The organism is Streptomyces sp. TN58 (assembly GCF_001941845.1).
Classification (GTDB): Bacteria; Actinomycetota; Actinomycetes; order Streptomycetales; family Streptomycetaceae; genus Streptomyces.
In genome coordinates, this window is sequence record NZ_CP018870.1 from 1,873,252 (window position 1) to 1,930,199 (window position 56,948).

A 56,948-nucleotide genomic window follows, 5' to 3' on the forward strand; every position below is an offset into this window, starting at 1 on the left:
TCATGTTGCCGCGGGTCTCGGCCCCGGCCGCGGCGTCGTACTGGTGCTCCAGCCCCTGCACGAGGCTGACCAGCTCCTCGTCGCCCTCGCGGATCTGCCGGTCGATCTCCGTCTGCGTACGGTGGGCCTCGGTCCGCAGCGTGTGGGCCACGGCCGGCAGCACCAGGCCGGTCGCCGCCGTGATCGCCTCCAGCACCGTCAGCGCGGCGTCCGGGTACGGGGAGCGCGCCACGTAGTGCGGTACGTGCGCGGCGACGCCGAGCACGTCGTGCCCGGCCTGGGACAGGCGGAACTCCACCAGGGCCTCGGCGCTGCCGGGCACCTGGGCCTCGTCGAAGGGGCTGCGGTGGCCCGGCATGAGGTCGGTCCGGTTGCCGTGCGGGGTGATGCCGACGGGCCGGGTGTGCGGGACGCCCATCGGGATGCCGTGGAAGTTGACCGAGAGGCGGACCCCGAGGCGCTCGACGATCTGCCGGACGGCGACGGCGAAGCGCTCCCACTCCACGTCCGGCTCCGGGCCGGACAGCAGCAGGAACGGCGCTCCGGTGGCGTCCTGGACCAGCCGGACCTCCAGCCGGGGCTCCTCGAACTCCGCCCAGTGGTCGCGCTGGAAGGTCAGCAGGGGACGACGCGCCCGGTAGTCCACGAGCCGGTCCGCGTCGAAGCGGGCGACGACCTGGTGGGGCAGGGTGTCCAGCAGGCGCTCGACGATCTGCTCACCGGCCTCCCCGGCGTCGATGTACCCCTCGAAGTGGTACAGCATGACCAGCCCGGCCGAGTCCTGGGCGACCGCCAGGTCGGCCACCGCCAGACCCTTGGCATCCCATTCGTACAAACCCTGTGGATCAAGCACCGCCACCACTCCTCCTCGCCTCGTTCTCAGCCAGGAACGTCCAAGGAGGCGCCGCCATTCCCCAGTTGGCCCTCTTCACAGGAACGCAATGGATCACATCGCGCCGGCCGGGTGGGAACGTACGAGATCAAGGAAGCAAGCGGGACGGGGTGTCGGGGGCGCCGGGAACGCGGAAGAGGCCCGCCCCCCGAAGGGGACGGGCCTCACCGTCGTGCTCAGTCAGCTCTGCTCACACCGGAGTGCGATGCGCGCTGCGATCAGCTCTGGCCGCCGGCCAGCTTCTCGCGGAGCGCGGCCAGGGCCTCGTCCGACGCCAGGGCGCCGGAGGTCTCGTCCGACTCCGAGGAGTAGGAACCACCCGAGATGCCCGCACCGGCGTTGCCACCGGCGACCGGGGCGGCAGCGCCCTCGGCGGCAGCGGCCTCGTCGGCCTCGCGGCTCTTGATGACCTGAGCCTGGTGCTGCTCGAAGCGGGCCTGCGCCTCGGCGTACTGGGTCTCCCAGGCCTCGCGCTGCTTCTCGTAGCCCTCAAGCCAGTCGTTGGTCTCGGGGTCGAAGCCCTCGGGGTAGATGTAGTTGCCCTGGTCGTCGTAGGACGCGGCCATGCCGTACAGGGTCGGGTCGAACTCGACCGACGCCGGGTCGGCACCGAAGGACTCGTTGGCCTGCTTCAGGGACAGCGAGATCCGGCGACGCTCAAGGTCGATGTCGATGACCTTGACGAAGATCTCGTCGTTGACCTGGACGACCTGCTCCGGGATCTCCACGTGGCGCTCGGCCAGCTCGGAGATGTGGACCAGACCCTCGATGCCCTCGTCCACGCGGACGAACGCACCGAACGGAACCAGCTTGGTGACCTTGCCGGGGACGACCTGGCCGATCTGGTGCGTACGGGCGAACTGCTGCCACGGGTCTTCCTGCGTCGCCTTCAGCGACAGGGAGACACGCTCGCGGTCCATGTCGACGTCGAGGACCTCGACGGTGACTTCCTGGCCGACCTCGACAACCTCGGACGGGTGGTCGATGTGCTTCCAGGACAGCTCGGAGACGTGGACGAGACCGTCGACGCCACCCAGGTCCACGAAGGCACCGAAGTTGACGATCGAGGAAACGACGCCGGAGCGGACCTGGCCCTTCTGCAGGGTGGTGAGGAACGTCTGGCGGACCTCGGACTGGGTCTGCTCCAGCCAGGCACGGCGGGACAGGACCACGTTGTTGCGGTTCTTGTCCAGCTCGATGATCTTCGCCTCAAGCTCCTTGCCCACGTAGGGCTGGAGGTCGCGGACACGGCGCATCTCGACCAGGGAGGCCGGGAGGAAGCCGCGGAGGCCGATGTCGAGGATGAGACCACCCTTGACGACCTCGATGACGGTACCGGTGACGATGCCGTCCTCTTCCTTGATCTTCTCGATCGTGCCCCAGGCACGCTCGTACTGAGCGCGCTTCTTGGACAGGATCAGACGGCCTTCCTTGTCCTCCTTCTGGAGAACCAGGGCCTCGATCTCGTCGCCGACCTTGACGACCTCGTTCGGGTCGACGTCGTGCTTGATCGAGAGCTCGCGGCTCGGGATCACGCCTTCCGTCTTGTAACCGATGTCGAGCAGGACCTCGTCCCGGTCGACCTTCACGATGACGCCGTCGACGATGTCGCCGTCGTTGAAGTACTTGATCGTCTCGTCGATCGCGGCGAGGAAGGCTTCCTCGTTACCGATGTCGTTGACCGCTACCTGCGGAGTGGTAGAGGTGGTCTCGGTGCTGCTCGTCATGTGGGAAAGGGCTCCGGTTACGGACAGAAAGTCGTAGGTACTGCTACGCCGGGAGCCCTTATCGGCATCTGCCGAAGAAGCCGGACAGCCAAGGAAGCCCCTGATCCGCCGCAGCGGGGAGGCCTCGAAAACCGAGGGGACATCAACAGATGCAAGCGCAGCCTGCTAGGTCTGAGGAGCACAGGCTCGCAGCGCAACTTGTAGCATACGGGGGCGGCCGGACAGGGTCAATGCGCGAAGGCCCACACCCCGGGCGGATCACCGCACAACCGGCACAATTCATGGGCAGGGAGGCCCTGGTGGCGCTTCCTGCCACTTCCCAAGACACTCGCAGACTACGACGACGGGCCCCATGAACCAAGAGGACTACGCCCCCGAAGACGCGTACGCGGCCGATCCTGACCCCCTGGACGACGCCGAGGCCACGCGCCGTGACGCCGGGGAAGCGGAGAGCAGCCGGGCGAGCCGCGGCTGGTGGGACCGCAACGCCGACGAGTACCAGAGCGAGCACGGCGCCTTCCTGGGCGACGACCGCTTCGTGTGGGGGCCCGAGGGGCTCGACGAGGCGGACGCGGCCCTGCTGGGCCCCGCCTCCTCCCTCAAGGGCAGGGACGTGCTGGAGATCGGCGCCGGAGCCGCCCAGTGCTCGCGCTGGCTGGCCGCCCAGGGCGCCCGCCCGGTTGCCCTCGACCTCTCGCACCGCCAGCTCCAGCACGCCCTGCGGATCGGCGGCGACGTGCCCCTGGTGGAGGCGGACGCCGGCCGGCTCCCCTTCCGCGACGGTTCCTTCGACCTGGCCTGCTCCGCGTACGGCGCCGTGCCCTTCGTCGCCGACCCGGTGAACGTCATGCGCGAGGTGCACCGCGTACTGCGCCCCGGCGGCCGCTGGGTCTTCTCCGTGACCCACCCCCTGCGCTGGGCGTTCCCCGACGAGCCGGGCCCCGAGGGCCTGTCCGTGTCCGCCTCCTACTTCGACCGGACCCCGTACGTCGAGCAGGACGAGGAGGGGCGCGCCGTGTACGTCGAACACCACCGCACCCTCGGCGACCGGGTCCGCGACGTGGTCGCGGGCGGCTTCCGCCTGCTCGACCTCGTCGAGCCGGAGTGGCCCGAGTGGAACAGCCAGGAGTGGGGCGGCTGGTCCCCGCTGCGCGGCAACCTGATCCCCGGCACCGCGATCTTCGTCTGCGAGAGGGCCTGACCCCTTGATCCGCCAGGCCGCCCTCGACGCCCTTCCCGTACGCGAGGCCCTGCCCGAACTCGTCCGCGCACTCGACGCGCACGGCGCCGCGGTGCTGTGCGCGCCGCCCGGGACCGGCAAGACGACGCTGGTGCCGCTGGTCCTCGCGGGCCTGGTGGGCGGCGGCCCGCTGCGCAGGGTGGTCGTGGCCGAGCCGCGGCGGATCGCCGCCCGGGCGGCCGCGCGCCGGATGGCGTGGCTGCTGGGCGAGCGGGCCGGCGGCCGGGTGGGCTTCACGGTCCGCGGCGAGCGGGTGGCCGGCCCCGGCACGGTGGTGGAGGTGGTGACCACGGGTGTGCTGCTCCAGCGGCTCCAGCGCGACCAGGAGCTGGCCGGCGTGGACGTGGTCGTCCTGGACGAGTGCCACGAGCGGCACCTGGACGCCGACACGGTCGCCGCGTTCCTCCTCGACGTACGGGAGACCCTGCGCCCGGAGCTGCGGCTGGTGGCGGCCTCGGCGACGACGGACTCGGCGGGCTGGGCGCGGGTGCTGGGCGGCGCGCCGGTGGTGGAGGCCGCGGGGGTCTCGTATCCGGTGGAGACCGTCTGGGCGCCCCCGGCCCGCCCGGTGCGGCCGCCGCACGGGATGCGGGTGGATCCGGCGCAGCTCGCGCACGTGGCGTCGGTGGTGCGGCGGGCTCTGGCGGAGCGTTCCGGTGACGTGTTGTGCTTCCTGCCCGGCGTCGGCGAGATCGCCCGGGTGGCGGGACAGCTGGGCGGCGTGGACGCGGAGGTTCTGCAGGTCCACGGCCGGGCCCCGGCGGCCGTGCAGGACGCGGCGCTGACGGCCTCGGACCACCGGCGGGTGATCCTGGCGACGTCGGTGGCGGAGTCGAGCCTGACCGTGCCCGGGGTGCGGGTGGTGGTCGACTCGGGGCTGGCCCGTGAGCCGCGGGTGGACCATGCCCGCGGGCTGGGCGCGCTGGCGACCGTACGGGCCTCCCGTGCGGCCGGGCGGCAGCGGGCGGGCCGGGCCGGGCGTGAGGCCCCGGGTGTGGTGTACCGCTGCTGGACGGAGGCGGAGGACGGGCGGCTGCCGGCGTTCCCGGCGCCGGAGATCCGTATCGCCGACCTGGCGCAGTTCGCCCTGCAGGCGGCGTGCTGGGGAGACCCGGACGCGGCCGGGCTGGCGCTGCTGGACGCACCGCCGGCCGGGGCGATGGCGGCGGCGCGGGAGGTGCTGGTGGCCGTCGGAGCGGTGGACGGGGCCGGCCGGCCGAGCCCGCGCGGTCTGCGGATGGCCCGGCTCGGTCTGCACCCCCGGCTTGCGCGGGCCCTGCTCGACGGCGGCGCGGCGCTCGGCGCCCGCCGGGCGGCGGAGGTGGTGGCGCTGCTGAGCGAGGAGCCGCCGCGCGAGTACGGGGACGACCTGGCCGCGGCCTGGCGGCGGGCCCGGGCCGGCGGCGACGGCTACGCGGCGCGCTGGCGCGCGGAGGCCGCCCGCCTGGAGCGGGCCCTGTCCCCTGCGGGGAGCACTGCGGAACCCCCAGCCGAGCCCGAGGCCGCAAGCACCCCTGCGGGGACCACCACGCAGTCCGCAGCCGGGGGCGGGGCCGGGACCGGGGCTGCGGGGAGCTCCGCCGGGGGCGGATACCCGGGCAGGACAGCCTCGCCGGCGTTTGGGGCGCGGGGTACGGGGCGGAGCCCCGACGATTCCGCCGCCGGCCTCGTCGCCGCGCTCGCCTTCCCCGAGCGGGTGGCCCGGGCCAGGGGGGCGGGGGCCTTCCTCATGGCCTCGGGGACCGGGGCCGACCTCGGTGACGGCTCGGGGCTGCGCAGCGCGCCCTGGCTGGCCGTCGCCGTGGCGGACCGGCCCCCGCACTCGGCCGCCGCACGGGTCCGGCTGGCCGCGGTCGTCGACGAGGGCACAGCCCTGACCGCCGCCGCGCACCTGCGCACGCGCACCGACGAGGTGCACTGGGAGGAGGGCGGCGACGTCGTCGCCCGGGCCGTCGACCGCCTCGGGGCGGTCGAGCTGGCCGTACGCCCCCTGCGGACCCCGGACCCGGCGCTCGTACGGGCCGCGCTGCTCGACGGGCTGCGCGCCGAGGGCCTGGGCCTGCTGCGCTGGACCCCGGACGCGCGGGCCCTGCGGTCCCGCCTCGGCTTCCTGCACCGCACGCTGGGCGGTCCGTGGCCGGACGTGGCCGACGACGCCGTTCTCGTGGAGCGGGCCGACGACTGGCTGGAGCCCGAGCTGTCCCGGGCCCGGCGGCGCGCGGACCTCGCCCGGATCGACGCCGGGCAGGCCCTGAACCGGCTGCTGCCGTGGGCCACCGGCGAGGGGGTCCGGCTGGACGAGCTGGCGCCCGAGCGCATCGAGGTGCCCAGCGGTTCCCGGATCCGGCTGGACTACTCCGCCGAGCACGGGCAGCCGGTGCTCGCGGTGAAGCTCCAGGAGCTGTTCGGGCTGGCCGAGACCCCGCGGGTGGCGGGGGTGCCGGTGCTGGTGCATCTGCTGTCGCCGGCCGGCCGGCCCGCGGCGGTCACCGCCGACCTGGCCTCCTTCTGGCAGGGCGGCTACCGTGCCGTCCGCGCGGAGCTGCGCGGCCGCTACCCCAAGCACCCCTGGCCGGAGGATCCGGCGACCGCCGAGCCCACCCGCCACACCAACGCCCGGCTCAGGCGGAGCTGAGGCCGTCCGCCTCTTCCCGTGTCCGGCGGCCGCGGGCCTCCAGCCACAGCGCCGCCCCGAGCAGGGCGAGGCCGGCGGCGGCCAGGCCCGCCGGGGCGTAGGTGTGGAGCGCGAGGACCTTCGTACGGTTCGCCTTGACCAGGTCGACGGTGTGGTCGGAGTAGTCCTCGCGCATGGTCACGTGCCCGGCGAAGGCGGTGAGCTTGCCGTCGGGTCCGCCGGAGGCGATGCCGCCGCGCATCTCCTGCTGGATGTCCTGTTCGGCGTTGACGGGCGCCCCGGTGACGGGGTCGACCCAGAACCGCACCTTGGCCGTGTACCAGAGGGTGGTGCCGGTGGCCGCCTCGATCGTGGCCGGGTCGATGCCCTCGATCGGCATCTTCTTCGGCATGGGCACCTTGGTCCACGGGACGGTCTGCTCGAAGTAGTAGACGTCCATGCCCTTGAAGCGGCGCGGTCCGACGTAGTGGATCGGCGAGGAGGTGCGGGTCTGGGCGTCGAAGTAGAGGTAGTCGCGCGGTTCGGTGAAGAAGGGCCATTTGAACTCGATGCCCTCGCGCTTGACGGCGTCGCCGTCGACCATCTCGCCGGTGGCGTGCACCGGGTCCTGGGTGTGCGCGTCGAAGATGTAGCGCTCGGGGATCTGGGAGACCATCTTGCCGTCGGGGCCGATGATGTAGGACAGGGTGTCCCAGACCACGACGTCCTTGCCGGCGCTTGCCTCGATCTCCTTCGACGCCTCGACGTTGCCCTTGAGGGTCTGGACGATGGTGACCTTGTCGACCTTCCTGGGCTGCATTCCGCCGGTGTAGTCGAGGAGGGTCGCGTCCTTGGCCTCCAGGACCATCTCCTGGTACTGGTTCGGCGGGATCTTCGCCAGGCGCGGGTACGCGTACCAGCGCAGCAGCGGTGCGAGGGCCGCGCAGAACACGGCCAGGGCCAGCAGGACAAGGCTCGCTCTGCGTCGCACGGCCGGGCGCTCCTCTACTTTCCGGGCGCGGGGGGCGCGGTGGTGAGCAGGGGCTTGGGTGAGGTCTCGCCTTCGGGCACGCCGAAGGCCGTGATGGCGAACACGAGGGCCACCGCGGCCGTGAGGCCGATGACGGCGGCGGTGAATGCGCGCATGCCGGGCTCCGGAATCTGATGAGGCGTCAGAGTTGGGGCACCGTAGCAACGGGAGGGCGAGATGAGAACCGTCTCGCGGGGGCCGTGAGGGCGCGGCCTCCCGACCCCCTACCGGGTACGCGTCGCCGTCGGGCCCGGCGCGGGGCTGGAGCCGGGCTTCGCGGAGGCCGTGGGGCTGGGCGCGGGAGTGGGCCGGGCACTGGCGGTCGGGCTCGGGGACGGCTTCGGGGACGGGCTGCCCGTCGGGGTGGGGGTAGGGGTCGGTGTGGGAGTCGGGGTGGGGGTAGGGGTCGGTGTGGGAGTCGGGGTGGGCGTGGGAGTCGGAGTCGGGGTCGGCGTAGGCGTCGGCGTAGGCGTGGGAGCCGGGGTCGGCGTAGGCGTCGGCGTAGGCGTGGGAGTCGGCGTCGGCGTCGGCGTCGGGGACGGCTGCGGGGTGGGAGTCGGGGCCGGCGTGGGCGTAGGTGTGGGCGTAGGCCTCGGGTTCGGCTTCGCCGCCGGGACCGGCGCCGTGCCGCCGCCCGTGTCCGGGACCTCGTGGGTGCCCTTGAGGTAGTACGCGAACCAGGAGCGCACCGTCCGCAGGTACTCCGTCGACCGGTTGTAGGACAGCACGGCACGGTCCAGGTCCGCGTCGACGCGCAGGTCCCGGGTGCCCGCGCACAGGTAACGGGCGGCCGCGAGGGCCGCGTCGTGCACGTTGTTCGGGTTGCGCCGGCCGTCGCCGTCCGCGTCCTGGCCCCACGCCGCCCACGTGGAGGGGATGAACTGCATCGGTCCGACCGCCCGGTCGTACCGCGCGTCCCCGTCGTAGGCCCCGCCGTCGGTGTCCGCGATGTTCGCGAAGCCGTTGCCGTCGAGTACCGGGCCCAGGATCGGCCGCAGTGTGGTCCCGGCGGCGTCCACCTGCCCGCCGCGCGCCTGACCGGACTCCACCTTGCCGATGGCCGCGAGGAGTTGCCAGCGCAGGCCGCAGCCGGGATCGCTCCGCCCGACCGTCCGCTCCGCGTTCCGGTACGCCGCGAGCACGCTCGCCGGTATGCCCTGCGCGGCCGCGCCGACGGCGACCGCCGCCGCGGGCTGCGGCGCGGCAGCCTCTTCCCGGGGCCGGGCCTGCGGCGGCCCGCCCGGCTGCGGCACGGCCGGCGGCTCGGGGCTGACCAGCGGCGGGAGTTCGGTGAAGTACGACGAGTCGCCGCCGCTCGGGTCCGCCGGAAGGGGCCGCGCACCGCTCGCGTCCGACGCCGACACCGGGGCCGGGGCGACGGGCGACGGGCCGCGGGAGCCGGTCAGCGCCGCGGCCGTCAGTGCGCAGACCAGGGCGGCGGTGGCGCCCCGGTACAGCCTGTAGCGCCCGCGCCCGCCTGATATGGACGACATGAGCCGGACCCCTCCCCCTCGACGTCCGCGTGACCCTACGTCAACTGCCTTGAGAGAGCACGGACAGCGCACGGGGCTTCACCACATCCCCACGTCCATGTAGAGGTCACGCATACTGTCGGGACCCTTCGGGCGCATTGGCCCGAAGTAAAGGAACGTGCACGGAACGTCCCAGGAGAGGTGCCATGCCCTTCACTCTCAGCCATGCGGCCGCCGTGCTGCCGGCCGTCCGCCGGACGGGGCGGGCTCGGGGCCCCCTCGTGGCCTCGGCGCTCGTCCTCGGCTCCTTCGCGCCCGACACCTTCTACTTCACGGACGCGATCGTGGAGGGTGTCATGGCGTACGGCGCCTTCACGCACTCACTGCCCGGCGTACTCACCCTGGACGCGCTGCTCACCGCCGTGCTCGTGGGCTGCTGGCTGCTGCTGCGCGAGCCGCTGGTCGCCCTCCTGCCGCGTGCCCGGCAGGGCCGGGTGCACGCCTTCGCACGGGGTGAGCAATGGCGCGAGGGCCGCCGACTGCCCGCGCTGGCCGCCTGGTTCTACGTCTCGGCGGTCATCGGATCGCTCACGCACGTGGTGTGGGACAGCTTCACGCACATGGACCGCTGGGGGACGAACGCGATGCCGTGGCTCGGCGAGCCCGTCGCCTTCGGCTTCCCGGCCTACACCTTCCTGCAGTACGGCAGTTCGGCGGTCGCGGCCTGTGCGCTGCTCTGGTTCACGGTGACGGCGCTGCGCCGGCTGCCCGCGTCCCCGGCGCCCGCGGAGGTGCCGGTGCTCGGCCGTGCCGAGTACTGGGCCTGGGTGACGCTGATCGCGGTGTGTGTGGCGGCCGGGGTGACCGGGCGCGTGATCCGCTTCTTCACCTTCTTCGACCGGATCCGTACGCCCCTCGACATCATCCCGACCGTCTGCTTCGGGGCGGGCGGCGGACTGGCCGTCGGCCTGCTGCTCTACGGGCTGCTGGTGCGGCTGCGCCACCGCGGCGACGGCCGCGGCCGCGACGGGCACCCGGCGGCGGACGGGCGCGTGGACGAGGGAAGGGACGAGGAGACGCGGACGCCCCTGCCCACCGCCTGAGCGGTCGGGGGCAGGGGCGCCGGGGCGTGCCTCGGGACGGTCAGTGCGCGGCGGATTCCCAGTCCGCGCCGACGCCGACCGACACGTCCAGCGGGGCGCGCAGCTCGACGGCTGCGCCCATCTCGCGGCGCACCAGCTCCTCCACCCGCTCGCGCTCGCCGGGGGCGATCTCCAGCACGATCTCGTCGTGGACCTGGAGCAGCATCCGCGACCGCAGGCCCGCCTCGGCGATCGCCCTGTCCACGCGCAGCATCGCGACCTTGACGATGTCGGCGGCGGTGCCCTGGATCGGGGCGTTGAGCGCCATCCGCTCGGCGGCCTCGCGGCGCTGGCGGTTGTCGCTGTTGAGGTCGGGCAGGTACCGGCGGCGGCCGAAGATCGTCGCCGTGTATCCGGTGGCGCGGGCCTCGTCCACGACGCGCTGGAGGTAGTCGCGGACCCCGCCGAACCGCTCGAAGAAGGTCTCCATCAGGCCCCGTGCCTCGGCGGGCTCGATGCCGAGCTGCTGGGACAGGCCGAAGGCGGACAGGCCGTAGGCCAGGCCGTACGACATGGCCTTGATCTTGCGGCGCATCTCGGCGTCGACCTGGTGGCGCTCCACCCCGAACACCTGGGAGGCGACGGTGGTGTGCAGGTCCTCGCCGGTGGCGAACGCCTCGATGAGGCCCTCGTCCTCGGACAGGTGCGCCATCACCCGCAGCTCGATCTGGCTGTAGTCGGCCGTCATCAGCGACTCGAAGCCCTCGCCGACGACGAAGCCGCGGCGGATGGCCCGCCCCTCGTCGGTGCGCACCGGTACGTTCTGCAGGTTCGGGTCGGTGGAGGACAGCCGGCCGGTCGCGGCGACGGTCTGGCTGAAGCTGGTGTGCACCCGGCCGTCGGCGGCGATGGTCTTGACCAGGCCCTCGACGGTGACGCGCAGCTTGGCCTGCTCCCGGTGACGCAGCATGATCACCGGGAGTTCGTGGTCGGTCTGCGTGGCCAGCCAGGCCAGCGCGTCGGCGTCCGTGGTGTAGCCGGTCTTGGTCTTCTTCGTCTTCGGCAGGTCCAGCTCGCCGAAGAAGACCTCCTGCAGCTGCTTGGGCGAGCCCAGGTTGAACTCGTGGCCGACCGCCGCGTGCGCCTCCTTGACCGCCTGCTGCACCGCTCCCGCGAACTGCTGCTCCATGGCCTCCAGGTGCTCGCGGTCCGCGGCGATGCCGGCGCGCTCCATCCGGGCGAGCAGCTCGGAGGTGGGCAGCTCCATGTCGTGCAGCAGCTCCGCGGCGCCCACCTCGGTGAGCTTGCCGGTGAAGGCGTCGCCCAGGTCCAGGACGGCGCGGGCCTGCGCCATCAGCGCCTCGGCCTCGGCCGTCTCGTCGGCGCCGAAGGCCAGCTGCCCGTCGGCGGCGGCGGGGGCCAGCTCACGGTGCAGGTACTCCGTCGACAGGGCGTCCAGCGCGAAGGACCGCCGGCCGGGCTTGACCAGGTACGCGGCGAGCGCCGTGTCCATGGTGATGCCGGCCAGGCTCCATCCGTGCTCGGGGAAGACCCGCATCAGACCCTTGGCGTTGTGCACGACCTTGGGCCGGGCCGCGTCCGCCGCCCACGCCGCGAAGGCCCGCTCGTCCGCCTCGTCGAGCTCGGACGGCGTGAACCAGGCCGCTGCCCCGCCGGCGGCGGCCAGCGCGACCTCGCTGACACTGCCCTGGCCCAGCGCCCAGCTGTCGACGGTGGAGATGCCCAGCGGCCCGCCGCCGTGGCTCTCCAGCCACGGGGCCAGCTCGCCCGTGCCCAGCACCCGGCCGTCGAGCTCCACGCCGGGCGCGGGCGCCGGCGCGGCGTCCTGCTCGGCGGCGCCCGGGTCCACGGCCAGCAGCCGTTCGCGCAGCGACGGGTTGCGGATCTCCAGCACGTCCAGCACACCGGTCACCGCGGCCCGGTCGTACGGCAGGCGGCCCAGGTCTGCGGGGGTCCTGGCCAGCTCCACGTCCCTGACCATCTCGGTCAGGACCCGGTTGAGCTTGACGGCCTCCAGGTGGTCCCGGAAGTTCTGCCCGGCCTTGCCCTTGACCTCCTCGGCACGCTCCACGAGCTCCGCGAACGACCCGAACTGGATGATCCACTTGGCGGCGGTCTTCTCCCCTACACCCGGGATGCCCGGCAGGTTGTCGGACGGGTCGCCGCGCAGCGCCGCGAAGTCCGGATACTGCTGCGGGGTGAGTCCGTACTTCTCCTCGACCTTCTCCGGCGTGAAGCGGGTCAGCTCCGAGACGCCCTTGGTCGGATACAGCACGGTGGTGTGCTCGGAGACGAGCTGGAAGGAGTCCCGGTCACCGGTGACGATCAGCACCTCGAAGCCGAGGGCCTCCGCCTGCGTCGCCAGCGTCGCGATCACGTCGTCGGCCTCGAAGCCGTCGACCGCGAACCGCGGCACCTTCATCGCGTCCAGGAGCTCGCCGATCAGCTCGACCTGCCCCTTGAACTCGTCGGGCGTCTTGGACCGGTTCGCCTTGTACTCCGGGAACTCCGTCGACCGCCACGTCTTGCGGGACACGTCGAACGCCACCGCGAAATGCGTGGGCGCCTCGTCGCGCAGCGTGTTCGCCAGCATCGACGCGAAGCCGTAGATGGCGTTGGTCGGCTGCCCCGTCGCGGTCGTGAAGTTCTCCGCGGGCAGCGCGAAGAACGCCCGGTACGCCAGGGAGTGCCCGTCCATGAGCATCAGGCGGGGGCGGTCCGCTGCGGTCGTCTGGTCCGTCTTCTTCGATGCTGAATCTGCCACGTCCCCGATCCTAGGCGCCCCCGCCGACAATCCCGGCCGCTCGCCTCCCCGGGCGCATCCGCCCCGGCGGACGCCCCCGGCGCACCGGCCCCGGCGCCGCGAACACCGGACCGCCCTCCCCCGACACCCGTGGATCGTGCAAGGATCGAAAGACGCGGCCACCCGTGCTGCGCACGTACGTACGCTCGAAGGGGAGCGCGATGGCGACCAAGCCGCCCACAGGCGATCCGGTACAGGACGCACCGCAGGTCACACCGCCCAAGCACGCCGCCGCCGGCCTGCCCGCGATCGGCCACACCCTGCGGATCGCGGGCGCGCAGATGGGCCTCGCCCGCACCGCCCGCACCCTCCTCAAGGTCAACCAGAAGGACGGCTTCGACTGCCCCGGCTGCGCCTGGCCCGAGGGCGACAAGCGGCACACCGCCGAATTCTGCGAGAACGGCGCCAAGGCCGTCGCGGAGGAGGCCACCCTGCGCCGGGTCACCCCCGACTTCTTCGCCGCGCACCCCGTCGCCGACCTGGCCGGCCGCTCGGGCTACTGGCTCGGCCAGCAGGGCCGCATCACCCAGCCGATGTACCTCCCCGAAGGCGGCGAACACTACGAGGCGATCAGCTGGGACCGCGCCTTCGCGATCATCGCCGAGGAGCTGACCGCCCTCGACTCCCCCGACGAAGCCCTCTTCTACACCTCGGGCCGCACCAGCAACGAGGCCGCGTTCCTCTTCCAGCTCTTCGCCCGCGAGTTCGGCACCAACAACCTGCCCGACTGCTCCAACATGTGCCACGAGTCCTCGGGCTCCGCACTGACCGAGACCATCGGGATCGGCAAGGGCAGCGTCTCCCTCGAAGACCTCCACCAGGCCGACCTGATCATCGTCGCCGGGCAGAACCCGGGCACCAACCACCCGCGCATGCTCTCCGCCCTGGAGAAGGCCAAGAACGCCGGCGCGAAGATCATCTCGGTGAACCCGCTGCCCGAAGCCGGCATGGAGCGGTTCAAGAACCCCCAGACCCCCTTCGGCATGCTCAAGGGCACCGCCCTCAACGACCTCTTCCTCCAGATCCGCATCGGCGGCGACCAGGCCCTCTTCCGCCTCCTCAACAAACTCGTCATCGAAACCGACGGCGCCACCGACGAGGCCTTCATCCGCGAGCACACCCACGGCTACGAAGACCTCGCCGCCGCCGCGAAGGAAGCCGACTGGGAGGAGACCCTCACCGCGACCGGCCTGACCCGGCCCGAGATCGAACGCGCCCTCGCCATGATCCTGGCCTCCCGCCGCACCATCGTCTGCTGGGCCATGGGCCTCACCCAGCACAAGCACGCCGTCGCCACCATCCGCGAGGTCGTCAACCTCCTCCTGCTGCGTGGCGACATCGGACGCCCCGGCGCCGGCGTCTGCCCCGTACGCGGCCACTCCAACGTCCAGGGCGACCGCACCATGGGCATCTTCGAACGCCCCGCGCCCGCCTTCCTCGACGCCCTCGACAAGGAATTCGGCATCACCTCGCCCCGCGGCCACGGCTACGACGTGGTCCGCTCCATCCAGGCGATGCGCGACGGCCGCGCCAAGGTCCTCTTCGCCATGGGCGGCAACTTCGTCGGCGCCACCCCCGACACCGACGTCACCGAGGCCGCGATCCGCCGCACCGCCCTGACCGTGCACGTCTCCACCAAGCTCAACCGCTCCCACGCCGTCACCGGCCGGCGCGCCCTGATCCTGCCCACCCTCGGCCGCACCGACAAGGACGTCCAGGCCTCCGGCCGGCAGTTCGTCACCGTCGAGGACTCCATGGGCATGGTCCACGCCTCCCGCGGCAACCTCGCCCCCGCCTCCCCGCACCTGCTCTCCGAACCGGCGATCGTGGCCCGCATGGCCCGCGCCGTCCTCGGCGCCGCCTCCACCACCCCCTGGGAGCAGTTCGAGCGCGACTACGCCGCCATCCGCGACCGGATCTCCCGCGTGGTCCCCGGCTTCGAGGACTTCAACGCCCGCGCCGCCCGCCCCGAGGGCTTCCGCCTCCCCCACGCCCCACGCGACGAACGCCGCTTCCCCACCGCGACCGGCAAGGCCAACTTCACCGCCGCCCCCGTCGAGTACCCGCGCGTCCCGCCGGGCCGGCTGCTCCTGCAGACCCTGCGCAGCCACGACCAGTACAACACCACCATCTACGGCCTCGACGACCGCTACCGCGGCATCACCGGCGGCCGCCGCGTCGTCCTGGTCAACCCCTCCGACGCCGCCGAGCTCGGCCTCGCCGACGGCTCCCACACCGACCTGGTCAGCGAGTGGAAGGACGGCGTGGAACGGCGCGCACCGGGCTTCCGCGTCGTGCACTACCCCACCGCCCGCGGCTGCGCCGCCGCCTACTACCCCGAGACGAACGTGCTCGTACCGCTCGACTCCACCGCCGACACCAGCAACACCCCGGCCAGCAAGTCCGTCGTCGTGCGCTTCGAACCGGCCTGATAGAACGACCACAGGACATGAAGGTTAACGAGCGTTGACGAACGGAGCCTGACCCATGGGTGAGCAGCACGCAGTGAAGTTCCCGCAGGAGGTACTCGACGAGTACGCGGCCCTGGGCGTCGACCTGCCCGCACTGTTCTCGGCCGGCGACCTCGGCGAGCGCATGGACATCCGCATCCTGGAGGCCTCCGCCGACCGCGTCGTCGGCACCATGCCGGTCAAGGGCAACACCCAGCCCTACGGACTGCTCCACGGCGGCGCCTCCGCCGTACTGGCCGAGACCCTCGGCTCGATCGGCGCCATGATGCACGGCGGCATCAACAAGATCGCCGTCGGCGTGGACCTGAACTGCACCCACCACCGGGGCGCCCGCAGCGGCATCGTCACCGGCGTCGCCACCCCGGTCCACCGCGGCCGCTCCACCACCACCTTCGAGATCACCGTCACCGACGAGCAGGACAAGCGGATCTGCACCGCCCGCCTGACCTGCCTGCTGCGCGAAGTCGACCAGCCCCCCGCCGACACCAACGCACAGGCCTGACCCGGCCGCGCGTCTCGCCGCCCCTGCGCAGGGCACCCGGGCCCGGACCCCGCCCCTCACCGGCGGCGGATCCGGGCCCGCGCCGTCCCGGAGCCACCGGCACGCCGCCGCGCACCGCGGCCGGTCGGGGCGGCCGGGCGGGGGGACGCCGGTCGGGCAACCGCCCGGAATCCGCCAGTCCGCACGCTTCGCGGCGACATCTGTTGTCTCGCCGGTGGCCACCGCCTACCGTCCCCCCATGGGGACCATGCCACGCACGGCCCGGTACGCCGCCCACACCCTCCTCGCGGCGCTCGCCCTGACGGCATGCTCGTCCTCCGCGCCACCCCCCGCGGCGGGCTCCGCGGGCGCCTCGTCCCCCACTCCCGCCTCACCCGTGCAGTGTGCACGAGCCTGGTGTCCTACTGGGCGAAGGAGACCCTTCTGGGCACGAAGCGGTCCGGCCTCGACTGGGAGCAGAAGGGGCTTTCCAACGACCAGTACGCGATCCACGAGGACGCGGTGGCCGCGGGACGGGCCGAGGAGCGAACTGCCGGGCGGGACAAGGCACTTGAGCTGATCGACCGCTTCGTCGCGCGACGCTGCGACGAGCAGGCCGGCGCGGCCGGCGGTTCGGAGACCCGGCGCCCCCCGGTGTGACCGGCGTCACCGCATTCCGAGCACGCTGTCCGCCTTCCGGTCAGGCACCCCCGCGGGCACGAACCGCAGGTGGGAGGCCTTCTCGCCACCAGAACATGATCGTTCACATTCCCGCCACACCGCCGCAGTCATCACTCTGCGTAATGCACAGGATGGTCGGAATCCGTCTTTTCCCTTGAGAATGACCACCCGGAGGATTCTTTCGGACACGCGCAGCCACATTCGGCTGAATTTGATCTAAGACAGGTGCATGAAGGCCTCAAGCCCCTTAGGAGAACAGGTATTTCTCATCATGCGGACATTCCCAGGGGTACCTAAATGTCCGAATTGTTCAAACTCTCACCACGCATTCTTGGCCTTGGCATAACAAGAGCGTCACATCCTCCTTTCCCGCCTCCCGGTGCTCGCCACCTCGGCCCTAGAGTCACGGCCAGTCACCGCGCCGCAGAGCGCGAATCAGCACGGCCGTGGACCTCTCCAGTGCGGCCCGGCGACCCAACGGCACCTCGACAGAGGGCTGCGCCAGGGAAAGGAAGAATCGTGCGACACCGTTCTTTGCTCATCCTCACCACCGTGATCACCACGGGAGCACTGACCCTCACCGCTTGCGGATCGCGCGACGGAGGCTCCAAGGACAACAGCGGCGGCAAGAAGACCGTCGTCGTCATCGGCGTCGACGCCCCGCTCACCGGCTCCCTCTCCGCTCTCGGTCAGGGCATCAAGAACTCCGTCGACCTCGCGGCCAAGACGGCCAACAAGAACAACGAGGTCCCGGGCATCGAGTTCAAGGTCGAGGCCCTCGACGACCAGGCCGTCCCGGCCTCCGGCCAGGCCAACGCCACCAAGCTCGTCGGCAACAAGGACGTCCTCGGCGTCGTCGGCCCCCTGAACTCGGGCGTCGCCCAGCAGATGCAGGGTGTCTTCGCCTCCGCCAAGCTGGCGCAGGTCTCCCCCGCCAACACCAACCCCTCGCTCAGCCAGGGCGACAACTGGGGCAAGGGCGAGTTCAAGCGCCCCTTCGACACCTACTTCCGCACCGCCGCCACCGACGTGGTCCAGGGCAAGTTCGCCGCCCAGTACCTCTTCAAGGACGCCGGCAAGAAGAAGGTCTTCATCGTCGACGACAAGCAGACCTACGGCGCCGGCCTCGCCGCCATCTTCGCCGAGGAGTTCAAGAAGCTCGGCGGCGAGGTCGCCGGCACCGACCACGTCACCGTGAAGGAGACCGACTTCTCCTCCACCGCCGACAAGGTCAAGTCCTCCGGCGCCGACTCCGTCTACTTCGGCGGCCAGTACCCCGAGGGCGGCCTGCTCGCCGACCAGATCAAGAAGACCGGCGCCAACGTCCCCCTCATGGGCGGCGACGGCATCCAGGACCCCGCCTTCATCAGCGCCTCCGGTGAGGCCAACGAGGGCGACCTCGCCACCTCCATCGGCTACCCGGTCGAGAAGCTCCCCACCGCCAAGAAGTTCATCGAGGACTACAAGGCCGAGGGCTACAAGGACCCGTACGCCGCCTACGGTGGCTACTCCTACGACGCCGGCTGGGCCGTCATCCAGGCCGTCAAGGCCGTCGTCGCCGCCAACGACGGCAAGGTTCCCGCCGACGCCCGCGCCAAGGTCGTCGAGGCCCTCGGCAAGGTCTCCTTCGAGGGCGTGACCGGCAAGGTCGCCTTCGACGAGTACGGCGACACCACCAACAAGCAGCTCACGGTCTACAAGGTCGAGGGCGGCAAGTGGGTCGACGTCAAGAGCGACACCTTCAACCAGTAAGCCCGTAGCACCCAGCACCACCCGTAACACCCGCACCACCTGAACCATCGCCGCGCGAGGGCGCAAACAGTGCCCTCGCGCGGAGTCTTATCCGACACGCTCATCGGAGGCCCTGCGGTGCACGAACTGCCGCAACAGCTGGCCAACGGCCTGGCCCTCGGTGCTCTCTATGGCCTCATCGCCATCGGGTACACCATGGTCTACGGCATCGTCCAGCTCATCAACTTCGCCCACGGCGAGATCTTCATGATCGGCGGCTTCGGCGCGCTCACCGCCTACGCCATCCTCCCGACCGGCACCAGCCTGCTGATCGCGATACCCGTCATGATCGTCGGCGGCGCCATCTGCTCCGTCGCCGTGGCATGCGCAGCCGAACGCTTCGCCTACCGCCCCCTGCGCAGCGCCCCCAGGCTCGCACCCCTCATCACCGCAATCGGCCTCTCGATCGCGCTCCAGCAGCTCGTCTGGCAGTTCTACCCGGACGCCAAGAAGGCCGTCAGCTTCCCCGAGTTCACGGGCCCGGCCTTCAAGATCAGCGACAGCCTCGCCATCCAGCGCGCGGACCTCTTCGTCCTCATCCTCGCCCCCCTCTGCATGCTCGCCCTCGGCGTCTTCGTCCAGAAGAGCCGCAGCGGCCGCGCCATGCAGGCCACCGCGCAGGACCCCGACACCGCCAAGCTGATGGGCATCAACACCGACCGCATCATCGTCATGGCCTTCGCCATCGGTGCCGCGTTCGCCGCCGTCGCAGCCGTCGCCTACGGCGTCGACAAGGGCCAGATCAACTTCGAGATGGGCTTCATCCTCGGCCTCAAGGCCTTCACCGCAGCCGTCCTCGGCGGCATCGGCAACATCTACGGAGCCATGGTCGGCGGCGTCGTCCTCGGCCTCGCCGAAGCCCTCTCGATCGCCTACATCGAAGAGATCCCCGGCATGCAGCAGCTCGGCGGCGGAGCCTGGTCCAACGTCTGGGCCTTCGTACTCCTCATCGTCGTCCTCCTCGTGCGACCCCAAGGCCTGCTCGGCCAGCGCGTCACGGATCGGGCGTGAGAACCATGACCACAGACACCACCCCGCAGACGCAGACGCAGACCGCGAAGACGGCACCCGCACCCGCCGCGCTCCTCTACGCGATCATCGGCGGCAGCCTCCTCACCATCGTCAGCGCCTTCCTCGCCTGGACGTGGACCGCCGACTTCCCCGGCGACCTCACCTTCTACGGCAGCCCCGCCGACCTGCAGTACATCACCCTGGCCGGCGCCGCCCTCACCCTCGTCCACGCGCTCTCCGCGCTCGGCGTCAAGGGCTTCAACTGGCTCACCCCCGCCGGCTCCCGCAAGCCCATCTGGTTCCTCGCCCTCGGCAACGCCGCAGCCACCTGGTTCACGGTGATCGCGATCACCGTCGTCCTCGGCGGTGTGATCAACCTCGAACCCGGCGCCTACGTCGCCCTCGTCGGCTCCCTCGTCCCGGCCCTTGCCGCGTACAAGCTCCCCGACGACACCCGCAAGGTCACCCCGGCCAAGAGCACGCTGCCCAACTGGGCCGAAATCCTCATCATCACCGGCGTCTTCGCCCTCGGCCTCTTCGTCATCACCTTCGGCATCGACACCGATGACAAGGAACCGCAGCTCTTCGTCGCCTACCTGATCACCGTCGGCCTCGCGGCCCTCGCCCTGAACAAGTCGGGCCTCCTCGCCCGCTTCTCGGTCCTCACCGCGAACAACCGCCAGGTCACCCTCCTCGGCACCGCGGCCGCCGCGATCGCCTTCCCCTTCATCCAGCAGAGCGGCGACACCTACACCCTCATCGCGGTCAACATCCTGATCTTCGCGACCGTCGCCCTCGGCCTCAACATCGTCGTCGGCCTCGCCGGCCTCCTCGACCTCGGATACGTCGCCTTCCTCGGCGTCGGCGCCTACGCCGCGGCCCTGGTCTCCGGCAGCACCGCCTCCGCCTTCGGCATCCACCTCCCCTTCTGGGCGGCGGTCATCGTCGGCGCCATCGTCTCCCTCGTCTTCGGCGTGGTCATCGGCGCACCGACCCTCCGACTGCGCGGCGACTACCTCGCCATCGTCACCCTCGGCTTCGGAGAAATCTTCCGCATCGCCATGGGCAACCTCGACGGCACCTCCGGCCCCGACATCACCAACGGCCCCAACGGCATCCCGAACGTCCCCCACCTCGAACTCTTCGGGTGGAACTTCGGCGAATCCCACACCGTCGCCGGCATCGAACTCGGCGCCTACGCCAACTACTACTTCCTGATGCTGCTGGTGATGGCCCTGGTCGTCCTGGTCTTCGCCCGCGCAGGCAACAGCCGCATCGGCCGCGCCTGGGTCGCCATCCGCGAGGACGAGACCGCCGCCGAAGCCATGGGCATCAACGGCTTCAAGGTCAAGCTCATCGCCTTCGCCCTCGGCGCCACCCTCGCCGGCCTCGCCGGCACCGTCCAGGCCCACGTCAACACCACGGTCGTCCCCGAGAACTACGTCTTCGCCGGGCCCGTCCCGCCGAACTCCGCGTTCCTCCTCGCCGCAGTCATCCTCGGCGGCATGGGCACCATCCGCGGCCCCATCCTCGGCGCCGCACTCCTCTTCCTGATCCCGGCGAAGCTGGCCTTCCTCCAGGACTACCAGCTCCTCGCCTTCGGCATCGCCCTCATCCTCCTCATGCGCTTCCGCCCCGAAGGCCTCATCGCCAACAAGCGCGCGCAGCTGGAGTTCCACGACGACACCGCTGACCAGGCCCCCAAGGACCTGGCCACCGCCAAGGCGGGGGCGTGAACGACATGACGACCACCACAGACACCACCACCACGAAGACCACGGTCCTCGAAGCCAAGGGCGTCACCATGCGCTTCGGCGGCCTCACCGCCGTCAAGGGCGTCGACCTCCAGGTCAACGCAGGCGAGATCGTCGGACTCATCGGCCCCAACGGCGCCGGCAAGACCACCTTCTTCAACTGCCTCACCGGCCTGTACGTCCCCACCGAAGGCGAAGTCACCTACAAGGGCAAGGTCCTCCCGCCCAAGCCCCACCGGGTCACCGAGGCCGGCGTCGCCCGCACCTTCCAGAACATCCGGCTCTTCCACAACATGACCGTGCTGGAGAACGTCCTCGTCGGACGCCACACCCGCACCAAGGAAGGCCTCTGGTCCGCCCTCCTGCGCGGCCCCGGCTTCAAGAAGGCCGAAGCCGCCAGCGAGGCACGCGCCATGGAACTCCTGGAGTTCATCGGCCTGGAACACAAGGCCGACCACCTCGCCAAGAACCTCCCCTACGGCGAGCAGCGCAAGCTGGAGATCGCCCGCGCCCTCGCCAGCGACCCCGGCCTCATCCTCCTGGACGAGCCCACCGCCGGCATGAACCCGCAGGAGACCCGCGCCGCCGAAGAGCTCATCTTCGCGATCCGGGACATGGGCATCGCCGTACTCGTCATCGAGCACGACATGCGCTTCATCTTCAACCTCTGCGACCGCGTCGCCTGCCTCGTCCAGGGCGAAAAGCTCATCGAAGGCACCGCCTCCGAAGTCCAGGGCGACGAACGCGTCATCGCGGCCTACCTCGGCACCCCCTTCGAGGGCGAGCCCGGCGCGGCCGAAATCGCCGAGGTCGAAGCGGCGGAAGCCCACGCCGAAGCCGAGGCACACGCCGACGCCGAGGCTGGAGCCGAGGCCGACGCCGAAACGGCCACCGAGACCGAGGCGGAAGCTGCCGCGGACGACGACGAGGCCCCCGCGGCCGACTCGGACACCGAGGCCACCACCGACTCGGACACGGACGCCGACGCGGACGCCGACGCCGACGCCGACGCCGACAGCACCACCCGCACCACCAGCACGGACGGAGAGGCCAAGTGACCGCACTGCTCAAGGTCGAGGACCTCAAGGTCGCCTACGGCAAGATCGAAGCCGTCAAGGGAATCTCCTTCGAAGTCAACGAAGGCGAAATCGTCTGCCTCGTCGGCACCAACGGCGCCGGCAAGACGACCACCCTGCGCACCCTCTCCGGGCTCCTCAAGCCCACCTCGGGCAGCGTCGTCTTCGACGGCCAGCCCATCGTCGGCGTCCCCGCCCACAAGATCGTCTCCCTGAAGCTGGCACACTCCCCCGAGGGACGCCACATCTTCCCCCGGCTGACGATCGAGGAGAACCTCCAGCTCGGCGCCTTCCTCCGCAGCGACAAGGACGGCATCGAGAAGGACATCCAGCGCGCCTACGACCTCTTCCCCATCCTGGGCGAACGTCGCAAGCAGGCCGCCGGCACCCTCTCCGGCGGTGAGCAGCAGATGCTCGCCATGGGCCGCGCGCTCATGTGCCAGCCCAAGCTCCTCATGCTGGACGAGCCCTCCATGGGCCTCTCCCCGCTGATGATGCAGAAGATCATGTCGACCATCGCCGAGCTCAAGGCCTCGGGCATGACGATCCTCCTCGTCGAGCAGAACGCCCAGGCGGCGCTCTCCCTCGCCGACCAGGCGCACGTCATGGAGATCGGCAAGATCGTCCTCTCCGGCACCGGCCAGGACCTCCTCCACAACGAGGACGTCCGCAAGGCCTACCTCGGCGAGGACTGACAGAACGTGTGAGGCCCGCCTCCCCTCGGGGGGAGGCGGGCCTCACGCATGTTCCGGGACGGCGCGGAGACTACCTGCCCCCGCTCTCCTTCTTCTTCGACTCGGCGTCCTCGATGACCACCTCGGCCACCTGCTGCATCGACATCCGGCGGTCCATGGAGGACTTCTGGATCCACCGGAACGCGGCCGGCTCCGTCAGCCCGTACTGCGTCTGCAGGATGCTCTTCGCCCGGTCGACCAGCTTGCGCGTCTCCAGCCGCTGCGAGAGGTCCGCGACCTCCTGCTCCAGCGCACGCAGCTCCGCGAACCGGGACACCGCCATCTCGATGGCCGGCACCACGTCGCTCTTGCTGAACGGCTTCACCAGGTACGCCATGGCCCCGGCATCCCGGGCCCGCTCGACGAGGTCGCGCTGCGAGAACGCCGTCAGCATCAGGACGGGCGCGATCGACTCCTGCGCGATCTTCTCGGCGGCGGAGATCCCGTCGAGGACGGGCATCTTCACGTCGAGGATCACCAGGTCGGGCCGGTGCTCACGGGCGAGCTCGACGGCCGTCTGCCCGTCGCCGGCCTCGCCGACGACGGTGTAGCCCTCTTCTTCGAGCATCTCTTTGAGGTCGAGACGGATGAGCGCCTCGTCCTCGGCGATGACGACGCGGGTCGTCAGCGGCGGAACGTGCGACTGGTCGGCGTCGGGCGTGGGCGTCGACTCGTGCTCGGCGGTCACGGGGGCTCCTTTTGCGGGGCTCTGCTGCTCAGGATGAGCCTACCTAGAGGCGGAGTGAGCGCAGCACAGGGTACTCTTACGACGCTGTCACCAGCCCGGTTGGAGGAACTGGTCATACTCGCGGTGCTCAAACCACCGTGCCTTCGGGCATGTGGGTTCGAATCCCACACCGGGCACAGATTGACGCAATAGCGGACGTTCACATTCGCGTGAATGTCCGCTTTTTGCTGCACACGGCCCCCGACCGGTGACGCACAGTGGCGGCATGAGACTGCACAGCCTGGAAGTCCGCCAAACGGCACTCTCCCTGTTACGCAGCGGGACGAAGAATGCCGAAGTGTCGCGGCGGCTCAACGTGCCGGTCGGCACGATCAGCCATTGGAAGCACATCGACCGCGCGAAGCGCGGTGAGTGTCCCGGCGCCCACGTTCCCGAGTGCCCGCGATGCGACGGCAGCCCGCTCGACTCGGAGGCCTATGCGTATGCGCTGGGTCTGTATCTGGGTGATGGCCACATAAGCCACTACTCCGGTCACCGTGTACCGACTCTCCAGATCACCTGCGACGACAAATGGCCGGGTCTCATGGACCATGCCGAAGAGGCGATCCGACGGCTGTTCCCGTACAACCGGGTATGCCGAGCGAAAAAGGTTGGGTGCCACGACGTGAAGGTGTACTCGAAGCATCTGGAGTGCCTGTTCCCGCAGCACGGGCCCGGGAAGAAGCATGAGCGGCGGATCATCCTTGAGGACTGGCAGCAGGAGATCGTCGACGCGCACCCGTGGGAGTTCGTTCGGGGGCTGATCCACTCCGACGGGTGTCGGGTCACCAACTGGACCGTGCGGAACGGCAAGCGGTACGAGTACCCGCGGTACTTCTTCACGAACAAGTCCGACGACATCCGGAAGCTCTGTACCGACACGCTCACGAAGGTCGGGGTCCGGTGGACGGTCCTGGCCCGCGGCAGTGACCCCTTCAACGTGTCCATCGCCCGTAAGGACTCCGTCGCGCTCATGGACGCCCACATCGGGCCGAAGTACTAGGCCGAGGTACTAGGGGCGGTTCGGTTCCGGGTCGGTGGCGAGGCGGGCGTGGAGGTGTTCGTCGTGGTGGCGGCCGTCGCCGAAGAGGTGGGACTCGCGCAGGATGCCTTCGGGGTGGTAGCCGCAGCGGTCGGCGACGCGGCACGAGGCTTGGTTGCCGACGGCGTGGGCGAGTTCGATCCGGCGGGCGTCGGCGGTGCTGAAGCCCCAGGTGGTGACGGCTCGGGTGGCGCGGGTGGCGAGGCCGCGGCCTCGGGCGGCCGGCAGGAACCAGTAGCCGATCATGGCGAGGCCGTCCGCGCGGTCGGTCCAGCGGAGGTTGACGGTGCCGAGGAGGGCGCTGTCGGTGGCGGACAGTACCGCGAAGGCTGCGCCCACGCCGCGGTCCCATCCGTCCTCCCGGGCTTCGAGCCAGGTCTGGGCGGCTTGGTGGTCGGCTGCCGGGAGGGGGTTCCAGAGGGCGATCGTCGGGTCGGCCGCGGCGGTGACGAGGTCGTCGAGCAGTTCCGGTCCGGCGGGCTTGCGGCCCCAGGGGTGGAGAGTGGCCTCGCCGAGGTCGAGCGTGGTGCGGACGAAGGTCCGCCGGTCGGGTATGGGGGTGCTCATGGCGCCCTTCCTACTCGGCGTTCGGGTTTGTCGCCAGCCATTTCTCCGGTACGGCGGGTCGCCGTCGCCGCCGAGGTCAAGGGGGTGTTGTGGTGGTGCCTCGTGCTCGTGCCGTGGCGCGCCGGGCCGTTGGGTGGGGCCCGGCGCGGTGGGGTGGGGTGGGTGGGGGTCAGCGGACGGGGTCGCCGATGTGGTGGATGCGGACGAGGTTGGTGGAGCCGGTGACGCCGGGGGGTGAGCCGGCGGTGATGACGACGGTGTCGCCGGGGACGCAGCGGCCGATGCGGAGGAGTTCTTCTTCGACTTGGGCGACCATGGCGTCGGTGGAGTCGACGTGGGGGCCGAGGAAGGTTTCGACGCCCCAGGTGAGGTTGAGTTGGGAGCGGGTGGCGGGGTCGGGAGTGAAGGCGAGGAGGGGGATGGGTGAGCGGTAGCGGGAGAGGCGGCGGACGGTGTCGCCGCTCTGGGTGAAGGCGACGAGGAATTTGGCGTCGAGGAAGTCGCCCATTTCGGCGGCGGCGCGGGCGACGGCTCCGCCTTGGGTGCGGGGTTTGTTGCGGTCGGTGAGGGGTGGGAGGCCCTTGGCGAGGATGTCTTCTTCGGCGGCTTCGACGATGCGGGACATGGTGCGGACGGTTTCGACGGGGTGTTTGCCGACGCTGGTTTCGCCGGAGAGCATGACGGCGTCGGTGCCGTCGATGACGGCGTTGGCGACGTCGGAGGCTTCGGCGCGGGTGGGGCGGGAGTTGTCGATCATCGAGTCGAGCATCTGGGTGGCGACGATGACGGGTTTGGCGTTGCGTTTGGCGAGTTTGATGGCGCGCTTTTGGACGATGGGGACTTGTTCGAGGGGCATTTCGACGCCGAGGTCGCCGCGGGCGACCATGATTCCGTCGAAGGCGGCGACGATGTCGTCGATGTTGTCGACGGCTTGGGGTTTTTCGATTTTGGCGATGACGGGGAGGCGGCGGCCTTCTTCGTCCATGATGCGGTGGACGTCTTGGATGTCGTGGCCGCTGCGGACGAAGGAGAGGGCGATGACGTCGGCGCCGGTGCGGAGGGCCCAGCGGAGGTCTTCGATGTCCTTGTCGGAGAGGGCGGGGACGGAGACGGCTACGCCGGGGAGGTTGAGGCCTTTGTGGTCGGAGACCATGCCGCCTTCGATGACGCGGGTGTGGACGCGGGGGCCGTCGATGTGGGTGACTTCGAGGGTGACGCGGCCGTCGTCGACGAGGATGCGTTCGCCGGTGGTGACGTCTGTGGCGAGTCCTGTGTAGGTGGTGCTGCAGGTGTGGCGGTCGCCTGGGTGGTCTTCGACGGTGATGGTGAAGTGGTCGCCGCGTTCAAGGAGTACGGGTCCTTCGCGGAAGCGGCCGAGGCGGATCTTCGGGCCTTGAAGGTCGGCGAGGATGCCGACGCTGTGGCCTGTTTCGTCGGAGGCCTTGCGTACGCGTTGGTAGCGCTCCTCGTGTTCGGCGTAGGTGCCGTGGCTGAGGTTGAGTCGGGCGATGTCCATTCCGGCTTCGACCAGGGCTTTGATCTGGTCGTATGAGTCGGTGGCGGGGCCCAGGGTACATACGATTTTCGCTCGGCGCATGGGGGCGAGCCTATTCCCCTACCAATGGGTAGGTAATCGGTTCCTGGTGTCGTCTCAACAGCCGGTGGGTGAATGGTTGTTGACATTTGTTGAATGTGCGTGGGGGTGCTCTGATGAGCACCCCCGGAGCCTGTTTTTCTGTGTTTCAGAGTTGGGGCGGGGTCATGGTGAAGCGGGCGTTCACCTGTGCGTAGACGGTCTGGCGCTGGGGTTCGAGGTCGAGGGGCGGGGGGCCGGCGTCTTCGGTGGTGCTGAAGGCCATGGTGCGCATGCCGGAGCCGCCGGGGGCCTGGGGGTAGGGGGTGGTGTTCTCGGCTCCGAGGTCGGCGAGTTCGGTGAGGGCGGTGAGGCGGGCGCCGAGGGCTTCGGCGTATTCGCGGGCGCGTTGGACGGCGTCGAGTACGGCTTGGCGGCGGGCTTGGCCGTGGGCGGGTGAGGTGGGGCGCAGGGCCCACCAGGGGCCGTCGACCTGGGTGAGTTCGAGGTCGGCGAGGCGGGTGGTGAGTTCGCCGAGGGTGGTGAAGTCGCTGAGTTCGGCGGTGATGTGGACGCGGCCGTGGTAGGCGCGGATGCGTTCGGAGCGTCCGTGGCGGGTGAGTTCGGGGGTGATGGACAGGGCGCCGGTTTCGAGTTTTTCGACGGTGTCGCCGTGGTTTTTGAGGAGGTCGAGGACGGTGTTGTTGCGTCGGGTGAGGTCTTCGAGTGCGGTGCGGCGGTCGGTGCCGCGGGCGTTGACGGTGATGCCGATGCGGGCGATCTCGGGGTCGACTTCGAGGCGGGCTTCGCCGTGGACGGCGACGCGGGGTACGTCGGGGGTTCCGTAGGGCTGGTGGGGTGCGTCCTGGGTCATGGTTTCACTGTCGCACCAGGGTCTGTTCGGGTGTGGTCATCGGATCGAAACCTGGTGGGGGTGTTGCGGCTTGTTACCTGTGGGTCAGAATCTACGCGCGTTGTTGAGGCCTCTAGAGGGAGACGGCATGGCGTTCGACCGCAGGACATTCATAGGGACGACGGCCGCGACGGGTGCGGCCGTTGCGCTGGTGGGGGCCACGGGCACTCCGGCGGCGGCCGCGCAGCAGGATGCGGGAAGGAAGCCGGGCCGGCCGGGGCCGCGGACGTACGCGTTCACGGTGATGGGGACGACGGACCTGCACGGGAACGTCTTCAACTGGGACTACTTCACGGACGCGGAGTTCGACGACAAGGCGCACAACGACGTCGGTCTGGCGAAGATCTCGACCCTGGTGGATCAGGTGCGGGCGGAGAAGGGGCGGTGCAACACGCTGCTCATCGACGCGGGTGACACGATCCAGGGCACGCAGTTGTCGTACTACTACGCGAAGGTCGATCCGATCACGGCGCGGCGTGGTCCGGTGCATCCGATGGCGCAGGCGATGAACGCGATCGGTTATGACGCGGCGGCGTTGGGGAACCACGAGTTCAATTACGGCATTCCGGTGTTGCGGAAGTTCGAGGAGCAGTGTGACTTCCCGCTGTTGGGGGCGAATGCGTTGGATGCGAAGACGCTGAGGCCGGCGTTCGCGCCGTACAGCATGCACCGGTTGCGGACGCCGCACGGGCGGGATGTGAAGGTGGCGGTGCTGGGGCTGACGAACCCGGGTATCGCGCTGTGGGACAAGGCGAACGTGCAGGGGAAGATGACGTTCCCGGGGCTGGAGGAGCAGGCGGCGAAGTATGTGCCGCGGCTGCGTTCGATGGGTGCGGACGTGGTGATCGTGTCGGCGCATTCGGGGTCGAGTGGTACGTCGTCGTACGGCGACCAGCTGCCGTATGTCGAGAACGCGGCGGCGCTGGTGGCGGAGCAGGTGCCGGGGATCGACGCGATCCTGGTGGGTCACGCGCACACGGAGATCCCGGAGTACCGGGTGAGGAACAAGGCGACCGGCAAGGACGTGGTGCTGTCGGAGCCGCTGAAGTGGGGGCAGCGGCTGACGCTGTTCGACTTCGAGCTGGTGTGGGAGAAGGGCCGCTGGTCGGTGGCGAAGGTCGCGGCGAAGGTGCTGAACTCCAACACGGTGGCGGAGGACGCGAAGATCACGCGGTTGCTGTCGGACGAGCACCGCAAGGTCGTGGCGTATGTGAACCAGGTGATCGGTACGTCGACGCAGGCGATGTCGTCGGCGGAGGGTCCGGTGAAGGACGTGGCGATCATCGATCTGATCAACCACGTGCAGGCGGAGACGGTGAAGGGGGCTCTGGCGGGTACGGAGTGGGCGGCGCTGCCGGTGCTGTCGCAGGCTTCGTGCTTCTCGCGGACGGCGGCGATCCCGGCGGGGCAGGTGACGATCCGGGATGCGGCGGGGCTGTATCCGTTCGAGAACACGATGGAGGCGCGGCTGCTGACGGGTGCGCAGCTGAAGGACTATCTGGAGTTCTCGGCGCGGTATTTCGTGCGGACGGCGCCGGGTGATGTGGTGGACGCGGCGAAGCTGACGAACGCGGAGGCGATTCCGGACTACAACTACGACGCGGTGTACGGGTTGTCGTACGACATCGACATCGCGCAGCCGTCGGGTTCGCGGATTTCGGGGTTGTCGTTCGAGGGGAAGCCGGTGGATCCGGCGGCGCAGTTCGTGTTGGCGGTGAACAACTACCGGGCGTCGGGTGGTGGGAACTTCCCGCATGTGCCGCAGGCGAAGCAGTTGTGGTCGAATTCGGACGAGATTCGCAACACGATCATTTCGTGGGTGAAGGCGAAGGGGACGATCGATCCGGCGCAGTTCGCTTCGGTGGACTGGCGGCTGACGCGGGCGGGTGTGCCGGTGTTCTAGCCGTGGTCTGTTCTTGACGGGGTCGGTGTCCGCGGTGGCGGGCGCCGGCCCCGTCGGCGTTCACGGGTGGCGGCCTGCTCGGGGTTCAGGTGTCGGTGTGGACGAGGTGTGCCGGGACGGCGGCGTCGAGGGCGGCGATGAGGCGGTCGCCGCGGGCGACCTGTTGCGGGTGGAGGTGGGTGTGGCAGCCGCAGCCGGTGAGGACGATGCGGCCGGGGCCGTCGTGGAGCATGAGTGCGATGTCGGCGAAGCGGATGTCGTGTTCGTCGCGTTCGGCGTCGCGTATGACCAGGCCCCAGTCGGTGAGGACGTATTCGCCGTGCTCGTGGCGGGGAGTGGTGACCCGGCGGAAGGGGTTCATGCGGAAGCGTGTGCCGGGGGTCGGGGGGTGCTGTCCGTGCGGGCGCCAGCAGTCGGAGTTGGGCAGGCGTTTGCCGTGGGGGGTTTTGAGGCGGGGGAAGACCTGGTGGGGGACGACGAGGACGGCGTCGGTGAGGGCGCGCTGCATGTAGTGGGCGACGTCCTGCGCTGTGGTGGTGGCGTGGCCGGCGAGGAGGCTTGGGGTGTCGTGGTAGGGGATGCCGAAGTGTTCGGCTTCGACGGCGCGGTGCAGTGAGTGCCAGAGGCGGCTTTCGCTGTCGGGTGCGGTGCGGGTGTGGGCGGTGAAGCTGTCGAGTTCGTGCCGGGTGGGGCCTTGCCGGGCGAGGTCGAGGGCTTCGTGCCAGAGGATTTCGGCGGCTTGTTCGCCGTGGCCGTCGGCGGGGCGCAGGGTGAGGACGCGGTCGAGGGTGAGGCGGTCGCGGAGGAACGTGTGGGTGGTGGCGCGGTCGGTGAAGGCGAGTGTGTCGTGTGCGAGGTGTTCGACGCGTCGGCTGAGGGTGTGGCAGGCGGTGACGGCGGCGGGTTCGTGGATGTGGGAGGTCAGGAGGAGGGAGACGGTGTCGATCTGGCGGTGCTGCCAGGTGCCGGGTACGCCGGGGCGGGTGTGGGGGGTGGTGCGGTGGGGGCGGGGGCCGACGGGCAGCGGGAGGGTGAGGCCGGGGGGTGGTGGTCCGTCGAGGGCGAGGACGGCGTTGCCCCGGGTGAAGTGGGTGGCGGCGTGGCTGCGGACGGTGTCGGGGGTGTGTCGGCTGTAGGTGTCGGGGTGGTGGTGGGTGGTGAGGCCGAGGGCGTGGGGGCCGTAGCGGGCGCTGAGGGGTTCGGCGCCTCGGTGGTCGCGGGTGCGGGGGTCCTCGATGGTGAGGAGGCGGGTGGCGTGCTCGATGTGGTGTGTCGGGAGGTCGAGGAGGGCGTTGCAGACGGCGTGGAGGAAGCCGGTGACTTCTGCGGGGGTTCCTTTGGCGATGAAGTGGGTGGCTTCTTCCTCGACGATGCTGGTGAACTCGTGGGGGCGTTTGCCGACCGGTGTCATCACGAGGGTTTCGACGAGGCGGGTGGCGCCGAGGGTGGGGGCGGTTTCGTCTCGTGTGCCGGTGCCGAAGGAGAGGACTGCGCTGAGGGGGCCGGGGCCGGGGGCGGCCTCCCACAGGACGGTGACTCCGTCGGCGCTGGTTCGCTGCATGCCGGTGACGATAGTCGCTGGTCAGGTGTGGGGGGTCGGCTGGTGCCTCAGGGGTGTTCGACGAGGGGGCGGAGTTCGCCGGCGGGGCGGGGGCGGGTGTGTTCGCGCTGTTCGAGGCCGAAGGTGGTGAAGGCGGTGCGTGGGGGTTGGGGGTAGGCCTCTTTGCCGGTGAGGGTGTTGAGGATGGCGGCGCTGCGCCAGGCGGCGAGGCCGAGGTCGGGGGCGCCGACGCCGTGGGTGTGGCGTTCGCCGTTCTGGACGAAGATGCTGCCGGTGACGGAGGGGTCGAGGATCATGCGGTAGCGGTCGTCGATGCGGGGGCGGCCGGAGGAGTCTTTGCGCAGGTAGGGGTCGAGGCCTGCGAGGAGGCGGGTGAGGGGTCGTTCCTTGTAGCCGGTGGCGAGGACGACGGCGTCGGTGGTGAGGCGGGAGCGGGCGCCTTGTTCACCGTGTTCGAGGTGGAGTTCGATTTTTGTGGTGGCGATGCGTCCTGCGGTGCGGACGGTGACTCCGGGGGTGAGGACGGCGTCGGGCCAGCCGCCGTGGAGGGTGCGGCGGTAGAGCTCGTCGTGGATGGCGGCGATGGTGGCGGTGTCGATGCCTTTGTGGAGTTGCCATTGGGCGGGGACGAGGTGGTCGCGTACGGGTTCGGGGAGGGAGTGGAAGTAGCGGGTGTAGTCGGGGGTGAAGTGTTCGAGGCCGAGCTTGGAGTACTCCATGGGGGCGAAGGAGGGGGTGCGGGCGAGCCAGGTGAGGCGTTCGCGGCCGGCGGGGCGGGCGCGGAGCAGGTCGAGGAAGACTTCGGCGCCGGACTGGCCGGATCCGATGACGGTGACGTGTTCGGCGCCGAGGATGCGGGGGCGGTGGTCGAGGTAGTCGGCTGAGTGGATGACGGGGACGGTGGGGGCTTCGGCGAGGGGGCGCAGGGGTTCGGGGATGTGGGGGGCTGTGCCGATGCCGAGGGCGAGGTTGCGGGTGTAGGTGCGGCCGAGGGCTTGGGCTTCGCCGGTGGGGTCGAGTTGGGTGAAGTCGACTTCGAAGAGGTCGCGTTCGGGGTTCCAGCGGATGGCGTCGACCTGGTGGCCGAAGTGGAGTCCGGGGATGCGGCCGGCGACCCAGCGGCAGTAGGCGTCGTATTCGGCGCGGTGGATGTGGAACTGCTCGGCGAAGTAGAAGGGGTAGAGGCGTTCCTTGTGCTTGAGGTAGCTGAGGAAACTCCAGGGGCTGGCGGGGTCGGCGAGGGTGACGAGGTCGGCGAGGAAGGGGACTTGGAGGGTGGCGCCTTCGATGAGGAGGCCGGGGTGCCAGCGGAAGTCGCGGCGCTGTTCGTAGAAGACGGTGGCGAGTTCGCCTGCTCCTTGGTGGGGGAGGCCGTGGGCGAGGGCGGCGAGGGACAGGTTGGACGGTCCGATGCCGATTCCGACGAGGTCGTGGGGTGCATCGAGCTGGGCGGTCATCGGTGGGTGCTGCCTTCCAGGTGGGCGATGAGGGTGTCCAGGTCTCCCGCCGTGGTGTGCGGGTTGAGCAGGGTGGCTTTGAACCACAGGCGGCCGTCGGCGTGGGTGCGGCCGAGGACGGCGAGGCCTTGGTGGAGGAGGGCGCGGCGCTGGGTGGCGACTTCGTCGTCGGTGGCGTGGGTGGGCCGGAAGAGGACGGTGGTGAGGGTGGGGGTGGAGTGGAGTTCGAAGCGGGGGTGGGCGTCGAGGCGCTGGGCGAGGTGGTGTGCGAGGGCGCAGGTGCGGTCGATGAGGTGGGTGAGGCCGTTGCGGCCGAGTGAGCGCAGGGTTGCGGCGATTTTGAGGGCGTCGGGGCGGCGGGTGGTGCGGAGGGAGCGGCCGAGGAGGTCGGGGAGTCCGGCTTCGGTGTCGTCGGTGGGGTTGAGGTAGTCGGCGTGGTGGGCGAGGGGGGTGAGGAGTGTGGTGTCGGGGACGGTGAGGAGTCCTGCGGCGACGGGCTGCCAGCCGAGTTTGTGCAGGTCGACGGTGAGGGAGTGGGCGCGGTCGAGGCCTGTGAGTTTGTGTCGGTGGTGGGGGCTGAGGGCGAGGAGGCCGCCGTATGCGGCGTCGATGTGGAGGTCGGCGCGGTGGTGGTCGCAGAGGTCGGCGATGGCGGGGAGGGGGTCGATGAGTCCGGCGTCGGTGGTGCCGGCGGTGGCGGTGACGAGCGTGGGGCCGGGGGTGGTGGCGAGGGCTTCGGCGAGGCGGGCGGGGTCGAGGACGCCGGTGGGTGTGGGGAGTACGACGGTGGGGGGCAGGCCGAGGAGCCAGGCGGCGCGGGGGATGGAGTGGTGGGCGTTGGCTCCGTGGAGGACGGTGAGGTGGGGGCCGTGGCGTTCGCGGGCGAGGAGGAGGGCGAGTTGGTTGGCTTCGGTGCCGCCGGTGGTGATGAGGGCGTCGGGGTGGGGGGTGGCGTAGAACTCGGCGGCGAGGGTGCGGGTGAGTTCGGCTTCGAGGGTGGATGCGGCGGGGGCCTGGTCCCAGGAGTCGAGGGAGGGGTTGAGTGCGGCGGCGGCGAGGTCTGCGGCGGCGGCGACGGCGAGGGGTGGGCAGTGCAGGTGGGCGGCGCAGTGGGGGTGGGCGGGGTCGGCGGCGCCGGCGGCGAGGGCGCGGACGAGGGTGTGCAGGGCTTCGTGGTCGCCGGTTCCGTGGTCGGGCAGTACGGTGCCGAGGGCGGCTCTGATGCGGGCGGTGACGGTGGCGGGGCCGCCGGCGGGGAGGGGGCCGGGGCGTTCGGCGGTGCCGGTGTGGAGGGCGTCGAGGACGGTGTCGAGGAGCGGGCGCAGGGCGCGGGCGCCGTGGGCTCCGCCGGCCAGCGGGTTGCCGTGCGGCGCGCGGGCAGGGTCATCCGGCCGGCCGGGATACGGGGTGCCGTGCGGCGCGGGGTCGTACGTCTCCGGCCGGCCGGGATACGGGCTGCCGGGCGGCGCCGGGGTACGGACTTCCGGCTGGCCGGGATACGGGCTGCCGGGCGGCACGGGGGTACGGGCTTCCGGCTGGCCGGCATACGGGCTGCCGGGCGGCACGGGGGTACGGACTTCCGGCCGGCCGGGATACGGGCTGCCGGGCGGCGCCGGAGTACGGGCTTCCGGCCGGCCGGGATGCGGGCTGCCGTGCGGCGCGGGGGTACGGGCTTCCGGCCGGCCGGGATACGGGCTGCCGGGCGGCGCCGGGGTACGGACTTCCGGCCGGCCGGGATGCGGGCTGCCGTGCGGCGCCGGGGTACGGACTTCCGGCCGGCCGGGATACGGGCTGCCGGGCGGCGCCGGGGTACGACCTTCCGGCTCGCCGGGATGCGGGCTGCCGGGCGGCACGGGGGTACGGGCTTCCGGCTGGCCGGGACCCGACTTGCCGGGCGGCGCGGGGGTGCGGGCATCCGGCCGGGCGGGGCAGGGATTGCCGGGCGGCGCGGGGGTGCGGGCGTCCGGCCGGGCGGAATGCCGAGTGCCGGGCGGCGGTGAGGCGGGGTCCTCCGGCCGGTCGGGATGCGGGGTGCCGGGTGGCGGAGGGGTGGGGGTGTCCTGGCGGCCGGGAGGACGGTTGCCGGGCAGCGCAGAGGTAGGGGCTTCCGGCTGGCCGGGATGCGGGGTGCCGGGCGGCGCTGTCATCGGGTCCTCCGGGGGCTGGCCGGGGTGTGCCTGGCGGCGCTGTCGTCCCGGGGCTGGCCTGGGTGCGACAGGGGGCACCCTGCCAGTACAACGATCAGGCCCGAATGGGGTAACCGCCGGGGTTTGTCCGAATCGCCGACGGTACGAGGCCTGTACGGCGCGGGGTGGCTGCGTGAGGGGGCCGGGGTCGGGGTGGGGTGCCGTCCGGGACTGCATGATTTATGGCGCCTGAGGCAGGTCGGCCCGTACGGGCTCCTACCGCGCCACAAATCACGTTTTACGTCCCGGCCGGCACCCCACCCCGCCCCCGTCCCCGGCCGCGCGACCCCGCCGGGGCTCAGGATTCCCCCGGTGACCGGCCTGGCTCGCCCCGCCGGGGTTGGGGGTGGGCCGGGGTGTTGTCCGGGACGTGAAACGTGATTTGTGGCGCGTCATCCGGCTCAGCAGGGCGGTCCCCTGAGGCGCCATAAATCATGCAGTCCCGGATGACATCCCGGCCCGGCCCCGGCCCCGGCCCCCGCGACGCCCGAGCTGCCGTAGGGCCTCGCCATTCCGCCGAGTCCCCCGCGGAGCGCCCGCCCCGCAGGGCCGGACCGCCGAGAACCGGACTACGCCCCGGACCACCCGCCCGCACCGCACGCCCGCACCGCACCCCGGGGTGCGCACGGGCTCGCCCCGCAGGGGCCCGCCCGCCGGGTACCCGTAGACGCCCCGCCCGCACGGCACCGGCCGCCGGGTACCCGACAGCACCCGCCCCGCAGGCACCGCACCGCCGGGTGCCGCACGGACTCGCCCCGGAGGGGCCGGACCGCCGGGTACCGGACAGCACCCCGGAGCACCACGTCCCCCGTAGGCGCCCGCCCGCAGGGCACCCCGCAGGGGCACGACCGCCGAGTACCGGACAACGCCCCGGACCACCGGTCCCCGTAGGCGCCCGCCCGCAGGGCACCCCGCAGGGCACCCGGCCGCCGAGTACCCGGCAGTGCAAGCCCGCGGGGCACCCGGTCAGCCGCGGATGTGGAGGGCGCGGGAGAGGTCGTCCAGTTGGTCGGCGAGCTTGCGGCGCAGGAGCGGGATGATGTCGGGGTCGGCGAGGCAGGCCTGGCCTGCCTTGAGGTTGGCTTCGTCGACGGCGTAGGCGGGGAAGGCGTAGCGGCCGGCGGCTTCGCCGATGGCGGGGCCGCGGCGGGCGCCGAGGGCGACGGCTTCGGGGTAGTAGCGGGTGACGTACTCGGCGGTGAGGTCGCTCTGTTCGGGCTGCCAGAAGCCTTGGGCGATGGCGGTGAAGAGGTAGTTGGAGAGGGTGTCGTCGTGGAAGAGGCGGTTCCAGGCGGCGGCTTTGGCTTCGGGGGTGGGGAGGGCTGCGCGGCAGCGGGCGGCGCCTTCTTCGCCGGTGGCGCTGGGGTCGGCGGTGAGGGCGGCGTCGATGTCGGTTTCGTCGACGGCGCCGAGGACGGCGAGGCGGCCGAGGATGCGCCAGCGCAGTTCGGGGTCGAGGGCGGGGCCGCCGGGGACGGTGTCGTCGGCGAGCCAGGCTGCGATGGTGTCGGGCTGGGTGGCGCTGCCGATGAGGGTGCGTACGGCGGTCAGCCGCATGCCGGGTTCCGTGCCGTCCTCGGTGCGGCGCAGCAGGTCGCGGGCGATGGTGGTGAGGGTGGTGAGTGCGGCGGTGCGGTCTTCGGGGGCGAGGTGGCGGACGGCGATCTCGGTGCGGGCGAAGGCGAGGACGCCTTGGACGATGGCGAGGTCGTGTTCGGCGGGGAGGTGGGCTTCGGCGGTGGTCAGGTAGTCCCGGGGGTCGAGTTCGCCGTCGCGGACCATGTCGCGCAGGCAGTTCCAGACGACGGCCCGGGTGAGGGCTTCGGGGATGCCGGACAGGCCGCGCAGGACCGTTTCGAGGGAGGTTTCGTCGAGGCGGATCTTGGCGTAGGTGAGGTCGGCGTCGTTGAGGAGGAGCAGGGCGGGGCGGGTGCCGCTGGTGGAGACGACCTCGTCGGAGGGGACGTCGAGGTCGAGGAGTTCGCGTAGTTCCAGGGTGTGGCCGTCGGCGGGGTCGCGGTCGTAGACGCCGACGGCGATGTGGTGGGGGCGGCTGCCGTCGCGGTCGATGGTGAGGGTCCAGCCGGCGGTGCCGTGGGGGGCGTCTTCGATGCGGGGGGTGAGGGTGTCGATGCCGGTGGTGCGCAGCCATGCGTCGGCCCAGGCGCGGACGTCGCGTCGGGTGTGGGCGGCGAGGGAGTCGATGAAGTCGGCGAGGGAGGCGTTGGCGAACTTGTGGCGGGCGAAGTGGGTGTTGATGCCGGCCAGGAAGTCTTCTTCGCCGAGCCAGGCGACGAGTTGGCGGAGGGCGGAGGCGCCCTTGGCGTAGGAGATGCCGTCGAAGTTGAGGAGTGCGGAGGCGGTGTCGGGGACGTCTTCGGGGGCGACGGGGTGGGTGGAGGGTCGCTGGTCGGCTTCGTAGCCCCAGGGTTTGCGGGTGACGCCGAAGGCGGTCCAGGTGTCGGTGAAGCGGGTGGCTTCGGTGAGGGTCTGGTAGCCCATGTATTCGGCGAAGGATTCGTTGAGCCAGATGTCGTCGAACCAGGCGAGGGTGACGAGGTCGCCGAACCACATGTGGGCCATTTCGTGGGCGATGACCATGGCGCGGGACTGGCGTTCGGTGTCGGTGACGGCGGAGCGGTAGATGAATTCGTCGCGGAAGGTGACGAGGCCGGGGTTTTCCATGGCGCCGGCGTTGAATTCGGGGACGAAGGCCTGGTCGTAGGAGTCGAAGGGGTAGGGCTCGGTGAATTTGGTCTGGTAGCGGTCGAAGCAGGCTGTGGTGATGGAGAGGATTTCGTCGGCGTCGGCGTCCAGGTGGGGGGCGAGGGACTGGCGGCAGTGGATGCCGAAGGGGAGTCCGGCGTGCTGGGTGGTCACGCTGTGCCAGGGGCCTGCGGCGACGGCGGCGAGGTAGGTGGAGATGAGGGGGGTGGGGGCGGACTGCCAGATGCCGGCGCCGTCGGAGTCGCGGTCGGCGAGGCGGGTGGTGATTCCGTTGGCGAGGACGGTCCAGTGTGCGGGGGCGGTGACGGTGAACTGGAAGACGGCCTTGAGGTCGGGCTGGTCGAAGGCGGGCAGGACGCGCTGGACGTCGTCGAGGAACATCTGGCTGTAGACGTACGTCTCGCCGTCGGCGGGGTCGGTGAAGCGGTGGAGGCCTTCGCCGGTGTGGGAGTAGCGCATGCGGGCGTCGATGCGCAGCTCGTGGTCGCCGGGGGTGAGGGTGAGGGGGAGGCGGTTGTCGTCGAGGGCCGCCGGGTCGAGGGGGTGGCCGTCGAGGGTGGCGGAGCGCAGTTCTTCGGGCTTGAGTTCGACGAAGGTGTCGCCGGTGGTGCGGGCGGTGAACCGGATGGTGGTGGCGGAGTCGAAGGTGTCGTCGCCGGTGGTGAGGTCGAGGCGGACGGCGTAGTCGTGGACGTCGAGGAGCTGGGCTCGGAGCTGCGCTTCGTTGCGCGTCAGTGCGGACATGGGGCCCATGCTGCCGCAGTGGGCGGCCGGACCCCTTGTGTCGTCAGTCTTCGCCGGCGGCGATGGTCTCGTGGTGGCGGATGACCTCGGCGATGATGAAGTTGAGGAGCTTCTCGGCGAAGGCGGGGTCGAGCTTGGCGTTCTCGGCGAGCTGGCGGAGTCGGGCGATCTGGCTGGCTTCGCGGCCCGGGTCGGCGGGGGGCAGCTGGTGGCGGGCCTTGAGGTGGCCGACCTGCTGGGTGCACTTGAAGCGTTCGGCGAGCATGTGGACCACGGCCGCGTCGATGTTGTCGATGCTGTCGCGCAGGCGGGCGAGTTCGGCGGTGACGTTCTCGTCGATGCCGTCGGCGGCGGCCGTGTCGCTGCCCGGGCCGTTGTCGTGGTCGCTGTGGTTCATGGTTGTCGAGAATACGTGGCGCGGGGCCGCAGGTCGCGGGGCAGTCGGCCTGTGAGACGGGGTGGGTGGGCGGCCGGTCCGGAGGCGGTTCGCGGCGGGGCGGGGGGGGGCCTTTCAACCGTGGGGGGGGGGCCTGCGTCTTCCCGTGGGGGGTGGGTGCTCGGCTGGGCCGCGCTGTCGGCCTGCGCCTGGTAGGGGGTGTCGTCGAAGTGGCGTCGGCCGCCCGTGAGGGCGGGGGTGGCGGGGTCCGGTGCGTGCGCTCGCAAGGCGCAGGAGGGAGTCGACGCGGGCGTCGGCGACCGACGACGACGCGGCGAGCGTGCGTGCCGGACCCCGCCACCCAGACGGGACTTCGACGACACGCCCTGGGGGCGGCGTGGGGTTCGGCCCGCTTGCGTACGGGAGGTGCGTCGGGGTGGTGGCGGGTGTGGCTCGTCCTCCCGGCCGGTTCGTGCGGGGCCGGGAGGACGAGGGGGTGGGTGCGGGGGTGGGGCTACAGGGTGGCCGCGGCGCTCTTGATCTGGGCGGCGAAGGTGGAGACCTCGGTGTAGACGCCCGGGTAGTCGGGGCGGGCGCAGCCGATGCCCCAGCTGACGATGCCGACCTGGATCCAGGCTCCGGCGTTGTCGCGGCGGAACATGGGGCCGCCGGAGTCGCCCTGGCAGGTGTCGACGCCGCCCTGGCCGAGGCGGCCGGCGCAGATCTCCTCGCCGGGGACGAGGTCGCTGTAGGCGGCACCGCAGTCGGCGTCGGAGACGAAGGGGACGGTGGCCTTCATGAGGTAGCGCTGCTGGCTGCCGCCTTCGCGGGTGGCGCCCCAGCCGGCGACGGTGAAGGTGCCGTTGTCGTAGGCCTTGGTCTCGGCGATCTTGAGGGTGGGCAGGTTGACGGGTTTGGCGAGCTTGATCAGGGCCCAGTCCTTGCCGGTGCCGTTGTAGCCGGGGGCGCGCAGGACCTTGGTGGACTTGACCTTGATGGCGCTGGAGCTGTTGAGGTCGACGACTCCGGCGGTGGCGGTGATGGAGGTGTTGTTGCCGGAGCCGTTCACGCAGTGGGCGGCGGTGAGGACGATCTGCTGGGTGTAGAGGGCGCCGCCGCAGCCCATGGAGAGGCGCACCATGAAGGGGAACTCTCCCTGGGCGGCTCGGGTGCCGCCTACGACGGGTGCGGTGCCGGCGGAGGCGGTGCCGGGCTGGAGGCTGACGGCTGCGAGGGCGACGGCGCCGACGGCGAGGGTGCGCTTCATGAATCGCACGAGGCTGGTCACAGTCAACACACTGCCTTTCGTGGGGGGTTGGGCCGTGCGTGTCATCGGGGAATGACGGGTCCATGACACATCAGAAGGATGGCGGCCAACAAGAAGGCAGTTTCGGCCAACTCCGGGCACAGCAACAGGGATTGCGGTAAGGAGCACCCGATGAAGGAGAACCGCGGGCGGAGCGGCGCCGTCGAGCACGGATTTCCGCACCTGGCGACCGTGCGCGCCGCGATCACCGCGCTCTTCCGGCGCCTGTCGGCGGACGGGGTCCGCGCCTACGCCACGAGCCTGTCCCCCGCCGACGCGGCCTTCGACGCCTCCGACGACCTGCACCTGGGGGCGCAGCGGGTGGCCTCGGCCGTGGTGCGCGCGCTGCGGCTGCCCGACGCGCGGATGGTGGTCGCCTTCCGCCCGATGGAGGAGGCGGCGACGGTGGAACTGGCCGCTGGGCCCGAGTACTTCGTCGAGGTCAACGACCGTTTCCGCACCCACCGGCGGGATCTGGCGGCCGCCCTGTCGCACGAGGCCGCCCATGTGCTGCTGCACCGACTGGAACTCGTCTTCCCCGATCCGGCGGAGAACGAGATCCTCACGGACACCGCCGCCGCCTACCTGGGGGCGGGCTGGCTGCTCCTCGACGCCTACCGGGAGGACGCGCTCACCCGCCAGAGGTTCGGCTACCTGACGCCGGAGGAGTTCGGCTACGTCCTGGCCAAGCGGGCGGTGCTGTTCGGCGAGGATCCGTCCACGTGGTTCACCAGCCCCCAGGCGTACGAGGCCTACGTGCGCGGGAGCGCGCTGGCGGCCCGGGACCTGCGCCGGGCCCCGCTCGCCGCGGCCGGCCCGGGGGCGCGGCGGCGGTACGCGAGGGCGCGCCGCGGCGGGGGCGTCCCGGCGGACGGGTCGGCGTACCGCTTCGAGCGCGAGGGGTCCGGCCCGGGGCTGCGGGTCAGCTTCCCGTGCCCGGTGTGCGAGCAGCGGGTGCGGGTGCCGGTGGGCGGGCGGCTGCGGGCGCGGTGCGGCCTGTGCCGCTCGGTGCTGGACTGCGACACGTAGAGGTTGCCCCGGGGCGTCGGGGACGGACCCGGGCCCGGTCCGCCCGCATATGGCTTGATCGTTCACCGATCGGCCGCGAAAAGTTTCCTACCGGCCAGTAGACATGGCTGGTGTTCTCGCCAACTCTGGTCACGTCCATGTCAAGTTGCGACCGAGGAGCACCCCCCATGCGCAGTTCCCGCCGCATCCGCACGCCCCGTACCGCCGCCGTCGGCGTGGCCGCGGCCGCCGCCCTCCTGACGCTCGTTCCGGCCACCGCCGCCCAGGCGGCCCCGGCCGCCGCGCCCGCGCCCGTCTCCGCACCGGCGACCGCCGCCACCGCCGCCACGACCGCGACCGCGTCCGCGCCGGGCGGCAACGCGGCGATACTCGGCATCGACTACGCCGCCTGGCAGCGGGAGGTGGCCGCCATCGTCGACGCGGCCCGCCCCGCCATCGAGCAGCGCATCGCGAACTCGCCGGCCGGCGAGAAGCCGGCCCTCGTCCTCGACATCGACAACACGTCGCTGGAGACCGACTTCCACTGGTTCTGGACCTATCCGACCCCCGCGATCAGCAAGGTGCGCGCCCTGACCCAGTACGCGCACGCGCGCGGTGTCGCCGTCTTCTTCGTCACGGCCCGCCCGGGCATCATCCACTCCCTCACCGACTACAACCTCAAGGCCGTCGGCTACCCGGTGTCCGGGCTCTACGTCCGCGACCTGCCCGACCTCTTCGAGGAGGTCAGCGCCTACAAGACGGCCAAGCGGGCGGAGATCGAGGCGCGCGGCTACACGATCATCGCGAACATCGGGAACAGCCCGACCGACCTGGTCGGCGGTCACGCCGAGCGCACCGTGAAGCTCCCGGACTACAACGGCAAGCTCTCCTGACGCGGCGGCGGGAACCGTCCCCGGTTCCCGCCCCACGCGCCGCCCGTCGCGCCGCCTCCGGAGCGTCCTTCGTGCGGTGCCGCGCAACTTCCCCCACAACAAATGGCCTAACTGCGGTTCAGCGGGTGGGCCCAGCGGGTAGTGATACCTCAACGCACCGACGAAGACTCGGGCCCGACCCCTCGCCAGGGGGCCGGGCCCGCTTCCGTCTGCTCAGCGCGAGCCGTACGCCGGCAGCGGCGGCTCGGCCGCGGCCAGCAGCTTCAGCGCCGCCTCGCCCGCCTCCGCCGGGGTCCACCGCGCGCCCCGGTCCGCCGTGGGGCCCGGCCGCCAGCCCTCCATGACGGTGATCCGGCCGCCTTCGGTCTCGAAGACCCGGCCGGTGACCCCGGCGGAGGCGTCCGCGCCGAGCCACACCACGAGCGGGGAGACGTTCTCGGGTGCCATCGCGTCGAAGCCGCCGTCCTCGGGGGCGGCCATGGTCTGCGCGAAGGCCTGTTCCGTCATGCGGGTCCGGGCGGCCGGGGCGATGGCGTTGACCTGGACTCCGTACCGGCCCGTCTCCGCCGCCGCGACCAGGGTCAGGCCGAGGATGCCCGCCTTGGCCGCGCTGTAGTTGCCCTGGCCGACGGAGCCCAGCAGTCCCGCCCCGGAGGAGGTGTTGACGACCCGGGCGGCCACCGGGCGGCCGGCCTTGGCCTCCGCCCGCCACCAGGCGGCCGCCGACCGCAACGGCAGGAAGTGCCCCTTCAGGTGGACCCGTACGACCGCGTCCCAGTCGTCCTCGTCCAGGTTCACCAGCATCCGGTCCCGCAGGAATCCGGCGTTGTTGACCAGTGTGTCGAGGCGGCCGAAGGCGTCGACGGCGGCCTCCACCAGGGAGTCCGCGCCCCGCGCGGTCGCTACGTCCCCGCCGTGGGCCACGGCCTCGCCGCCCAGCGCCTCGATCTCCCGGACCACCTGCGCCGCCGGGCTCTGCGGCCCGGGCAGTCCGTCCAGTTCCACGCCGAGGTCGTTGACGACGACCTTCGCCCCCTCCGCGGCGAAGGCCAGCGCGTGGGCCCGACCCAGCCCCCGCCCCGCGCCCGTCACGATCACGACCCGGCCCTCGCACAGTCCCGCCATCTCAGCTCCCCTTGTTGACAGTTGCCGCGTCCAGAAAGGCAGGGCGCTCCCCGCCGCCGTGCACCAGCAGGGCTGCCCCGCTCACGTACCGCGCCCGGTCGGAGGCGAGGAAGACCGCCGCGTCGCCGACCTCGTCCGGTTCGGCGAGCCGGCCCAGCGGGACGGTCGCGCCGACCGCCTCGATCCCGGCTTCGTCGCCGTAGTGCAGGTGCGCGAGTTCGGTCCGCACCATGCCGAGGACCAGCGAGTTCACCCGTACCTCGGGTGCCCATTCGACGGCCATGGACCGGGCCAGGCTCTCCAGGCCGGCCTTGGCCGCCCCGTAGGCGGCCGTCCCCGGCGAGGGGCGGGTCCCGCTCACGCTGCCGATCATCACGACCGAGCCCCCGGTCCGCCTGAGCCAGGGGTGGGCCGCCAGCGAGGCCGTCAGCGGGGCGAGCAGGTTGAGCTCGACGACCCGTGCGTGGCGTTCGGCGCCGCCCTCGCCGAGCAGCCGGTACGGGGTCCCGCCCGCGTTGTTGACCAGGCAGTCGAGCCGCCCGTACCGGTCGCCGACCGCGTCGAAGAAGTCCCGTACGGCGCCGGTGTCACGCAGGTCGAGCGCGGTGAAGGACGCCTCGCGGCCGTCCGCCGACACCGGTCCGTCCGGTGGCCGGCGGGCGCACACGACGACCTCCGCGCCGGCCTGCAGGAACGAGCGGGCGATCCCGGCGCCGACGCCCCTGGTTCCGCCGGTGACGACGACAACCCTCCCGTCGAGCTCCATGGGCTGCTACCTTCCTCACCTAACAAATGTTTGGTGGAAAGGTAGCTGATCCTGTCATGGGTGTCTCCACCTCCCGCCCGGACAAGGGCGTCGCACTGGTCACGGTCGATTTCCCGCCCGTCAACGCGCTGCCCGTACAGGGCTGGTACGACCTCGCCGACGCCCTGCGGTCGGCGGGCCGGGACCCCGAGGTCCGGTGCGTGGTCCTCGCCGCCGACGGCCGCGGCTTCAACGCGGGCGTCGACATCAAGGAGATGCAGCGCGACACCGGCCACACGGCCCTCATCGGCGCCAACCGGGGCTGCTACGAGGCGTTCGCCGCCGTCTACGAGTGCGAGGTGCCCGTCGTCGCGGCCGTGAACGGCTTCTGCCTGGGCGGCGGCATCGGCCTGGCCGGCAACGCCGACGCGATCGTCGCCTCCGACGACGCCGTCTTCGGCCTGCCCGAGCTGGACCGGGGCGCCCTGGGCGCCGCCACCCATCTGGCCCGGCTGGTCCCCCAGCACCTGATGCGCGCCCTCTACTACACCTCGCGCACCGCGACCGCCGCCGAACTGCACGCCCACGGCTCGGTCTGGAGGGTGGTCCCGCGCGAGGTGCTGCGCGGCGCCGCCCTGGAGCTGGCCGCCGAGATCGCGAAGAAGGACGGCTGCCTGATCCGGCTGGCGAAGGCGGCCATCAACGGGATCGACCCGGTGGACGTGCGCCGCAGCTACCGCTTCGAGCAGGGCTTCACCTTCGAGGCCAACCTCAGCGGGGTGGCCGACCGGGTCCGCGACACCTTCGGGAAGGGAGAGCGCGCATGAGCGACAAGACCATGACCGCCGAAGAGGCGGTCGGGCAGCTGCGCAGCGGGATGACCCTCGGGATCGGCGGCTGGGGGTCCCGGCGCAAGCCGATGGCCCTGGTCAGAGCGCTGCTCCGGTCGGAGATCACCGATCTCACCGTGATCTCGTACGGCGGCCCGGATGTCGGCATGCTGGCGGCCGCGGGCCGGATCCGCCGGCTCGTCGCCCCCTTCGCCACCCTCGACTCCATCGCGCTGGAGCCGCATTTCCGGGCCGCCCGGGAGCGGGCCGCCTTCACGCTCACCGAGTACGACGAGGCCATGTTCATGTGGGGCCTGCACGCCGCCGCAAACCGGCTGCCCTTCCTCCCGGTCCGCGCCGGCCTCGGATCCGACGTCATGCGGGTCAACCCGGAACTGCGGACGGTCACCTCCCCCTACGGCGACGGCGAGGAACTCGTCGCCGTCCCCGCCCTGCGCATGGACGCCGCCCTGGTCCACCTCAACCGCGCCGACCGCCTCGGCAACGCCCAGTACCTGGGCCCGGACCCGTACTTCGACGACCTGTTCTGCGAGGCCGCCGACGCCGCCTACGTCTCCTGCGAGCAGCTGGTCGAGACCGCCGAGCTCGCCAAGGCCGGCCCGCCGCAGTCGCTCCTGGTCAGCCGGCACTCCGTCACCGGGGTGGTGGAGGCCCCGAACGGCGCGCACTTCACCTCCTGCGCCCCCGACCACGGCCGCGACGAGGCTTTCCAGAAGCTGTACGCGAGGACCCCCTGGCCCGAGTTCTCGGCACGCTTCCTGACCGGGGCGGGCGAGCAGGACTACCAGTCGGCCGTCCGGACCTGGCACGAGGAGCAGCAGTGACCACGACGCCCGCAGGCACCGACCGGTCCACCGGAACCGGCGGAGCCACCCGTGCCGAGTACTGCGTGATCGCGTGCGCCGAGGCCTGGCGCGGCGACGGCGAGGTGCTCGCCAGCCCGATGGGCCTGATCCCCTCCATCGGGGCCCGGCTCGCGAAGCGGACCTTCTCCCCCGACCTGCTGCTGACGGACGGCGAGGCCATGCTCGTCGGGCTCGACGGCACGCCCGAGGGCTGGCTACCGTACCGGCGCCACCTGGCCATGGTCACCGGCGGCAGGCGGCACGTGATGATGGGCGCGAGCCAGATCGACCGGTTCGGCAACCAGAACATCTCCTGCATCGGCGACTGGGAGCGGCCGGCCCGCCAGCTGCTGGGTGTGCGCGGGGCTCCCGTCAACACCCTCAACAACCCGGTGAGTTACTGGATCCCGAAGCACTCGGCGCGGGTCTTCGTCGAGCGCGTCGACATGGTCTGCGGCGTCGGCCACGACCGGGCCGCCGAGGCGGGGGTGGCCCGTTTCCACCGGCTGCCCCGGGTGGTCAGCGATCTGGGTGTCTTCGACTTCGCCGGCCCCGGCCACTCCATGCGGCTGGCTTCCCTGCACCCCGGGGTCACCGTCGAGCAGGTCCGGGCGGCGACCGGTTTCGAGCTGGCGCTGCCCGAGGAGGTCCCGTACACGCGGGAGCCGACCGAGGAGGAACTGCGGCTGATCCGCGAGGTGATCGACCCGCAGGGGTTGCGCGACCGGGAAGTGCGGGGCTGATCCGGTGGAGACGGCGTTCACGGAACTGGTCGGGGTCGAGCACCCCGTCGTGCAGACGGGCATGGGCTGGGTCGCCGGGCCCCGCCTGGTGTCGGCCGTGGCGCGGGCGGGCGCGCTGGGCATCCTGGCCTCCGCGACGATGACGACGGAGCAGCTGCGGGCGGCGGTCCGCGAGGTGCGCTCCCGCGTGCCGGAGGGGACGCCTTTCGGGGTCAACCTGCGTGCGGACGCCGGGGACGCCCCCGAGCGCGTCCGGCTGATCATCGACGAGGGGGTGCGGGTGGCGTCCTTCGCGCTCGCGCCCTCGCGGGAGCTGATCGGCCGGCTGAAGGACGCGGGCGTGGTCGTCATCCCGTCGATCGGGGCACGCAGGCATGCCGAGAAGGTGGCCGCCTGGGGCGCGGACGCGGTGATCGTGCAGGGCGGCGAGGGCGGCGGGCACACCGGCGACGTGGCCACCACCGTGCTGCTGCCGCAGGTCGTGGACGCGGTGGACATCCCGGTCGTCGCGGCGGGCGGGTTCCGCGACGGCCGCGGCCTGGTGGCGGCCCTGGCGTACGGGGCGTCGGGCATCGCCATGGGCACGCGGTTCCTGCTGACCTCGGACTCGACCGTGCCGGACGCGGTGAAGGCCGAGTACCTGAAGGCGACGGTCCGGGACGTGACCGTCACCACGGCCGTCGACGGCCTCCCGCACCGCATGCTGCGTACGGAGCTGGTCGCCTCCCTGGAGCGTGCCGGTCGGGCCCGGGCGCTGGTCCGGGCGGTCCGGCACGCGGCGGGCTTCCGGAAGCTGTCGGGTCTGGGCTGGTCGCAGATGGTCCGCGACGGCCTGGCGATGAAGCACGGCAAGGACCTGTCCTGGAGCCAGGTGCTGCTCGCCGCGAACACTCCGATGCTCCTCAGGGCGTCCATGGTCGAGGGCCGTACGGATCTCGGCGTCATGGCGTCGGGCCAGGTCGCGGGGGTGATCGACGACCTCCCGTCCTGTGCGGAGCTCGTCTGCCGCGTCATGGCCGAGGCCCACTGCGTGCTGGACCGCCTCCAGGGATCCCGCGAGCCGCACGCACCGCACGCACCCCACAAGCCGCACGGACCGCACTCGCTCGACGCCCTGCCACCACCAGGGTGATCCCCCTTCTCCGTCACAGGAGTCGCCCCCATGAGCCGTGTCAGTATCCGCAGAGGGGCCGCGGCGGCCGTCGCCGCCCTCGCCCTCGCCGCCCTGCCGTCCGCCGCGCACGCGGCGCCCGTACCCGGAGCCCGGGCCGACGCCCGGCATCACCACCACCAGCAGCAGCAGCAAGCCGAAACGATTCGCCAGATCGTCCTCCAAGGCGCCGTCAACGTCCGCGACCTCGGCGGTTACCGCACCTGGACGGGCGGCGAAGTCCGCCAGGGGCTCGTCTACCGCTCCGACGCACTGGGCAAGCTGACCGACACCGACGTCACCACCGTCTCCGGTCTCGGCCTCACGAAGGTCGTCGACTTCCGCATCCCGACAGAGGTCCAGTACGACGGCGCCGACCGGCTGCCTCCCGGCCTCTCCCCCACCGCACGCCCGGTCAGCGACCTCGGCCTCTACGGGACCCTCGTCACGGCGATCGGCAGCGGGGACCCCGTCACCCAGGAGCAGATGCTCGGCGGCGGCCGCGCCGAGGCGTACATGCGCGACATCTACCGCACCTTCGTGACCAGCCCCGAGAACCGGGCGCAGTTCGCGGCGACCCTGCGGGACCTCGCGGACGGCCGGCAGGGCCCGGTCCTGTACCACTGCACGTCCGGCAAGGACCGGACGGGCTGGATGAGTTACGTGCTGCTGCGCGCCCTCGCCGTCCCCGAGGACGCCGCCGAGCGCGACTACCTGGCGTCGAACACCTTCCGTGCCGCCTACGACGCCAGGGTGCGGGCGGGCCTGAAGCAGTCGGGTCGGATGCAGAACCCGGACCTGCTGATCCCGCTCCAGGAGGTCCGCCAGGACTACCTGGACTCGGCGACGGCGCAGTTGGAGGCCGACTACGGCGGCTTCTACGGCTACCTGACCCGGGGGCTCGGCCTGGACCTGTGGACGCTGGCGAAGCTCCAGGACAAGCTGGTCCGCTAGCGGAACACCCGGTCGAACGGCGAAGCCGGGCGGCGCGTGCTGCGCCGCCCGGCTTCGGTGCGTGTGGGTGGTGGTGCCGGTCAGACCGCCCGGCGGCGGCCCTGGCCGCCGGTGCCGACCCGGCTGCGGGCGGAGGCAGCGGCGGCGCCGCCGCCGGAGCCGCCTGCGCCGCGTCGGCCGCGCTCGCCGGAGCCGCCGGCCGAGCTGCCCTGTCCGCCCTGACCGCCGCGGCGGGCCTGGCCCGAGCCCGCCGGGGCCTGCCCGGAGCCCGCGCCGGAACGGCGGGGCCTGCCGCCGGCCGCCGGGGCGCCGCCGGTGGCGGAGCCGCCGCGCCCGCCGCCCGAGCCCGAGCGGCGGCGCGAGCCGGAGCCCGAACCGGAGCCGGCCCCGCTGCGCGCCTTCGGCGCGGGCTGCTGGGGGACCTCCAGCACCACCGGGATGCCCGAGGGCTCCTTGGCGCCGGTCAGCCGGGCCAGTTCCTCGTCGGAGGACTTGATCTGCGCGGTGCGCGGGGAGATCCCGGCGTCCGACATCAGCCGGGTCATGTCCCGCTTCTGGTCGGGCAGGACCAGGGTGACCACGCTGCCGGACTCGCCGGCGCGGGCGGTACGGCCGCCGCGGTGCAGGTAGTCCTTGTGGTCGGTGGGCGGGTCCACGTTGACGACGAGGTCGAGGTCGTCGATGTGGATGCCGCGCGCCGCGACGTTCGTCGCGATCAGCGCGGTGACCTCGCCCGTCTTGAACCAGTCCAGGGTGCGGTTGCGCTGTGGCTGCGAGCGGCCGCCGTGCAGGCCGGAGGCGCGCACGCCGTCGGCGAGGAGCTTCTTGACCATGCGGTCCACACCGCGCTTGGTGTCGACGAACATGATCACCCGGCCGTCGCGAGCGGCTATACGCGTCGCCACGGCCTTCTTGTCGGTCTCGTCCATGACGTACAGGACGTGGTGCTCCATGGTGGTGACCGCGCCGGCCGACGGGTCGACGGAGTGGCCGACCGGGTCGGTCAGGAACATCTTGACGAGCTTGTCGATGTTCTTGTCGAGGGTCGCCGAGAACAGCATGGTCTGGCCGCCGGGCTCGACCTGCTTGAGCAGCGCGGTGACCTGCGGCATGAAGCCCATGTCGGTCATCTGGTCGGCCTCGTCGAGGACGGTGATCGACACCTGCGAGAGGTCCGCGTCCCCGCGGTCGATGAGGTCCTTCAGACGGCCGGGGGTGGCGACGAGCACCTCGGCGCCGCGGCGCAGGGCGCCGGACTGCCGGTTGATCGACATGCCGCCGACGACGGTGGCGATGCGCAGGTTGACGGCCGTGGCGTACGGGGCCAGGGAGTCGGTCACCTGCTGCGCGAGCTCGCGGGTCGGTACGAGGACCATCGCGAGTGGCGCCTTCGGCTGCGCGCGGCGGCCGGCGGTGCGGGCCAGCAGTGCCAGGCCGAAGGCGAGGGTCTTGCCGGAGCCGGTGCGACCGCGGCCGAGGAGGTCGCGGCCGGCGAGCGAGTTCGGCAGGGTCGCGGCCTGGATGGGGAACGGCTCGGTGACGCCCTGGGCTGCGAGGGTCTTCAGCAGCGCCTCGGGCATGTCCATGTCCTCGAACGCGGCGACCGCCGGCAGTGCCGGGACGGTCGGCTCGGGCATGGTGAATTCCTGGGGCCGGGGGGCGGGGGCGGACTTCTGCCGTCCCGCACCAGCCTTCGGACGCCCCTGGGCCGCTCCTCGTCCCCGGGTGGGGCGGCGGCTGGGTCGTGCGGAGCTGGAGCTGGTCATGCGAGAAAGCCCTCCTGAAACCGGCAGGTAAAACAAAGGTCGAGACAGCAGACAAGCCGGGGCCCGCACCTCTCGGTGCGGACCCCGGCATGCTGAAGGAATTAGGCGGGGATGATGTTCTCCGCCTGGGGGCCCTTCTGGCCCTGCGTCACGTCGAAGGACACGCGCTGGCCCTCGGTGAGCTCACGGAAGCCCTGGGTGGCGATGTTCGAGTAGTGGGCGAACACGTCCGGACCGCCACCGTCCTGCTCGATGAAGCCGAAGCCCTTTTCCGAGTTGAACCACTTCACGGTGCCAAGTGCCATTTTAAATCTCCTGAATAGGCGGCAAGGGCCCCATCCGGAGATTCCGGCAAAACAATAAAAGCGCCTGAGGAACATTCCCGTCAGGCGCACATAAAGTTCATGGGTACCACAACTGCAACGGTCACTAACCTAGCACACCTCGGCGCCGAGGTGTGGACGGCCGGGTGTGACGTCCGTCCGGCGTGGTATCGGAAGTCCCTGGTGGTGGGCTCCCGCGCCTGCTTTGATCATGGGATGGCAGCGATCAGAGAGCCCTGGGGGCTCAGTGTGCTCGGCGCGGGCAGCGTGTCCGCCGAACCCAGTCTCGCCTTCGTCGACCTCGCGGTCGACCTCGTCGCCCCGACGCCGAAGGTGGCCTTCGCCGAGGCGGGGGCGGCGGTGGCGCGGCTGCGGGAGACCCTGCGGGAGCACGGCATACCGGACGCGGACGTCTCCGGCTCCCGGCTCCGGCTGACTTCGCAGTACAGCGGGTACGGGGCGGATCGGACTTTCCTCGGCTACAGCTGCGAGGCGAGGTACACGGTGCAGACGGAGGCGCTCGACCGGCTGGAACTGCTGATCCAGGACGCGGTCACGGCCGGAGCGAACCGGGTCGACGACGTCCGCTTCGAGGTGCGGGACAAGCCCGCGATGCGCGACGAGGCACGGGCCCGCGCGGTCGAGGCAGCCCGCCGCAAGGCCGAGGTGTACGCGCAGGCCTGCGGGATCGAGCTGGGGGCGGTGATCCACATCGAGGACGTGAACCCGGAGTCGGTCGGCGGCCACGGCCGCGGCGCCGTCCACGCGGACCACGAGCACGACGGCACCCTCTCGCCGGGCTCGGTGCGTGTCGACGCCGCGGTCCTCCTCGGCTTCGCCCTGCCGTCCGCCTCCTGACACCCGCCGCGGGGGCGGCCGGACGGCCGGCGGCTACAGGCGTTCGATGATCGTCACGTTGGCCTGGCCGCCGCCCTCGCACATCGTCTGGAGGCCGAACCGGCCGCCGGTGCGCTCCAGTTCGTGCAGGAGGGTGGTCATGAGCCTGACTCCGGTGGCGCCCAGCGGGTGGCCCAGTGCGATGGCGCCGCCGTTGGCGTTGACGCGTTCGGGGTCGGCGCCGGTCTCCTTCAGCCAGGCCAGGACCACCGGGGCGAACGCCTCGTTGATCTCCACCAGGTCGATGTCCGCCAGGGACATGCCGGTCTTCTTCAGCGCGTACGCCGTCGCCGGGATGGGCGCGGACAGCATGCGGATGGGGTCCTCGCCGCGGACCGAGAGGTGGTGGATGCGGGCCCGTGGCCGCAGGCCGTGTTCGCGGACGGCGTGCTCGGAGGCGATCAGCATGGCCGCGGCGCCGTCGGAGACCTGGGAGGAGACGGCGGCGGTGATGGTGCCGCCCTCGACGACCGGTTTCAGCGCCGCCATCTTCTCCAGGGTGGTGTCCCGGCGCGGGCCCTCGTCCGCGGTGATGTCGCCGTGGGCCACGATCTCGCGGTCGAAGCGGCCCTCGTCCGCGGCGCGTACGGCCCGCTGGTGGGAGCGGAGCGCGTACTCCTCCATGTCGCGGCGGGAGATCCCCCACTTCCGGGCGATGAGCTGGGCGCCGTGGAACTGGTTGACGGGGGCGTCGCCGTACCGGGCGCGCCAGCCGGCGGATCCCGCGTAGGGGCCCTCGGTGAGGCCTAGCGGTTCGGCCGCCTGCCGTGAGGCGAAGGCGATCGGGATCATCGACATGTTCTGGGTGCCTCCGGCGACGACGAGGTCCTGGGTACCGGAGAGCACGCCCTGCGCGGCGAAGTGCACGGCCTGCTGGGAGGAGCCGCACTGGCGGTCGACGGTGACGCCGGGGACCTCCTCGGGCAGGCCGGCGGCGAGCCAGGCGGTGCGGGCGATGTCCCCGGCCTGCGGTCCGACGGTGTCGAGGCAGCCGAAGACCACGTCCTCGACGGCGGCCGGGTCCACCCCGGTGCGCGTCACGAGTGCTCGGAGGACGTGCGCGCCGAGGTCGGCCGGGTGGACGGCGGACAGGCCGCCCCCGCGCCGCCCGACGGGGGTGCGTACGGCGTCGACTATGTAGGCCTCGGGCATCGGGACTCCTCGGACGGTCGGGGCGGTCGGGTGGTCGGGCTGCCAGGTGGTCGGACTGCCGGGTGGTCGGGGCTGTCAGGCGGGGCGCAGGGCGATCCCGTCCAGGACCATCGACAGGTACTGGCGGGCGATCTCGTCGGGGCTGTGCTGTCCGCCCGGCCGGTACCAGGAGGCCGCCACCCACACCGTGTCGCGGACGAAGCGGTAGGTGAGGCGGATGTCGAGGTCGGCCCGGAAGACCTTGGCGGCGACGCCGCGTTCCAGCGTCCCCAGCCAGGCTTTCTCGAACTTCACCTGCGAGTCGGACAGGTAGTGGAAGCGGGGCTGGGTGGAGAGGGTGCGCGATTCCTTCTGGTAGATCGCGACGGCGGCGCGGTGCCGGTCGATCTCGCGGAAGGACTCGGTGACGAGGGCCTCGATGGTCTCCCTGGGGCCGAGTCCGGCGGCGAGGACGGCGTCGTAGCCGTCCCACAGCTCGGTCAGGAAGGCGGAGAGGATCTCGTCGAGCATCGATTCCTTGGAGTCGAAGTGGTAGTAGAGGCTGCCGGCGAGCATCCCGGCGGCGTCGGCGATCTTGCGGACGGTGGTGGCGTTGTAGCCCTGTGCGGCGAAGACCTCGGCGGCGGTGTCGAGGAGTTCGCGGCGCCGCTCGGGCGAAGGCGTCACCTGCGGCTTCTTCTTGGCTGCGGGCTGGGCTGCGGGCTTGTTCGTGGGCACGGCTCCATTGTCGGGCTACGGGTGCCGGCTGCTGACGGACACCGTCTCGCCCGTCATGTACGACGAGTAGCCGCTGGCGAGGAAGACGATGACGTTGGCGACCTCCCAGGGTTCGGCGTACCGGCCGAAGGCCTCGCGGGCGGTGAGTTCGGCCAGGAGTTCCGCGCTGGTGACCTTCACCAGGTGGGGGTGCATGGCCAGGCTCGGCGCGACCGCGTTGACGCGTACGCCGAACTCCGCGGCCTCCAGGGCCGCGCAGCGGGTGAGTGCCATGACCCCGGCCTTGGCGGCGGCGTAGTGGCCCTGGCCGGCCTGGGCGCGCCATCCGACGACGGAGGCGTTGTTGACGACGACTCCGCCCGTCCCGGAGGCCTTGAAGGAGCGCAGGGCGGCGCGGGTGCAGCGGAAGGTGCCGTTCAGGGTGACGTCGAGGACGCGGGTCCACTGGTCGTCGGTCATGTCGACGAGGGTGGCGGTGCCGCCGAGTCCGGCGTTGTTGACGACGATGTCGAGGCTGCCGTGGGTCTGCTCGGCGAGCGCGAACAGGGCGCGTACCTGGTCCTCGTCGGTGACGTCGCAGGGCAGGGAGGTGACGCGGCCGGCGCCGAACTCGGCCGTGAGCGCGGCCTCGGTCTCCTTGAGCCGGCGGGCGTGGGCGTCGCCGATGACGATGCGGGCGCCCTCCTCCAGGAAGCGGCGGGCGGTGGCTCCGCCGATCCCGGCGCCGGCGGCGGCGGTGATGACGGCGGTGCGGTCCTGCAGCAGGTGGTGGCCGGCGGTGTACCGGGGCTCGTTCATGCGAACTCCTCGACGCTGCTCATGGCCGTACGTTAACCTACCAAACACTTGTTAGGGAAGTGACGGCGTTCGAGAGGCGGGCACCCGATGGACCTGACCCAGACGGCGGACGTGACGGCCTTCCGGGCCGACGCGCGCGCCTGGCTGGCCGACCACGTACCCGTCCGCCCACTGCCCTCGCTGGAGACGCGGGAGGGCTTCGCCGCGCACCGGGAGTGGGAGGCGCGGCTGTACGCGGACCGCTGGTCGGCGGTGTCCTGGCCCGAGGAGTACGGCGGCCGGGGCGTCGACCTGGTGCACTGGCTGGTCTTCGAGGAGGAGTACTGGGCGGCCGGCGCGCCCGGCCGGGTCTCGCAGAACGGCGTCAGCCTCCTCGCGCCGACGCTCTTCGACCACGCGACGCCCGAGCAGCGGGCGCGCGTGCTGCCGCCGATGGCGAGCGGCGAGGTGGTGTGGGCGCAGGCCTGGTCGGAGCCGGAGGCGGGCTCCGACCTGGCCTCGCTGACCTCGCGGGCGGTCCGGACGGAGGGCGGCTGGCTGCTGTCCGGGCAGAAGGCCTGGTCCTCGCGGGCCGCCTTCGCGGACCGGGCCTTCGGCATCTTCCGCACCGACCCGGACGCCCCGAAACCGCACCAGGGGCTGACGTACCTGATGTTCGACCTGCGGGCGCCAGGGGTCACGGTGCGGCCCGTCGGCCGCCTCGACGGCAAGCCGGCCTTCGCGGAGCTGTTCCTCGACGAGGTCTTCGTACCGGACGAGGACGTGATCGGGGAGCCGGGCCAGGGCTGGCGCATCGCGATGTCGACGACCGGCAACGAGCGCGGCCTGACCCTGCGCTCCCCCGGCCGGTTCCTGGCGGCGGCCGGCCGGCTGGCCGCGCTGTGGCGACAGCAGGGGGATCCGGCCGACACGGCCCTGCGCGACCGGGTGGCCGACGCGGTGGCCGGGGCGCGCGCCTACGAGCTGTTCACCTGGGCCGCGGCCTCCCGGTGCGCCGCGGGCGGGGCCGTCGGCGCGGAGTCCAGCCTGAACAAGGTGTTCTGGTCGGAGTACGACATCGCCCTGCACGAGACGGCGCTGGACCTGCTGGGCGCGGACGCCGAGCTCGCGGACGGGGAGTGGGCCGAGCCGTGGATCTTCTCGCTGGCCGGGCCGATCTACGCGGGTACGAACGAGATCCAGCGCGACATCATCGCCGAGCGGCTGCTCGGCCTCCCGAAGGGCCGCCGCTGATGCGTTTCCTGCCGACCGCCGAGCAGTCGGACTTCGCCCGTACGCTGCGCTCCCTGCTGGGCGCGGCGCAGGTCCCTACGGCCGTACGGGCCTGGGCGGACGGGGAGTACGGGCCGGGGCTGGCGCTGCGGTCCCGGCTCGCGGGGACGGGGCTGTTCGCGCTGGCCGTGCCGGAGGCGTACGAGGGGGCGGGCCTGCTTCCGCTGGAGCTGTCGCTGGGGTTCGTGGAGCTGGGCCGGGCGGGGGTGCCGGGGCCGGTGGTGGAGAGCGCCGCCGTGTGCGTGCTGCTGTCGGAGCTGGGGGACGATGCGCTCGCCAAGCGGTTCCTGCCGGGCCTGGCCGGGGGCGAGGCCTGGGCCACGCTGACCTTGCCGGGCGGGAGCGGCGGGGGCCCGTACGCGCTGGACGCGGACGCGGCGGCGTACTGCGTGACCGTGTCGGAGTCGGGCGAGCTGCGGACGGCCGCCGCGGGCGGGCCCTTGCGGTCGACGGATCCCGCCCGGCGGCTCTGCCTCCCCGTGCCGGCCGCGGGCGAGCCGCTCGCGGCGGGGCCGGCGGTGGCGCGGGCGGCCCGCGCGGCCGGGCTGTGGGCGCGGCTGCTGACGGCGGCCCAGTGCCTGGGCGTCGCCGAGGCCCTGCTGGAGCGGACGGTCGGGTACGTGAAGCAGCGCACGCAGTTCGGAGTGCCGATCGGGTCCTTCCAGGCGGTCAAGCACCGGCTGGCGGACACCCTGGTGGCGTTGGAGTTCGCCCGGCCGCTGCTGTGGGCGGCGGCGCTGTCGCCGGCCCCGGGCGAGGTGGCGGCGGCGAAGCTGCGCTGCGGGGAGGCGGCGTACCGGGCGGCGATGACGGCGCTCCAGCTCCACGGTGCGGTGGGCTACACCGAGGAGCTGGACCTGTCGCTGTGGCTGCGCAAGGCCCGGCCGCTTCGGGACGCGTGGGGTTCGCCGTCGGTGTGCCGGGCGGAGGTCCTGCGCTCGCTCACACCCGGGCGACGTGGAGGCTGACGACGTAGCTCTCCTCGACGGTGCCGTCGGGGAAGTGCGGGGCCAGCAGCTCCCGTTCGGCGGCGAGGTACGCGCGGGTGCCGGCCTCGCCCAGCATCAGGAAGGCGGAGTGGCTGGCGAGGTTGGCGAGGTGCGCGTCCAGCGGAACGCGCCGGGACCAGCGCACGGAGCGGGTGGCGAAGCCGCCGAGCCCGCGGGGCAGCGTACGGAAGCCACTGCCCTGGCCCGTCTGCCGCGACGGTCCTGCTTCCTTGGCCGGGTCCGCCTTCGCCTCGAAGAACTCGGCCAGGCGGGCCTCCTGTTCGGCGATCCAGGGGACGGTCGTGTCGGAGTCGTTCCACCAGATGGCGAGCGCACCGCCGGGGCGCAGCACCCGGCGGGCTTCGGGGACGGAGCGGGCCGGGTCGGTCCAGTGCCAGGCCTGGGCGTAGGTGAGGAGGTCGAAGGCGCCGGTGACCAGCGGTAGCCGGTTGCCGTCACCGCGCAGGACCGGGATGCGGGGGTGGGCCAGGCGCAGTTGCGCGGCCATCCCGTCCCCGGGTTCCACGGCGACGACGTCGGCTCCGCGCCGGTGCAGCAGGGCGGTGGCGATGCCGGTGCCCGCGCCGATGTCGGCCACGCGCGCCCCGGCGAGAGGGCGGCCGGTGAGTTCCTCGACGGCGTCGAGGAGGGCCGGCGGGTAGCCGGGCCGGTGGGCGGCGTAGGAAGCGGCTGCGGTGTCGAAGGAACGGGCGCGTGTCGTCATGCGTCCATTGTTTTCGATCAGTAGTGCAAGGCGA

The 56,948-nt window shown here is 71.7% G+C and carries 47 protein-coding genes and 1 tRNA gene (1 of these 48 running past the window's edge); 24 read left to right on the forward strand and 24 right to left on the reverse strand.

The window, feature by feature from the left end; translation table 11 throughout:
* Together BSL84_RS08540 and rpsA are read right to left on the reverse strand one after the other, a co-directional pair.
* Window positions 1-853: the 5' portion of a PAC2 family protein gene (locus BSL84_RS08540; RefSeq protein WP_030028709.1), read on the reverse strand. It extends 86 nt beyond the left edge of the window; only the first 853 of its 939 coding nucleotides appear in the window; it begins with the start codon at window positions 851-853; its stop codon lies off the left edge, out of view.
* Between the two features lie 257 nt (window positions 854-1,110).
* A complete protein-coding gene (gene rpsA / locus BSL84_RS08545) occupies window positions 1,111-2,619 on the reverse strand; it encodes a 30S ribosomal protein S1 (RefSeq protein WP_045322440.1) in 1,509 nt (502 codons plus the stop codon).
* Window positions 2,620-2,971: 352 nt separating this feature from the next.
* Between rpsA and BSL84_RS08550 the strand changes: the two genes are divergently transcribed.
* Window positions 2,972-3,820 (forward strand): class I SAM-dependent methyltransferase, encoded by an 849-nt coding sequence (locus BSL84_RS08550; RefSeq protein ID WP_030028706.1) that lies wholly within the window; start codon window positions 2,972-2,974, stop codon window positions 3,818-3,820.
* 4 nt (window positions 3,821-3,824) lie between these two features.
* Entirely contained in the window at window positions 3,825-6,494 is a 2,670-nt protein-coding gene (locus BSL84_RS08555) for an ATP-dependent RNA helicase (protein ID WP_075970107.1), read from the forward strand.
* Here the strand turns inward: BSL84_RS08555 and BSL84_RS08560 are convergent.
* The 3 genes from BSL84_RS08560 to BSL84_RS08565 form a co-directional block, all read right to left on the reverse strand.
* Window positions 6,481-7,464, reverse strand: a complete 984-nt coding sequence (locus BSL84_RS08560; protein WP_030031709.1) for a DUF3068 domain-containing protein — start codon at window positions 7,462-7,464, stop codon at window positions 6,481-6,483. The two genes, BSL84_RS08555 and BSL84_RS08560, sit on opposite strands and share 14 nt — an antisense overlap.
* 14 nt (window positions 7,465-7,478) lie before the next feature.
* Window positions 7,479-7,619, reverse strand: a complete 141-nt coding sequence (locus BSL84_RS35345; RefSeq protein ID WP_107069639.1) for an SPW_0924 family protein — start codon at window positions 7,617-7,619, stop codon at window positions 7,479-7,481.
* 108 nt (window positions 7,620-7,727) lie between these two features.
* Complete coding sequence (locus tag BSL84_RS08565; RefSeq protein WP_075970108.1) at window positions 7,728-8,996, reverse strand: lytic transglycosylase domain-containing protein; 1,269 nt, start codon at window positions 8,994-8,996, stop codon at window positions 7,728-7,730.
* A 185-nt stretch (window positions 8,997-9,181) separates the two neighbouring features.
* On the opposite strand from BSL84_RS08565, the gene BSL84_RS08570 reads away from it, so the two are divergent.
* Entirely contained in the window at window positions 9,182-10,078 is an 897-nt protein-coding gene (locus BSL84_RS08570) for a DUF4184 family protein (RefSeq protein WP_045322443.1), read from the forward strand.
* Between the two features lie 40 nt (window positions 10,079-10,118).
* Here the strand turns inward: BSL84_RS08570 and polA are convergent, their stop codons facing one another.
* Window positions 10,119-12,842 carry a DNA polymerase I gene (polA, locus tag BSL84_RS08575; RefSeq protein ID WP_075970109.1) on the reverse strand — a complete coding sequence of 908 codons (2,724 nt, stop codon included), beginning with the start codon at window positions 12,840-12,842 and terminating at the stop codon, window positions 10,119-10,121.
* Between the two features lie 200 nt (window positions 12,843-13,042).
* Here polA and BSL84_RS08580 point away from each other — a divergent pair, with 200 nt between their 5' ends.
* The 8 genes from BSL84_RS08580 (at window position 13,043) to BSL84_RS08615 (ending at window position 22,841) form a co-directional block, all read left to right on the forward strand.
* Entirely contained in the window at window positions 13,043-15,313 is a 2,271-nt protein-coding gene (locus BSL84_RS08580; RefSeq protein WP_045322456.1) for an FdhF/YdeP family oxidoreductase, read from the forward strand.
* A gap of 55 nt (window positions 15,314-15,368) precedes the next feature.
* Complete coding sequence (locus BSL84_RS08585) at window positions 15,369-15,854, forward strand: PaaI family thioesterase (RefSeq protein ID WP_075970110.1); 486 nt, start codon at window positions 15,369-15,371, stop codon at window positions 15,852-15,854.
* 306 nt (window positions 15,855-16,160) lie between these two features.
* Entirely contained in the window at window positions 16,161-16,493 is a 333-nt protein-coding gene (locus BSL84_RS08590; RefSeq protein ID WP_234363426.1) for a hypothetical protein, read from the forward strand.
* A gap of 540 nt (window positions 16,494-17,033) precedes the next feature.
* Complete coding sequence (locus BSL84_RS08595) at window positions 17,034-18,266, forward strand: branched-chain amino acid ABC transporter substrate-binding protein (RefSeq protein ID WP_030026539.1); 1,233 nt, start codon at window positions 17,034-17,036, stop codon at window positions 18,264-18,266.
* A 117-nt stretch (window positions 18,267-18,383) separates the two neighbouring features.
* Window positions 18,384-19,316: a branched-chain amino acid ABC transporter permease gene (locus tag BSL84_RS08600; RefSeq protein ID WP_030026538.1), complete on the forward strand. Its 933-nt coding sequence runs from the start codon at window positions 18,384-18,386 to the stop codon at window positions 19,314-19,316.
* Window positions 19,317-19,321: 5 nt separating this feature from the next.
* Window positions 19,322-21,052, forward strand: coding sequence for a branched-chain amino acid ABC transporter permease (locus BSL84_RS08605; RefSeq protein ID WP_045322446.1), 1,731 nt, complete (start codon window positions 19,322-19,324; stop codon window positions 21,050-21,052).
* A gap of 5 nt (window positions 21,053-21,057) precedes the next feature.
* Window positions 21,058-22,128, forward strand: coding sequence for an ABC transporter ATP-binding protein (locus BSL84_RS08610; RefSeq protein WP_079273426.1), 1,071 nt, complete (start codon window positions 21,058-21,060; stop codon window positions 22,126-22,128).
* Window positions 22,125-22,841, forward strand: coding sequence for an ABC transporter ATP-binding protein (locus BSL84_RS08615; protein ID WP_030026534.1), 717 nt, complete (start codon window positions 22,125-22,127; stop codon window positions 22,839-22,841). The genes BSL84_RS08610 and BSL84_RS08615 overlap by 4 nt, the downstream gene beginning before the upstream one ends.
* 70 nt (window positions 22,842-22,911) lie before the next feature.
* Here BSL84_RS08615 and BSL84_RS08620 read toward each other — a convergent pair whose 3' ends face one another.
* On the reverse strand, window positions 22,912-23,568 hold the full coding sequence (locus tag BSL84_RS08620) for an ANTAR domain-containing response regulator (RefSeq protein WP_030026532.1): 657 nt from the start codon (window positions 23,566-23,568) through the stop codon (window positions 22,912-22,914).
* Between the two features lie 93 nt (window positions 23,569-23,661).
* Between BSL84_RS08620 and BSL84_RS36010 the strand changes: the two genes are divergently transcribed.
* Both BSL84_RS36010 and BSL84_RS08625 read left to right on the forward strand, forming a co-directional pair.
* Window positions 23,662-23,744, forward strand: a tRNA-Leu gene (locus BSL84_RS36010).
* Between the two features lie 89 nt (window positions 23,745-23,833).
* Window positions 23,834-24,610 carry a hypothetical protein gene (locus tag BSL84_RS08625; protein ID WP_030026531.1) on the forward strand — a complete coding sequence of 259 codons (777 nt, stop codon included), beginning with the start codon at window positions 23,834-23,836 and terminating at the stop codon, window positions 24,608-24,610.
* A 9-nt stretch (window positions 24,611-24,619) separates the two neighbouring features.
* On the opposite strand, the gene BSL84_RS08630 is transcribed toward BSL84_RS08625, so the two are convergent.
* The 3 genes from BSL84_RS08630 to BSL84_RS08640 form a co-directional block, all read right to left on the reverse strand.
* Window positions 24,620-25,216, reverse strand: a complete 597-nt coding sequence (locus tag BSL84_RS08630; RefSeq protein WP_045322448.1) for a GNAT family N-acetyltransferase — start codon at window positions 25,214-25,216, stop codon at window positions 24,620-24,622.
* A gap of 169 nt (window positions 25,217-25,385) precedes the next feature.
* Entirely contained in the window at window positions 25,386-26,813 is a 1,428-nt protein-coding gene (gene pyk, locus BSL84_RS08635) for a pyruvate kinase (RefSeq protein ID WP_045322449.1), read from the reverse strand.
* A 145-nt stretch (window positions 26,814-26,958) separates the two neighbouring features.
* Window positions 26,959-27,663: an SIMPL domain-containing protein gene (locus BSL84_RS08640; RefSeq protein ID WP_030026526.1), complete on the reverse strand. Its 705-nt coding sequence runs from the start codon at window positions 27,661-27,663 to the stop codon at window positions 26,959-26,961.
* Window positions 27,664-27,790: 127 nt separating this feature from the next.
* On the opposite strand from BSL84_RS08640, the gene BSL84_RS08645 reads away from it, so the two are divergent.
* Window positions 27,791-29,605, forward strand: a complete 1,815-nt coding sequence (locus tag BSL84_RS08645; RefSeq protein ID WP_045322450.1) for a bifunctional metallophosphatase/5'-nucleotidase — start codon at window positions 27,791-27,793, stop codon at window positions 29,603-29,605.
* A gap of 85 nt (window positions 29,606-29,690) precedes the next feature.
* Here the strand turns inward: BSL84_RS08645 and BSL84_RS08650 are convergent, their stop codons facing one another.
* The 6 genes from BSL84_RS08650 to BSL84_RS08675 all read right to left on the reverse strand — a co-directional run bounded on the left by BSL84_RS08650 (window position 29,691) and on the right by BSL84_RS08675 (window position 39,923).
* On the reverse strand, window positions 29,691-31,166 hold the full coding sequence (locus BSL84_RS08650) for a hypothetical protein (protein ID WP_075970112.1): 1,476 nt from the start codon (window positions 31,164-31,166) through the stop codon (window positions 29,691-29,693).
* A 47-nt stretch (window positions 31,167-31,213) separates the two neighbouring features.
* A complete protein-coding gene (locus tag BSL84_RS08655; RefSeq protein ID WP_075970113.1) occupies window positions 31,214-32,623 on the reverse strand; it encodes a lysine N(6)-hydroxylase/L-ornithine N(5)-oxygenase family protein in 1,410 nt (469 codons plus the stop codon).
* Window positions 32,620-33,978 carry a pyridoxal phosphate-dependent decarboxylase family protein gene (locus BSL84_RS35350; RefSeq protein WP_045324062.1) on the reverse strand — a complete coding sequence of 453 codons (1,359 nt, stop codon included), beginning with the start codon at window positions 33,976-33,978 and terminating at the stop codon, window positions 32,620-32,622. Before BSL84_RS35350 ends, BSL84_RS08655 begins: the two co-directional genes overlap by 4 nt.
* 1,797 nt (window positions 33,979-35,775) lie before the next feature.
* Entirely contained in the window at window positions 35,776-38,280 is a 2,505-nt protein-coding gene (pepN, locus tag BSL84_RS08665) for an aminopeptidase N (protein WP_037663554.1), read from the reverse strand.
* Window positions 38,281-38,323: 43 nt separating this feature from the next.
* Window positions 38,324-38,677: a chorismate mutase gene (locus BSL84_RS08670; RefSeq protein WP_075970114.1), complete on the reverse strand. Its 354-nt coding sequence runs from the start codon at window positions 38,675-38,677 to the stop codon at window positions 38,324-38,326.
* Window positions 38,678-39,170: 493 nt separating this feature from the next.
* Entirely contained in the window at window positions 39,171-39,923 is a 753-nt protein-coding gene (locus tag BSL84_RS08675) for a S1 family peptidase (protein WP_030032898.1), read from the reverse strand.
* A 171-nt stretch (window positions 39,924-40,094) separates the two neighbouring features.
* On the opposite strand from BSL84_RS08675, the gene BSL84_RS08680 reads away from it, so the two are divergent.
* Together BSL84_RS08680 and BSL84_RS08685 are read left to right on the forward strand one after the other, a co-directional pair.
* Entirely contained in the window at window positions 40,095-40,991 is an 897-nt protein-coding gene (locus tag BSL84_RS08680) for a hypothetical protein (RefSeq protein ID WP_075970115.1), read from the forward strand.
* Window positions 40,992-41,158: 167 nt separating this feature from the next.
* Entirely contained in the window at window positions 41,159-41,863 is a 705-nt protein-coding gene (locus BSL84_RS08685; RefSeq protein WP_045324056.1) for an HAD family acid phosphatase, read from the forward strand.
* Between the two features lie 213 nt (window positions 41,864-42,076).
* Here BSL84_RS08685 and BSL84_RS08690 read toward each other — a convergent pair whose 3' ends face one another.
* On the reverse strand, window positions 42,077-42,988 hold the full coding sequence (locus BSL84_RS08690) for an SDR family oxidoreductase (protein ID WP_030028967.1): 912 nt from the start codon (window positions 42,986-42,988) through the stop codon (window positions 42,077-42,079).
* 1 nt (window position 42,989) lies between these two features.
* Complete coding sequence (locus BSL84_RS08695) at window positions 42,990-43,754, reverse strand: SDR family oxidoreductase (protein ID WP_075970116.1); 765 nt, start codon at window positions 43,752-43,754, stop codon at window positions 42,990-42,992.
* Between the two features lie 56 nt (window positions 43,755-43,810).
* Here BSL84_RS08695 and BSL84_RS08700 point away from each other — a divergent pair, with 56 nt between their 5' ends.
* Genes BSL84_RS08700 through BSL84_RS08720 form a run of 5 tightly spaced genes read left to right on the forward strand, consistent with a single transcriptional unit; the run spans window position 43,811 to window position 48,276 of the window.
* Window positions 43,811-44,560 (forward strand): enoyl-CoA hydratase family protein, encoded by a 750-nt coding sequence (locus BSL84_RS08700; RefSeq protein WP_075970117.1) that lies wholly within the window; start codon window positions 43,811-43,813, stop codon window positions 44,558-44,560.
* Complete coding sequence (locus tag BSL84_RS08705) at window positions 44,557-45,408, forward strand: CoA transferase subunit A (protein ID WP_075970118.1); 852 nt, start codon at window positions 44,557-44,559, stop codon at window positions 45,406-45,408. The genes BSL84_RS08700 and BSL84_RS08705 overlap by 4 nt, the downstream gene beginning before the upstream one ends.
* Window positions 45,405-46,172, forward strand: a complete 768-nt coding sequence (locus BSL84_RS08710; protein WP_075970119.1) for a CoA-transferase subunit beta — start codon at window positions 45,405-45,407, stop codon at window positions 46,170-46,172. Before BSL84_RS08705 ends, BSL84_RS08710 begins: the two co-directional genes overlap by 4 nt.
* A gap of 4 nt (window positions 46,173-46,176) precedes the next feature.
* Window positions 46,177-47,304: an NAD(P)H-dependent flavin oxidoreductase gene (locus BSL84_RS08715; protein ID WP_078849271.1), complete on the forward strand. Its 1,128-nt coding sequence runs from the start codon at window positions 46,177-46,179 to the stop codon at window positions 47,302-47,304.
* Between the two features lie 30 nt (window positions 47,305-47,334).
* Window positions 47,335-48,276 (forward strand): tyrosine-protein phosphatase, encoded by a 942-nt coding sequence (locus tag BSL84_RS08720; protein ID WP_075970120.1) that lies wholly within the window; start codon window positions 47,335-47,337, stop codon window positions 48,274-48,276.
* Window positions 48,277-48,356: 80 nt separating this feature from the next.
* On the opposite strand, the gene BSL84_RS08725 is transcribed toward BSL84_RS08720, so the two are convergent.
* Window positions 48,357-50,042 carry a DEAD/DEAH box helicase gene (locus BSL84_RS08725; protein WP_075970121.1) on the reverse strand — a complete coding sequence of 562 codons (1,686 nt, stop codon included), beginning with the start codon at window positions 50,040-50,042 and terminating at the stop codon, window positions 48,357-48,359.
* A 101-nt stretch (window positions 50,043-50,143) separates the two neighbouring features.
* Window positions 50,144-50,347 carry a cold-shock protein gene (locus BSL84_RS08730; RefSeq protein ID WP_030028954.1) on the reverse strand — a complete coding sequence of 68 codons (204 nt, stop codon included), beginning with the start codon at window positions 50,345-50,347 and terminating at the stop codon, window positions 50,144-50,146.
* Between the two features lie 234 nt (window positions 50,348-50,581).
* On the opposite strand from BSL84_RS08730, the gene BSL84_RS08735 reads away from it, so the two are divergent.
* On the forward strand, window positions 50,582-51,223 hold the full coding sequence (locus BSL84_RS08735; RefSeq protein WP_030028953.1) for an SIMPL domain-containing protein: 642 nt from the start codon (window positions 50,582-50,584) through the stop codon (window positions 51,221-51,223).
* 33 nt (window positions 51,224-51,256) lie between these two features.
* Here the strand turns inward: BSL84_RS08735 and BSL84_RS08740 are convergent, their stop codons facing one another.
* The 3 genes from BSL84_RS08740 to BSL84_RS08750 all read right to left on the reverse strand — a co-directional run bounded on the left by BSL84_RS08740 (window position 51,257) and on the right by BSL84_RS08750 (window position 53,929).
* Window positions 51,257-52,414, reverse strand: coding sequence for an acetyl-CoA C-acetyltransferase (locus tag BSL84_RS08740; protein ID WP_045324048.1), 1,158 nt, complete (start codon window positions 52,412-52,414; stop codon window positions 51,257-51,259).
* Between the two features lie 75 nt (window positions 52,415-52,489).
* The gene (locus tag BSL84_RS08745) at window positions 52,490-53,131 is read right to left on the reverse strand and encodes a TetR/AcrR family transcriptional regulator (protein WP_045324047.1); all 642 of its coding nucleotides are present in this window, start codon (window positions 53,129-53,131) and stop codon (window positions 52,490-52,492) included.
* A 15-nt stretch (window positions 53,132-53,146) separates the two neighbouring features.
* The gene (locus tag BSL84_RS08750; RefSeq protein WP_075970122.1) at window positions 53,147-53,929 is read right to left on the reverse strand and encodes an SDR family oxidoreductase; all 783 of its coding nucleotides are present in this window, start codon (window positions 53,927-53,929) and stop codon (window positions 53,147-53,149) included.
* An 87-nt stretch (window positions 53,930-54,016) separates the two neighbouring features.
* Between BSL84_RS08750 and BSL84_RS08755 the strand changes: the two genes are divergently transcribed.
* Together BSL84_RS08755 and BSL84_RS08760 are read left to right on the forward strand one after the other, a co-directional pair.
* Complete coding sequence (locus BSL84_RS08755) at window positions 54,017-55,162, forward strand: acyl-CoA dehydrogenase family protein (protein WP_075970123.1); 1,146 nt, start codon at window positions 54,017-54,019, stop codon at window positions 55,160-55,162.
* On the forward strand, window positions 55,162-56,169 hold the full coding sequence (locus tag BSL84_RS08760) for an acyl-CoA dehydrogenase family protein (protein ID WP_075970124.1): 1,008 nt from the start codon (window positions 55,162-55,164) through the stop codon (window positions 56,167-56,169). The genes BSL84_RS08755 and BSL84_RS08760 overlap by 1 nt, the downstream gene beginning before the upstream one ends.
* Here the strand turns inward: BSL84_RS08760 and BSL84_RS08765 are convergent.
* The gene (locus tag BSL84_RS08765; protein WP_075970125.1) at window positions 56,144-56,914 is read right to left on the reverse strand and encodes a class I SAM-dependent methyltransferase; all 771 of its coding nucleotides are present in this window, start codon (window positions 56,912-56,914) and stop codon (window positions 56,144-56,146) included. The two genes, BSL84_RS08760 and BSL84_RS08765, sit on opposite strands and share 26 nt — an antisense overlap.
* Between the last annotated feature and the right edge of the window lie 34 nt (window positions 56,915-56,948).

Coding starts and splice junctions, on each gene's coding strand:
- BSL84_RS08730 (WP_030028954.1), bottom strand. CDS start 50,347: ATGGCACTTGGCACCGTGAAGTGGTTCAACTCGGAAAAGGGCTTCGGC.
- BSL84_RS08695 (WP_075970116.1), bottom strand. CDS start 43,754: ATGGAGCTCGACGGGAGGGTTGTCGTCGTCACCGGCGGAACCAGGGGC.
- BSL84_RS08570 (WP_045322443.1), top strand. CDS start 9,182: ATGCCCTTCACTCTCAGCCATGCGGCCGCCGTGCTGCCGGCCGTCCGC.
- BSL84_RS08645 (WP_045322450.1), top strand. CDS start 27,791: ATGGCGTTCGACCGCAGGACATTCATAGGGACGACGGCCGCGACGGGT.
- BSL84_RS08705 (WP_075970118.1), top strand. CDS start 44,557: ATGAGCGACAAGACCATGACCGCCGAAGAGGCGGTCGGGCAGCTGCGC.
- BSL84_RS08760 (WP_075970124.1), top strand. CDS start 55,162: ATGCGTTTCCTGCCGACCGCCGAGCAGTCGGACTTCGCCCGTACGCTG.
- BSL84_RS08585 (WP_075970110.1), top strand. CDS start 15,369: ATGGGTGAGCAGCACGCAGTGAAGTTCCCGCAGGAGGTACTCGACGAG.
- BSL84_RS08610 (WP_079273426.1), top strand. CDS start 21,058: ATGACGACCACCACAGACACCACCACCACGAAGACCACGGTCCTCGAA.
- BSL84_RS08625 (WP_030026531.1), top strand. CDS start 23,834: ATGAGACTGCACAGCCTGGAAGTCCGCCAAACGGCACTCTCCCTGTTA.
- BSL84_RS08640 (WP_030026526.1), bottom strand. CDS start 27,663: ATGACCCAGGACGCACCCCACCAGCCCTACGGAACCCCCGACGTACCC.
- BSL84_RS08565 (WP_075970108.1), bottom strand. CDS start 8,996: ATGTCGTCCATATCAGGCGGGCGCGGGCGCTACAGGCTGTACCGGGGC.
- BSL84_RS08725 (WP_075970121.1), bottom strand. CDS start 50,042: ATGACCAGCTCCAGCTCCGCACGACCCAGCCGCCGCCCCACCCGGGGA.
- BSL84_RS08650 (WP_075970112.1), bottom strand. CDS start 31,166: ATGCAGCGAACCAGCGCCGACGGAGTCACCGTCCTGTGGGAGGCCGCC.
- BSL84_RS08750 (WP_075970122.1), bottom strand. CDS start 53,929: ATGAACGAGCCCCGGTACACCGCCGGCCACCACCTGCTGCAGGACCGC.
- BSL84_RS08755 (WP_075970123.1), top strand. CDS start 54,017: ATGGACCTGACCCAGACGGCGGACGTGACGGCCTTCCGGGCCGACGCG.
- BSL84_RS08690 (WP_030028967.1), bottom strand. CDS start 42,988: ATGGCGGGACTGTGCGAGGGCCGGGTCGTGATCGTGACGGGCGCGGGG.
- BSL84_RS08670 (WP_075970114.1), bottom strand. CDS start 38,677: ATGAACCACAGCGACCACGACAACGGCCCGGGCAGCGACACGGCCGCC.
- BSL84_RS08550 (WP_030028706.1), top strand. CDS start 2,972: ATGAACCAAGAGGACTACGCCCCCGAAGACGCGTACGCGGCCGATCCT.
- rpsA (WP_045322440.1), bottom strand. CDS start 2,619: ATGACGAGCAGCACCGAGACCACCTCTACCACTCCGCAGGTAGCGGTC.
- BSL84_RS08685 (WP_045324056.1), top strand. CDS start 41,159: ATGCGCAGTTCCCGCCGCATCCGCACGCCCCGTACCGCCGCCGTCGGC.
- BSL84_RS08675 (WP_030032898.1), bottom strand. CDS start 39,923: ATGAAGCGCACCCTCGCCGTCGGCGCCGTCGCCCTCGCAGCCGTCAGC.
- BSL84_RS08740 (WP_045324048.1), bottom strand. CDS start 52,414: ATGCCCGAGGCCTACATAGTCGACGCCGTACGCACCCCCGTCGGGCGG.
- BSL84_RS08605 (WP_045322446.1), top strand. CDS start 19,322: ATGACCACAGACACCACCCCGCAGACGCAGACGCAGACCGCGAAGACG.
- BSL84_RS08735 (WP_030028953.1), top strand. CDS start 50,582: ATGGCAGCGATCAGAGAGCCCTGGGGGCTCAGTGTGCTCGGCGCGGGC.
- BSL84_RS08680 (WP_075970115.1), top strand. CDS start 40,095: ATGAAGGAGAACCGCGGGCGGAGCGGCGCCGTCGAGCACGGATTTCCG.
- BSL84_RS08630 (WP_045322448.1), bottom strand. CDS start 25,216: ATGAGCACCCCCATACCCGACCGGCGGACCTTCGTCCGCACCACGCTC.
- BSL84_RS08655 (WP_075970113.1), bottom strand. CDS start 32,623: ATGACCGCCCAGCTCGATGCACCCCACGACCTCGTCGGAATCGGCATC.
- pyk (WP_045322449.1), bottom strand. CDS start 26,813: ATGCGCCGAGCGAAAATCGTATGTACCCTGGGCCCCGCCACCGACTCA.
- pepN (WP_037663554.1), bottom strand. CDS start 38,280: ATGTCCGCACTGACGCGCAACGAAGCGCAGCTCCGAGCCCAGCTCCTC.
- BSL84_RS08700 (WP_075970117.1), top strand. CDS start 43,811: ATGGGTGTCTCCACCTCCCGCCCGGACAAGGGCGTCGCACTGGTCACG.
- BSL84_RS08765 (WP_075970125.1), bottom strand. CDS start 56,914: ATGACGACACGCGCCCGTTCCTTCGACACCGCAGCCGCTTCCTACGCC.
- BSL84_RS08580 (WP_045322456.1), top strand. CDS start 13,043: ATGGCGACCAAGCCGCCCACAGGCGATCCGGTACAGGACGCACCGCAG.
- BSL84_RS08720 (WP_075970120.1), top strand. CDS start 47,335: ATGAGCCGTGTCAGTATCCGCAGAGGGGCCGCGGCGGCCGTCGCCGCC.
- BSL84_RS08590 (WP_234363426.1), top strand. CDS start 16,161: ATGCTCGTCCTCCGCGCCACCCCCCGCGGCGGGCTCCGCGGGCGCCTC.
- BSL84_RS35345 (WP_107069639.1), bottom strand. CDS start 7,619: ATGCGCGCATTCACCGCCGCCGTCATCGGCCTCACGGCCGCGGTGGCC.